Origin of the sequence: Fictibacillus sp. UD (assembly GCF_043558025.1) — a bacterium.
GTDB lineage: Bacteria > Bacillota > Bacilli > Bacillales > Fictibacillaceae > Fictibacillus.
Genome location: NZ_JARUHH010000018.1, coordinates 1 through 55,646, shown reverse-complemented (window position 1 = coordinate 55,646; position 55,646 = coordinate 1). Strand labels below are relative to the sequence as shown.

Sequence of the window (55,646 nt, the reverse complement as noted above, 5' to 3'; positions counted from 1 at the left end):
CTCGCTCCTAAAAGATAAGCATCTATCGCCATATCGATACATGCATCTTCAATGTCATTTTGATAAAGAAGCGAGTATTGAAAAAATGGCTGAAATAACCGCTGGAATTCTTTTTTTATCGTAGCGAGCGACAAATCCCGAAGCACTTTCCGCTCGAATGTTTCTTTTTTAAAACGCTGTTTCTCCTTAAAATTGTTTAAAACGATTGCCATCATTGCCTCCCCTTTCTGCGCGTTTTGTCACGCAATGTTTTTCCATACTTTTATTTTCTCCAAGGGAGGAAAGACGACACTGCATAAAAGATGGGAAAAAGCCCATTACTCACTCAGCAAAGGGGGATTTATGATTTGTCATTAAATTAGTGATTTGTTTAATTTTTGTTTAGACTCAATAATTTTAATTCAGACTCAATTATCCCGAATCAGCCCCATTACATAAAAAAACCCCGCTCTCCGAAGAGAACAGGGTTTTGATATAAACGTAATAAAAATTAACGTTTTGAGAACTGAGGTGCACGACGAGCGCCTTTAAGTCCGTACTTCTTACGCTCTTTCATACGAGCGTCACGAGTAAGGAATCCAGCTGCTTTAAGAGATCCGCGGTACTCAGGATCTGCTTCTAGAAGCGCACGAGAGATACCGTGACGGATAGCTCCTGCTTGTCCAGTGTATCCACCGCCATGAACAGTTACTAATACGTCATACTTATCAGTTGTTTCAGTTGTGTTAAGTGGTTGCTTAACGATAAGCTTTAATGTTTCTAATCCGAAAAATTCGTCAATGTCACGTCCGTTGATAACGATACGGCCTTCACCAGGAACTAATCGTACACGCGCTACGGAGTGCTTACGACGTCCAGTGCCATAATATTGTACTTGTGCCACGTAAATACCCTCCTTTTTTATCCGCGTAACTCGTAGTTTTCAGGTTTTTGTGCTTGATTGTTGTGCTCAGCTCCAGCATAAACGTGAAGCTTTTTGAACATTTGGCGACCAAGGCTGTTCTTTGGAAGCATACCTTTGATTGCTAGTTCAAGCATTTGGACCGGACGAGTTGTACGCATTTCTAATGCAGTTCTCGTACGAAGTCCACCTGGGTGACCAGTGTGGCGGTAATAAATTTTGTCTGTTAATTTCTTACCTGTTAATTCGATCTTTTCTGCGTTGATGATGATTACGTGATCACCAGTGTCAACGTGTGGTGTATAAATAGGCTTATGCTTACCGCGAAGGATAGAAGCAACTTCACTGGATAGACGTCCAAGAGTCTTGCCTTCAGCGTCGATCACAAACCATTTACGTTCTACTTCAGAAGCTTTCGCCATGAAAGTCGTACGCATGTGTTTTCCCTCCTGTATCTTCAATCAATTTCAATTATATTTAATGTGAACATTTCCCAAAATATCTCCGGGGCATGTGGACGATATCTTTAGAAATACCAAATAATATCTTATAATATATAAACAACGATGTCAAGCGTATCCTAAATATTATTCCGTTTTCTCTTCGTAATTCACTTGATATAAATAGAGACCATGAGCAGGAGCCGTTTTGCCGGCAAGCGACCGGTCTTTCCCCTCTAAAATCGCAGATATCTCTTCTGGTTTTCTCTTACCTTGTCCAACTTCTAAAAGCGTGCCAACGATGATGCGAACCATGTTATACAAAAAGCCGCTGCCTCTGATCTTAAAAACGAGCGTGTTACCTTCTTCAACAGCATCCAATTCAAAAATAGTACGAACTTTGTCCGCCACTTCTGATTTGGCAGAAGAAAACGATGTAAAATCATGTGTGCCTAAAAATAACTTCGCCGCACGTTTTATATCTTCCACGTTCAAAGGATAAGGATAATGAAACATATGGTTTCGGCTGAACACATCTGGTTGTTTCCTTATGAGCAGCTTATAGTGATATTCTTTGCTGAGAGCCGAAAATCGAGAATGAAACGTGCTCTCAACCCGCTCTGCTTTTTTGATTAAAATATCGTTTGGAAGCATAGCGTTTAAAGCCTTTCCCCATGCTTCAGCCGGTATTTGGAGATCTGTATCAAAATGAAACACTTGACCGACAGCGTGTACGCCCGCATCTGTTCGTCCTGAAGCAGAAATGTTAACGGTCTCTCCCTTATGAATCTTTTGCAGCACGGCTTGGATGGTTCCTTGCACCGTTCTGCCGCTAGGCTGTATTTGGTACCCGGCAAACTCCGTACCGTCATAAGCTACGGTTACTTTCATACGAGCCATGTTCAATCTCCTTTTAACTGCGTAATAATAACAACGATGCCGTCAGCAATAATAGAAGCAGAAGCGCAAATGTGTCTCGTTTATGCCACTCTAATGCTCTAAGGCGTGTTCTTCCTTCTCCGCCTCGGTATCCTCTCGCTTCCATCGCAAGAGCCAGCTCTTCCGCTCGTTTGAACGAGGAAACGAATAAAGGAACTAAAAGCGGTACAAAAGCTTTTGCTCTTTCTTTAATCGGACCGCTTGTGAAATCAGCGCCGCGAGCCATCTGGGCTTTCATGATTTTCTCTGTTTCCTGCAGAAGTGTCGGGATAAACCTTAAGGAGATCGACATCATTAGAGCAAACTCATGAACAGGCAGTTTCCACTTCTTAAGTGGCCCTAAGAGATGTTCCAAGCCATCCGTTATATCAATCGGTGTTGTTGTTAATGTTAATAAGGATGTCATTAAGACAAGAAGGAGAAGCCTCATCGCGATAAAGACCCCTTGGATGATTCCACCTTCATAAATTTCTAGAAAACCTGCTTTATACAGCAGATCCCCTTCTTTTGTTAAGAACACATGCAGAAGCATCGTAAACACAACAAGAATAAGAATTGGCTTTAACCCTTTATACAAAAATCGCAGTGGAACTTTAGACATCGTGATAGTGACCGCAGTGAACGCAATAAGCAATCCGTAAGTCACCCAGCTGTTTGCTAGAAAAACAATAAACAAATAAAAGAACGCAACAATAAGCTTCGAACGTGAATCCATGCGATGCAATGGTGAAGATGCAGGGTAATACTGCCCGATGATTACATTTTGCAGCATATTAATTCCCCCTCTTCTTAAGGGAGTGACTCACTTGTTTAGCGAGCTCCTCAATCGTAAAACTGGATAGGGAAAGGTTTTGCCCTGATACTTCATTCCATTTGTTGAGGAATTGGACGGTCTCTGGTACATCTAGCCCTGCTTTAATCAGTAGTTCTCGCTGATTAAAGATATCGCTAGGTTTTCCATGCAGATACAGTTCACCCTTATGCATCACAGCGATTTCATCAGCATACCTCGATGCATCCTCCATGCTGTGAGTAACAAGGATCGTTGTTAGGTTATTCTTTTCATGAAGGCCGTAAAACAACTCCATGATCTCAACTCTGCCTGAAGGGTCAAGTCCTGCTGTAGGCTCATCTAAAATCAGCACTTCCGGACTCATAGCAAGGACTCCTGCAATCGCAACTCGGCGCATCTGCCCTCCGCTTAAGTCGAAAGGTGACTTTGTGAGCACGGATTGTGGAAGACCAACCATTTCAATTACTTTTGAAGCTGTTTTCTTGGCTTCTTCTTCAGACACCCCAAAATTGCGCGGTCCGAACATGATGTCTTTTTCAACTGTTTCTTCAAATAGCTGATGCTCTGGGTATTGAAATACGATTCCCGCTTTTTTTCGAAGCGGTTTTAAATCTTGTTTTTTACCGCCAGCTTTGAGCTCGGTACTTCCCATTTTTATTGAACCTTCAGAAGGCTTTAACAGCCCATTAAAGTGTTGGATAAGCGTGGATTTTCCCGAACCGGTGTGCCCGATCAAAGCAAGAAACGTTCCGTCGCCAATATCAAGCGTAATGTCGTGAAGCGCACGTCTCTCAAATGGAGTGCCTTGCATGTAGCGGTGTTCTAGGCGGTTTATGCTAATTTCCATAATGCATTCACCAGCTCTTCCTGCGTTAAATAGCTTTTATCAAGCTCCACACCTTGTTGGCGGAGAGCTTCACTCAATTTTAGTGAAAACGGTAAATCCAGACCGGCCGATTTCAACAATTCACGCTGTTGAAAGATGTCCTCAGGTGTACCTTCAGCTGCCTTTTCTCCCATTTTCATGACGACAACTCTGTCTGCACTTAGCGCTTCCTCTAAATCATGTGTAATGGAAATGACAGTGATGCCTTCTTTTTTATTCAGTTCCCGAACAGTCTCGATAACTTCAATTCGTCCGATCGGATCAAGCATCGATGTTGCCTCATCCAGTACAATAACAGATGGCTTCTGTGCCAAGATGCCTGCAATAGCCACCCTTTGTTTCTGACCGCCGGATAACTGATGAGGTTCCTGGTTTAAGAAAGCTTCCATTCCCACACGTTCTACACTTTCGCTGATACGCTTTACCATCTCTTCACGGGGAACGCCGAAATTTTCAAGGCCAAACGCAATATCGTCCTGCACGCTTGTCCCAACAAACTGATTATCAGGGTTTTGAAAGACCATACCCACTTGTCTTCTCACTTCCCATATGTCATCTGGGCGCTCTGTCGTGTAGTCTGAGACAAAAACGGCACCTTCGTTCGGCAACAACAGTCCGTTTAACATTTTCGCCAACGTGGACTTCCCAGAGCCGTTGTGGCCTACAATGGAAAGCCATTCCCCTTTGTGTACATCTAATGTTACACCTTTAAGTGTAGGTGTCTCTTCTCCCGGATAATAAAAGGTCACATCTTTAACGGTAATGATGTTTTCCATGTGACATCCTCCTCTTAGCTGCTGCTCATTCTAAGCTGCTCTCTGCTCGTAGTAGTTGATAAAATTACTTTAAACAATGATAGGCGGAGAACTTTCAGGTAACATTAATAGCTTTTGCTTTAGAATTGTTTCCCCTTCATTGAAAAGTTGATTGGAGCGCAAGGTGCGAGACTCTCGGCTAGGACAAGCGGTCAGGTGAGACCCTTAACGGCGCAACGCGGCAAGGGGCTCACCGCCTGCCCCGCGGAAAGCGAGCACCTGGAGCGCAAATCACGCTCACATATACAACTAGGCTTTTTCAATAAAAATAAAAAAGGGCAAGATTGTCATTGAAGACTTGATCCCGCCCTTTCATACGTTTTATTAAACTAATTCAATGATAACCATTGGTGCACCATCACCACGGCGAGGGCCGATTTTTGCGATGCGAGTGTAACCACCGTTACGCTCTGCATAGCGAGGTGCAAGATCACTGAAAAGTTTTTGAAGAGATCTTTGTCCAGACTCAGCGTCTGCTACTTCGTTACGAAGGAACGATGCAGCCTGACGGCGAGCATGAAGGTCTCCACGCTTACCAAGCGTAATCATTTTTTCAGCAAATTTACGAACTTCTTTTGCACGTGCTTCTGTAGTTTCAATACGCTCGTTGATGATTAAATCAGTAGCTAAATCACGAAGCATTGCTTTACGAACCGCAGATACACGACCTAACTTTTGGTATCCCATGCTTGTATTCCCTCCTCTGCGCGTTTCTCTCTCGTCTTGAAAAAGCGCGTATTACGAATTAATCGTCAGCGCGTAATGAAAGACCTAGCTCTTCAAGTTTCTCTTGAACTTCTTCAAGAGATTTCTTTCCAAGGTTGCGTACTTTCATCATGTCTTCTTCAGACTTATTCGCAAGTTCTTGAACTGTATTAATGCCAGCACGCTTTAGGCAGTTATAAGAACGAACAGAAAGATCAAGTTCCTCGATCGTCATCTCAAGTACTTTTTCTTTTTGGTCTTCTTCTTTTTCTACCATAATCTCAGCGTTCTGAGCTTGATCTGTTAAGCCAACAAAAATGTTTAAATGTTCGCTAATGATCTTCGCACCAAGAGAAACTGCTTCCTCTGGACGAATGCTCCCATCTGTCCATACATCAAGCGTTAGCTTATCATAGTTTGTTACTTGTCCTACACGAGTGTTTTCCACTTGATAGTTTACACGAGAAACTGGTGTGTAAATAGAATCAACAGGAATAACTCCGATCGGCAGGTCTTCGCGTTTATTGCCTTCTGCCTGAACATAACCACGACCACGTTTAGCATGAAGCTTCATTTGGAAATGAGCGCCTTTTGCTAGTGTTGCGATATGAAGATCCGGGTTAAGGACTTCAACATCGCTGTCATGAGTGATGTCGCCAGCTGTTACAACACCGTCACCTTGAACATCGATTTCGAGTGTCTTCTCTTCATCAGAGTAAATCTTCATTGCAAGTTTCTTTAAGTTTAAGATGATGGTTGTAACATCTTCAACTACACCTTCAACTGTAGAGAACTCATGCAATACGCCATTGATCTGAATAGATGTAACTGCTGCACCAGGTAGTGAGGACAACAAGATACGACGCAAGGAGTTGCCTAGTGTAGTCCCGTATCCACGTTCAAGTGGTTCAACAACAAACTTTCCGTATGTGGCATCGTCGCTGATTTCAACCGTCTCAATTCTTGGCTTTTCGATTTCGATCATTCAACTGAACCCTCCTTCAAACGTCGAATCTCGGCTGGAGATTTCCAGCCGAAATTCCCCATAGGCATTCCGACTTATCAATTACCAAAACTTTTACTATAACCATTATAGACAAGTTATAGAAATATATACCGTGTATATCGTTACACGCGACGGCGTTTTGGCGGGCGGCAACCGTTGTGAGGTACAGGAGTAACGTCACGAATAGCTGTTACTTCTAAGCCTACCGCTTGAAGGGCACGGATTGCTGCTTCACGTCCAGCACCAGGTCCTTTAACGGATACTTCCAACGTTTTCATACCATGTTCCATTGCAGTTTTACCAGCTGTTTCAGCTGCCATTTGTGCTGCGAACGGAGTAGACTTACGAGAACCTTTAAATCCTAGGTGACCAGCAGTCGCCCAAGAGATTGCGTTCCCGTGCGTGTCAGTGATCGTAATGATCGTGTTGTTGAATGTAGAACGGATATGTGCTACGCCGACTTCAACATTCTTTTTGACACGACGTTTACGTGTATTAGTCTTACGTGCTTTTGCCATTTAGAGTTTACCTCCTTTACTTACTTTTTCTTATTCGCTACTGTACGACGAGGTCCTTTACGAGTACGGGAGTTGTTCTTCGTGTTTTGACCACGTACTGGTAATCCACGACGATGACGAACACCACGATATGCTCCGATCTCGATTAGACGCTTGATGTTTAGTGATACTTCACGACGAAGGTCACCTTCCACTTTATGTCCATCGATGACTTCGCGGATTTTATTTAATTCATCTTCAGTAAGATCACGAACGCGTGTATCTTCAGAAACTCCAGCTGCAGCAAGAATTTGCTGTGCTTTTGTTTTACCGATACCGAAGATGTATGTTAAAGAGATTACTACTCGCTTATCACGAGGAATATCTACACCTGCAACACGTGCCATAATTTTTGCACCTCCTGTATATTAACCTTGTTTTTGTTTATGTTTCGGATTTTCACAGATCACCATTACAGTGCCTCTGCGGCGAATCACTTTACATTTTTCACATATTGGCTTGACTGATGGTCTTACCTTCATTTTTTATAACCTCCTTATGTCACGGAGTACATTGATTATTTAAAACGATACGTTATACGACCACGTGATAAGTCATACGGAGACAATTCTACGGTTACTTTATCCCCTGGAAGAATTCGAATGTAGTGCATACGAATCTTTCCAGAAACGTGCGCTAGAACTTTGTGTCCGTTTTCTAGTTCAACACGAAACATGGCGTTCGGAAGAGGCTCAATAACTGTACCTTCTACCTCAATAACATCATCTTTAGCCATCGACTTGATCTCCCTTCTTCAGAGCAATGACTTTCTCGTCGGAAAACTTCGCTACTGCATAACGCAATTTGCCATTGGTTACACGACCTGTTTCAAGAATGCTTTTAACAACTTCCGGAGAAGTAAAATCCAGCAGTTCTAAGTGGTTTAGGTTCTTGCGCTTGGCTCGATCAAACTTACGCTTGTCGCCATCTGCGACGAGGACGAAACGCCCATCGAGAATACCGACAATAACACCTAACCGATCTGCGTCTCTTCCTTTTAGTATCCGAACCAGTTGTCCTATGTTCGGTACCGAATCAGATTCGCTTACCATTTCATCACCTTCACTTAGATCTTTGTTAAGATTTCAAAGCCTTCTTCCGTAATGACAACCGTGTGTTCAAAGTGAGCACACCATTTGCCATCCGTTGTGACAACCGTCCAGTTATCGGATAATGTTCGAACATAGCGAGTTCCCGCATTAATCATAGGTTCTATTGCTAAAACCATGCCCTTTTTCAGTACCGGTCCTTTACCAGGCGGTCCATAATGAGGAATTTGCGGGTCCTCATGTAAGTCCTGGCCTATTCCATGTCCGACGTATTCGCGAACAACAGAAAACCCTTCATCCTCAGCATACTTTTGTATCTCATGAGAAATGTCAGTTAACCGGGCACCGGCTTTTGCTTTCTCGAGTCCTTTATACAAAGACTCTTCGGTTACATCCAGAAGTTTTTGAGCTTCTTCCGAAATCTCGCCAACTCCATACGTCCAAGCGGAGTCACCGTGGTATCCATTGTACTTCGCCCCAATATCTATAGAGATAATGTCGCCATGGTTGAGTACGCGTTTACCTGGAATTCCGTGCACAAGTTCTTCATTTACAGAAGCACAGATGCTTCCACTAAAACCATTATAGTTTTTAAATGAAGGAATTGCACCTTGGCTGCGGATAAACTTATCAGCAATTTTGTCCAGTTCCTTAGTAGTTATGCCAGGCTTAATGTGTTTTTTTAACTCTTGATGAGTTAAGGCAACAATGCGACCTGCCTCCCGCATGATTTCAATCTCTCGCGGTGTTTTGCAGATTATCATTTCGCCAATCCCCCAATAAGTTGGTCAATGTCTTGAAAGACTTTGTCGATATCCTGATCACCATTAACGTTTTTCAGGTAACCTTTTTCACCATAAAAATCAAGCAGAGGTTTAGCCTGCTTCATGTTTACATCTAAACGGTTTCGAACGGTCTCTTCATTATCATCTTGACGTTGGATAAGCGTACCGCCGTCTTTATCACATACTCCTTCAACCTTTGGCGGGTTGAATATTACATGATACGTGCTTCCGCATGTTTGGCAAATCCGACGACCTGTTAATCGCTGCATAAGCTGATCGGAATCTACTGATATGTTTAACACATAATCAATCGTTCTTCCTAGCTCAGTTGTGATTTCTTCCAGCGCTTCCGCTTGGGCAACTGTCCGAGGGAATCCATCTAGTAAAAATCCTTTTTCGCAGTCCTTTTTAGAAAGTCGGTCACGTACGATACCGATTGTAACTTCGTCAGGAACGAGGTTACCCGCATCCATGTACGATTTTGCCTCAAGTCCAAGAGGAGTCTCCTCTTTAATTGCTGCTCGGAACATATCTCCAGTAGAGATATGAGGTATTCCGTATTTCTCAACAATTCTTTCTGCTTGAGTACCCTTACCTGCTCCGGGCAATCCCATTAAGACTAGATACATCTAATCCCTCCATAAATCACAATCGTCTTTTTTAAAGAGCTGGCTGGGAAGATCACTCTTCCCTCGCTCTTATTTAATGAAGCCTTTGTAGTGCCGCTTGATCAGCTGGCTCTCAATCTGCTTCATGGTGTCTAATGCCACACCTACAACAATCAGCAAGCTTGTTCCACCAATTTGAATGGCTGGCGGAAGGTTCAAACCTGGAATTGCTGTAAAGACAACTGGCAGGACTGCAATTGCAGCCAGGAAAAGAGATCCAACAAATGTTAATCGATACAGAATTCTTGTTATATAAGTTTGAGTGTTAGCTCCTGGACGAATGCCGGGAATGTATCCACCCTGCTTCTTTAAGTTTTCCGCCATTTGCTCCGGATTTACCTGGATAAACGTATAGAAATACGAGAACCCGATAATAAGGAGCGCATATATAATCATTCCGACTGGCTTCGTGTAGTCAAACGTGTTGATAATCCAAGTCGTAACATCATTCTGTCCGAAGAAGCCAGCAACAGTTCTTGGCGTGATGATCAAGGAAATCGCGAAGATAACCGGGATAACACCTGCTGCATTAACTTTGATCGGAAGATGAGTAGACTGGCCGCCAACAGGCTTTGTTCCAACGACTCGTTTTGCATACTGAATCGGGATTTTCCGAACACCTTGTTGAATAAAGATAACACCCATAATAATGAGTACAATCGCAAGAGCAAGCAGTACAACCGTTACGATATGCATGAATAACTGATCGCTACCGCCTTCAAATTGCGTTGTGAAAAGCTGGTTAACTGCTGTAGGAATAGCTGCGGCAATCCCCGCAAAAATCAGAACTGAAATTCCGTTTCCAATCCCCTTAAGGGTAATCTGCTCACCCAACCACATTAAGAATGCAGTACCTGCAGTTAAAACTAACGCGATAAATAGATACGTAGCCGGGCTAGGGTTTTGTATAAGTCCTGGGAAAAGATTGTTAAAACCGATAGACATACCGATAGCTTGGATAAAACCAAGAACAATAGTTCCATAGCGAGTGAACTGAGCTAATTTCTTACGCCCAACTTCACCTTGCTTACTCCACTCCGTAAATTTAGGAACAACGTCCATCTGCAAAAGCTGCACGATGATCGATGCTGTAATATACGGCATGATACCCATAGCGAAAATGGAGAAGTTTTGTAACGCTCCACCGCCAAACGTATTTAAAAAACCAAAAATGTTAGCACTGTCGCCTGTACTGAATTTCAGTACGTCGCGATTTACACCAGGTACTGGGATGAATGTTCCAAGACGGAACACCACCAGCATTGCAAGTGTAAACAATATCTTGTTTCTCAGATCACCCACACGCATAATGTTGGAGATTGTCTGGAACATTAGATCACCTCAGTAGTTCCGCCCGCTGCTTCAATTGCTTCTTTAGCAGAAACAGAGAATTTGTGCGCCTTAACTGTAAGCTTAACTTCTAACTTGCCATTACCTAGAACTTTGATGCCGTTTTTAAGACTGCTAACTACTCCAGTTTCAATAAGAAGTTCAGGAGTAACCTCTGTGCCCTCTTCAAAACGAACAAGTTTCTCAAGATTTACAACTGCATACTCTTTACGAGTAGGGTTTGTGAATCCGCGTTTCGGTAAACGACGTGCTAGTGGATTTTGTCCACCTTCGAATCCAGGTCTAACACCACCGCCTGAACGAGAGTTTTGACCTTTGTGACCACGACCACTTGTTTTACCATTGCCTGATCCGATACCGCGACCTACACGGTTGCGAACTTTACGGGATCCTTCTGATGGCTTCAACTCATGAAGTTTCATCTGAGCACCTCCTCATGATTTATTTATCTTTTTAAGCTTCTAATTCTTTCACTGTTAAAAGGTGAGACACCTTGTTAACCATACCGCGGATAGCCGCGTTATCTTCGTGCACAACTGTCTGGTGCATTTTGCGTAAACCAAGTGTCTTAACAACGATACGTTGGTTTTCCGGACGGCCGATTACACTGCGAGTGAGGGTGATTTCTAATTTCTTAGCCATCTAAAGTTCCCTCCTTAACCTAAAAGCTCTTGTACTGATTTACCGCGAAGTTTCGCAACATCTTCAGCACGCTTTAAATTTTTCAAACCTTCAATTGTTGCACGAACCATGTTGATTGGGTTGTTAGATCCAAGTGACTTAGAAAGGATGTCACCTACACCAGCAAGCTCCAATACCGCACGTACAGGTCCACCAGCAATTACCCCAGTACCTTCAGATGCAGGCTTAAGAAGTACGTTACCTGCTCCAAAACGTCCAATTACTTGGTGAGGAATTGTTGTTTTTACGATCGGTACAGTTACTAAGTTTTTCTTAGCATCTTCGATCGCCTTACGGATCGCTTCTGGTACCTCTTGGGCTTTACCAGTACCGAATCCAACGTGACCGTTTTTGTCACCTACTACAACTACTGCAGCAAAGCGGAAACGACGTCCACCTTTTACTACTTTAGCTACACGGTTAACGGTAACGACGCGTTCTTCAAGTTCAAGTTTGTTAGGGTCGATACGCATCAGGTTCCCTCCTTCGATTAAAATTCTAACCCAGCTTCACGAGCTGCGTCTGCTAATGCTTTAATACGTCCGTGATATAAATATCCGCCTCGGTCAAATACTACCGATTTGATTCCTTTTTCTACTGCGCGCTTAGCGATTTCTTGACCAATCGCTTTAGCAGCATCTACGTTTCCACCGTTTTCTACACTTACACCTTTATCAAGGGAAGATGCAGATACAATTGTTACACCTGCTTGATCATCGATCAATTGAGCATAGATGTGCTTTGTAGAACGGAATACGTTCAAACGAGGACGTTGTGCTGTTCCGCTTACAACGCGGCGAACACGAGCATGTCTTTTCTTACGAGCGACATTCTTATCTGCTTTCGTGATCATCCTTTGCACTCCTTTCCGCTACCTAACGGCTTTATTTACCAGTTTTACCTTCTTTACGGCGAACGAATTCACCTTCGTAACGAATACCTTTACCTTTGTAAGGCTCAGGTGAACGAACTGAACGGATGTTTGCAGCAACTTCACCTACACGTTGCTTGTCAATACCCTTAACAATAACCTTCGTGTTAGAAGGTACTTCGATGTCGATTCCTTGCTCAGGAACGATTTCAACAGGGTGAGAGTAACCTACGTTAAGTACAAGCTTGTTACCAGCTTTGGAAGCACGATATCCAACCCCGATAATTTCAAGAGCTCTTTCATAACCGTTTGTTACACCGATTACCATGTTGTTTAATACGCTGCGAGTTGTACCATGCAATGCACGGTGCTCTTTGTGGTCGCTCGGGCGTTCCACAGTAATTTCGTTATCTTGAACATTAATCTTAATGTCAGCATTGAATTTGCGAGAAAGTTCACCTTTAGGGCCTTTTACAGAAACCGTGTTGTCATTAGCAACATCGATCGTAACGCCACCTGGAACTTCTATCGGTTTGTTACCTACGCGAGACATGTTGACACCTCCATTCGCTATTTATTACCAAACGTACGCTAGAACTTCGCCACCCATTTGTGATTGGCGAGCTTCTTTATCAGTCATAATGCCTTTTGATGTAGATACGATCGCAATACCAAGTCCTCCAAGAACACGTGGAAGTTCAGTTGATTTTGCATAAACACGTAAACCAGGCTTAGAGATACGCTTAAGACCTGAGATTACACGCTCGTTGTTAGAACCGTACTTAAGGAAGATGCGAATCATTCCTTGTTTGCTATCCTCTACATATTCCACATCGCGAACAAAACCTTCACGCTTAAGGATTTCAGCTATTTCTTTTTTCATATTAGAAGCAGGAAGCTCCAATTTATCGTGACGAACAGTGTTTGCGTTGCGGATACGAGTAAGCATATCTGCAATTGGATCTGTCATAACCATTACTAGTTACCTCCTTCCCTTTTTTCAGGGTATTACCAGCTGGCTTTTTTAACGCCAGGAATTTGACCTTTGTAAGCAAGTTCTCTGAAACAAATACGGCACAGTTTGAACTTGCGGATTACTGAATGAGGACGCCCGCAACGTTCACAGCGCGTATATTCTTGCACTTGGAACTTTTGCTTGCGTTGTTGCTTAGCAATCATGGATTTCTTTGCCACGGGTAAACCTCCTTTGGCTAAAGGTTATTTTTGGAATGGCATTCCGACTTGTGTAAGAAGCTCACGTGCTTCTTCGTCAGTGTTCGCAGTCGTTACGATAACGATGTCCATTCCGCGAACTTTGTTTACTTTATCATAGTCGATCTCCGGGAAGATCAATTGTTCTTTAACACCTAGCGTGTAGTTACCGCGGCCGTCGAAAGACTTCTTGGAAACCCCGCGGAAGTCACGTACACGTGGAAGGGAAACGCTGATTAACTTATCAAGGAAGTCATACATGCGCTCTCCGCGAAGTGTAACTTTTGATCCGATCGGCATACCTTCACGAAGTTTGAATCCAGCGATAGATTTCTTAGCACGCGTAATCACAGGCTTTTGACCAGCGATAGCTGTAAGTTCCTCTACTGCTGTATCTAACACTTTAGAGTTGGATACTGCTTCCCCAACACCCATGTTGATAACGATTTTTTCGATCTTTGGTGCTTGCATTACTGAACTGTAATTAAACTTTTCCATTAGAGATGGTAAGATCTCTGATTTATATCGCTCTTGTAGACGGTTCATTATGTGTCCTCCTTTCACTCTGAGACTTATTTATCTAGGGTTTCACCAGATTTTTTGGCCACACGAACTTTTTTCCCATCAACTACATTGTAGCCTACACGAGTAGGAGCACCAGTTTTAGGGTCAAGAGGCATTACGTTAGAAGCATGAATTGGTGCTTCTTGGCTAAGGATTCCACCTTGTGGATTAGCTTGAGAAGGTTTAGCGTGTTTCTTAACAACGTTCACGCCTTCAACAAGCACTCTGTTAAGCTTCGGATAAGCTTCAAGGATTACACCTTGTTTGCCTTTATCCTTGCCGGAAATAACTTGTACTTTATCGCCTTTTTTCACATGCAATGGCATTGTGATGTTGCACCTCCTTACAAGACAATAAACGCCTTGCTAGTAAATATATTAAAGAACTTCTGGAGCAAGAGATACGATTTTCATAAATTGCTTGTCACGAAGTTCACGTGCTACTGGTCCGAAGATACGAGTTCCTCGAGGACCTTTATCATCCTTAACGATTACAGCCGCGTTTTCATCAAAGCGGATGTAAGATCCGTCGTTACGGCGCATACCACGCTTAGAACGTACCACTACCGCCTTAACAACGTCACCTTTCTTAACAACGCCACCTGGTGTTGCGGACTTAACCGAACAAACGATAATGTCACCAACGTTAGCGTACTTACGACCAGAACCACCAAGAACTTTAATGCAAAGTAACTCTTTCGCACCGGAGTTATCAGCTACTCTTAAACGGGATTCTTGTTGAATCATGCGAATGGACCTCCTTTCGGATATGAGTATAATCCGAACAATTTATTAAATAATTACTGCTTCTTCTACTACTTCGATTAAACGGAATCGCTTGTCTTTAGAAAGCGGACGCGTTTCCATAACCTTTACGATATCGCCAATTTTAGCAGTGTTGTTTTCATCATGCGCTTTTAACTTTTTAGAGTATTTAACGCGTTTGTTATATAAAGTGTGAGTCTTGTATGTTTCAACAAGCACTGTAATCGTTTTGTCCATCTTGTCAGAAACAACACGACCAGTGTACACCTTGCGCTGGTTACGTTCACTCATTGTGCGAACCTCCTCTCAAGATTTAACCGTTAGTAATCCCAAGCTCTCTTTCGCGTAAAACCGTTTTTGCACGGGCAATTGCTTTACGAACTTCACGAATGCGGGCCGGGTTTTCAAGTTGACCTGTCGCTAGTTGGAAACGAAGGTTAAAAAGCTCTTCTTTAAGTGCTTTTGCTTTTTGTTCAACTTCTGCAGTGGTCAGGTTACGAATATCATTAGCCTTCATTTGTGTCACCACCCACTTCTTCGCGTTTAACAAACTTACATTTTACAGGAAGTTTGTGTGCTGCAAGACGCAACGCTTCGCGTGCCACTTCTTCAGAGACACCTGCGATTTCAAACATAACTTTTCCTGGCTTAACTACTGCTACCCATCCTTCAGGAGCACCTTTACCAGATCCCATTCGGACTTCTAGAGGCTTTGCAGTGTAAGGCTTTGACGGGAAAATTTTGATCCATACTTTACCGCCACGCTTCATATAACGAGTCATCGCAATACGAGCTGCTTCGATCTGACGGTTAGTAATCCAGCTAGCTTCAAGAGCTTGCAAACCGAATTCTCCGAAATGAACTTCAGTACCGCCTTTTGCGTTCCCACGCATTTTACCGCGGTGTTCACGACGATATTTAACACGTTTTGGCAATAACATAATTATTTGCCTCCTTCCTCTTTTTTCGTTCCTCTTGTTGGAAGGACCTCACCACGATAAATCCAGATTTTAACTCCAAGCTTACCGTAAGTTGTGTCTGCTTCAGCAGTACCGTAATCGATGTCTGCACGAAGTGTGTGAAGAGGAACTGTACCTTCACTATAATGTTCAGCACGAGCGATATCAGCTCCGCCAAGACGGCCTGACACTTGTGTTTTGATACCTTTCGCACCCATACGCATTGCACGTTGGATCGCCTGCTTCATAGCACGACGGAAAGATACACGGTTTTCAAGTTGACGAGCGATGTTTTCAGCAACTAGCTTAGCATCAACGTCAGCTTGCTTGATTTCAAAGATGTTTACATGAACTCGCTTGCCAGTGATGTCGTTAAGGGCTTTACGAAGTGCTTCAACTTCAGATCCACCTTTACCGATTACCATTCCTGGTTTAGCAGTTTTGATTGTGATATTAACACGGTTAGCTGCACGTTCGATTTCAACACCGGATACAGCCGCGTCTTTTAAACGCTTTTCAATATATGAACGGATCTTAAGGTCTTCATGTAAAAGATTAGCGTAATCCTTTTCAGCGTACCATTTTGAATCCCAGTCACGGATGACGCCAATACGTAGACCTATTGGATTTACTTTTTGACCCACGTCTTAACCCTCCTTCTTTTCAGAAACAACGATTGTGATGTGGCTAGTACGTTTGTTGATGCGGCTTGCGCGACCCATCGCACGAGGACGGAAACGCTTAAGAGTAATACCTTCATCAACGAACGCTTGCTTAATCACTAAGTTGTTCGGTTCCATTTCATAGTTGTGTTCTGCGTTTGCGATAGCAGACTTAAGCACCTTTTCAATTACAGGAGAAGCTGCTTTAGGCGTCAAACGTAGAATCGCAAGTGCTTCACCTACTTGCTTACCTCGAATCAAGTCGATTACGATGCGAGCTTTACGAGGAGCAATACGCACTTGTTTAGCAATTGCTTTTGCTTCCATTTTGTGTACCTCCCCTCAATTAACGTCTTGTTTTCTTATCATCGGCTGCGTGACCTTTGTAAGTACGCGTTGGAGCGAATTCACCCAACTTGTGACCGACCATATCTTCTGTACAATATACCGGCACATGCTTACGACCATCATAAACAGCGATTGTGTGACCGATGAAGTCAGGGAAAATCGTAGAACGACGAGACCAAGTTTTAACTACTTTCTTGTCGTTAGATTCATTAAGTGCCTCGACCTTTTTCATCAAGTGGTCATCTACAAAAGGCCCTTTTTTCAAACTGCGACCCATTCGAGAACCTCCCTTTGTGTTTGCGCTACGGCTCGATTGAACCGTAGGACAATCACATTATTTTTTGCGACGACGTACAATGTACTTGTCAGTTTGGCTATTTTTCTTACGAGTTTTATATCCAAGAGTTGGTTTACCCCATGGAGACATTGGTGATTTACGTCCGATTGGAGCGCGTCCTTCACCACCACCGTGTGGGTGATCGTTAGGGTTCATTACAGAACCACGAACTGTTGGGCGGATACCCTTCCAGCGAGAACGACCAGCTTTACCAACGTTCACAAGTTCGTGCTCTAAGTTACCAACTTGACCGATTGTTGCACGGCAAGTAAGAAGGATCATACGAACTTCACCAGAACCAAGACGAACTAGCGCATACTTTTCTTCTTTACCAAGAAGTTGAGCTTCAGCACCAGCTGAACGAGCTAATTGTCCACCTTTACCAGGCTTAAGTTCGATGTTGTGAATTGTAGAACCTACAGGAATGTTAGCTAATGGAAGTGAGTTACCTACTTTAATATCAGCTTCAGTTCCTGACATGATTTCTTGTCCTACTTTGATTCCTTTAGGAGCAAGGATGTAACGCTTCTCACCATCTGCATAGTGGATAAGAGCGATGTTTGCTGTACGGTTTGGATCGTACTCGATTGTAGCAACGCGACCTGGTATTCCATCTTTGTTACGTTTGAAATCGATGATACGATACTTACGCTTGTGTCCACCACCTTGGTGACGAACTGTTAGTTTACCTTGGTTGTTACGCCCAGCTTTTTTGCTAAGAGGAGCAAGCAAGGATTTTTCTGGTTGGTCAGTTGTAATTTCAGCAAAATCAAGCTGAGACATGTTACGACGACCGTTAGTTGTCGGTTTAAACTTTTTGATACCCATTGTAATTTCCCTCCTTTACGAGTTCTTTTTAAACTCCTTCAAAAAAGTCGAGTTCTTTGCTTTCTGGAGTTAATGTAACTACTGCTTTTTTACGCTTAGAAGTGTAACCAGTATGACGGCCTACACGCTTAAACTTACCTTTGTAGTTAGCAGTGTTAACAGATTGAATTTTTACGCCAAAGATTTCTTCTAGTGCACCTTTGATTTGAGTCTTAGTAGCACGAGGGTTTACTTCGAACGTGTATTTTTTGTCAGCCATTATTTCAGTAGAACGCTCTGTAATAACGGGGCGCTTAATCACATCACGAGCTTCCATTATGCGAGCACCTCCCCTACTTTTTCCACAGCGTCTTTAGTCATAAGAAGCTTGTCGTGGTTTAACACGTCAAGAACACTAACGCCGTTAGCTGTAACAACTGTTACGCCAGGGATGTTACGTGCAGACAATGCAACAGCGTCATTGTAATCAGCAGTTACAACTAATGCTTTACGATCTGCGGATAGATTTGCAAGAACTTGCTTCATTTCCTTTGTTTTAGGAGCTTCGAATGCAAGTGCTTCTAAAACGATCAAGTCGTTATCTAGAACCTTTGAAGATAGCGCTGATTTAATAGCTAAGCGACGAACCTTCTTAGGTAATTTGTAAGAATAGCTTCTTGGTGTTGGTCCGAAAACCACTCCACCGCCAACCCATTGTGGAGAACGGATAGATCCTTGACGAGCACGTCCAGTACCTTTCTGTTTCCAAGGCTTGCGTCCACCACCAGCAACTTCAGAACGGTTCTTTACATCATGCGTTCCTTGGCGCTGTGATGCTTGCTGCATAATAACAGCGTCGAAAAGCACGCTTTTATTTGGTTCAATACCGAATACGGATTCGTTTAATTCGATATCGCCAGCTTGAGTACCATCTTGTTTAAATAATGCTACTTTTGGCATCAGATTGTCCTCCTTCCTTATTTAGCATCCTTTGCTTTAACAGCAGAGTTAATTGTAACGTAGCTCTTTTTCGCTCCAGGTACGTTACCTTTGATTAGTAGAAGATTACGTTCTGCATCAACCCTAACAACTTCAAGGTTTTGTACAGTTACTGTATCTCCGCCAGTACGTCCAGGTAATGCTTTCCCTTTGAAAACACGGTTAGGGTCAACAGCACCCATTGAACCAGGACGACGGTGGTAACGGGAACCGTGGCTCATTGGCCCGCGTGATTGCCCGTGACGTTTGATAACACCTTGGAATCCTTTTCCTTTAGATGTACCAGTAACGTCTACAGCGTCACCTTCTGCAAAAATGTCAGCTTTGACTTCCTGACCAACTTCGTATCCCGCAACATCAACATTACGGAATTCTTTAACGTAGCGCTTAGGGCTCGTGCTAGCTTTTGCAGCATGTCCTGCTTGCGGCTTGTTAGTACGAGAGTCTTTTTTATCATCAAATCCAAGTTGGATAGCTTCGTAGCCATCATTCTCAACGGATTTCTTTTGAAGAACAACGTTAGGAGTTACTTCTACTACAGTAACTGGAATTAAATCTCCGTTTTCTGCGAAAACTTGAGTCATACCAATTTTTCTACCTAAGATTCCTTTGGTCATTCGTCACACCTCCTATTAATAAGTAAAATATTTATTAGCAAACGTGAAATTATAGTTTAATTTCGATGTCTACACCAGACGGTAGATCCAAACGCATTAACGAATCAACTGTTTGTGGTGTTGGCTCGATAATATCGATCAAGCGCTTATGAGTACGCATTTCGAACTGCTCACGAGAGTCCTTGTACTTATGAACCGCACGAAGGATCGTGTAGATCGCTTTCTCAGTAGGTAGTGGGATAGGACCAGATACCTTTGCTCCTGAACGCTTAGCAGTTTCTACGATTTTTTCAGCTGATTGATCAAGAATTCTGTGATCATACGCCTTTAAACGGATACGAATCTTTTGCTTTGCCATTTTTTTCCCTCCTTTATTCGCCTATTTTGATAAACAGACATTGCTCCGCGGAAATTCAACCTGATGTCACCAGCCATGGCAAAGGGGCCTAGTGTGTCAGCAACCTTCCGGATCATCGCAGTGAATGACCAACATTACTTATTATAGAGAAAAGCAACGCCTAATGCAAGTTTTATTTGCATTTATTTATCGCTAATCGCACTTTTTCTATTATAGAGACTTTATCCCGTGATTTCAACTTCCTTTTTCTTCTTTTGCACATTTCTTTAATACACTTGAATGTGTTTCTTCTATATATAGAAGATATTCTATTGGCGGTGGCGATCTTAGATTGTTTCCGCTCGAAGTGGCGGCGAATGAATTTGATTTATAACACGCGGATTTGTGGTGTACACTCGCAGGATCATGCTCCATATTTCAAGAATTACGGTTTGATATACCGTTCCGTGCAGCTATTTCCTTTAAAACTGATCCTAAATCACTTTTACCTCAACTTTTTTAGAGCAAACTTTCAAGTATTATTAAGGGCCCTTTTCTAAAAGATTGTTGCTATGTGTTTTTTCTATTCTCATCATTTGCAAGTTGATTGAAGTGCAAGGTTGCCGACTCCTACGGGACGAGCGGTCAGGTGGAGACTCCTAATGGCGCAAAGCGGCAGGAGGCTCACCGCACGCCCCGTGGAAAGCGAGCAACCTGGAACGGAAATCAACTACTTCCAAAAGCAACAAAGTTTTACGAAAACATCCTTTATTAAAATGAATGCGAATATATACAAAAAAAACACCCTCCAAAAGGAGAGTGTTTTTTATAAAAGAGTAATGAGATTACTCAGTGATTGTTGCAACTACGCCTGCACCAACTGTACGTCCACCTTCACGAATAGAGAACTTAGTTCCTTCTTCGATAGCGATTGGAGCGATTAGTTCTACAGTCATCTCAACGTTATCTCCAGGCATAACCATTTCTACGCCTTCAGGAAGTTGGATGATACCAGTTACGTCAGTTGTACGGAAGTAGAACTGAGGACGGTAGTTAGAGAAGAATGGAGTGTGACGTCCACCCTCTTCTTTTGAAAGAACGTATACTTCTGATTTGAACTTAGTGTGAGCTTTAACAGTACCTGGCTTAGCAAGAACTTGTCCACGCTCAACATCGTCACGGGAAACCCCACGAAGAAGTGCACCAATGTTGTCACCAGCTTCAGCATAGTCAAGAAGCTTACGGAACATTTCAACACCTGTTACAGTTGTTGATTTTGGCTCTTCAGTAAGACCAAGGATCTCAACTACGTCACCAACTTTTACTACTCCACGCTCAACACGTCCAGTAGCAACTGTACCACGACCAGTGATTGAGAATACATCCTCAACTGGCATCATGAATGGCTTTTCAGTGTCACGAGGAGGTGTTGGGATATAAGAATCTACAGCATCCATTAGCTCATAGATTTTAGCTTCCCAATCAGCGTCTCCTTCAAGAGCTTTAAGAGCAGAACCTTTGATTACAGGAATGTCGTCTCCTGGGAAGTCATACTCAGAAAGAAGGTCACGAACTTCCATTTCAACTAGCTCAAGAAGTTCTTCGTCGTCTACCATGTCACACTTGTTCATGAATACAACAAGGTAAGGTACACCTACTTGACGAGAAAGAAGGATGTGCTCACGAGTTTGTGGCATTGGGCCGTCAGCAGCAGATACTACTAGGATCCCACCATCCATTTGTGCTGCACCAGTGATCATGTTCTTAACATAGTCAGCATGTCCTGGGCAGTCTACGTGTGCATAGTGACGAGAATCAGTTTCATACTCAACGTGTGCAGTTGAGATTGTGATTCCACGTTCGCGCTCTTCTGGAGCACCATCGATTTGGTCATAAGCCATTGCTACACCCTTACCGTTTTTCTTTGCAAGAACAGTAGTGATAGCAGCTGTTAAAGTTGTTTTACCATGGTCAACGTGACCAATAGTACCAATGTTAGCATGCGTTTTGGAACGATCAAATTTCTCTTTACCCATGAGAAAGATTCCTCCTTAAATATGGTTACATATAGTAGATTTTTTTATTTAAAACAGACAGGTTATACTGCCCATTTTAGATTACATGAAAATGTTGTTTCTTACAACCGAAGCGATTAAGCTCCAGTTGCTTTTTTGATGATTTCTTCAGAAATCGACTTAGGTACTTCTTCGTAGTGATCGAAGTGCATTGAGTAAGTACCGCGGCCTTGTGTACGAGAACGCAAGCTAGTTGCGTAACCGAACATTTCTGCAAGTGGAACCATCGCTTTAACGATTTGTGCATTACCACGAGCTTCCATACCTTCAACACGTCCACGACGAGAAGTTACGTCACCCATGATATCACCCATGTACTCTTCAGGAACCGTTACTTCAACTTTCATAATCGGCTCTAAGATTGCAGGGTCACACTTTGCTTTTGCGTTCTTAAGTGCCATTGAACCGGCAATCTTAAACGCCATTTCGTTGGAGTCAACATCATGGTAAGATCCATCAACGATACGAGCTTTTAGGTCAAGTAATGGGAAACCAGCAAGCATTCCGTTTTTCATTGATTCTTCAATACCAGCTTGAACTGCAGGGATGTATTCACGAGGAACTGCCCCACCAACGATTTTGTTTTCAAATACGAATCCAGATCCTTCTTCACCTGGCTCGAATTCAACCCAAACGTGACCGTATTGTCCACGACCACCAGACTGACGAACGAATTTACCTTCAACTTTAGCAGCTTGGCGAATCGTTTCACGGTAAGCAACCTGAGGAGCACCCACGTTAGCTTCTACCTTGAATTCACGGCGCATACGGTCAACTAGGATATCAAGGTGAAGCTCACCCATACCTGCGATGATCGTTTGTCCAGTTTCTTCGTTTGTTTCAGTACGGAATGTTGGATCTTCTTCAGCAAGCTTAGCAAGCGCCATACCCATCTTGTCTTGGTCTGCTTTAGACTTCGGCTCGATAGATAGTGAGATAACTGGCTCTGGGAATACCATGGATTCTAAGATAACAAGGTTCTTTTCATCACATAGTGTATCACCAGTTGTAGTATCTTTAAGACCTACAGCAGCTGCGATATCTCCAGCGTATACGATTGAGATCTCTTCACGGGAGTTTGCGTGCATTTGAAGGATACGTCCAACACGCTCGCGCTTTCCTTTTGTAGAGTTCTGTACGTATGATCCAGAGTTTAATGTACCTGAGTACACACGGAAGAATGTTAACTTACCAACATAAGGGTCAGTCATAACTTTAAATGCAAGTGCAGAGAATGGTGCTTCGTCACTTGATTCACGAGTTACTTCTTCTTCAGAGTCAGGAAGTACACCTTTAATAGCTGGTACATCAACCGGCGATGGAAGGTAATCAAGAACAGCGTCAAGCATAAGCTGAACACCTTTGTTCTTAAATGCCGAACCACACATTACTGGGTAGAACTCAACGTTACAAGTTCCTTGACGGATACCTGCTTTAAGCTCTTCCTTCGTAATTTCTTCGCCTTCTAAGTACTTCATCATCATTTCTTCGTCTAGCTCAGCTACCGCTTCAATTAACTTGTTACGGTATTCTTCAGCCAACGGCATGTGCTCTTCAGGAATTTCACGAACTTCGATATCAGTACCGAGGTCGTTTCCGTAGAATACAGCGTTCATTTCAACTAAGTCGATGATAGCTTCGAATTGGTCTTCAGCACCGATCGGTAATTGGATCGGGTGAGCATTTGCACCAAGACGATCATGGATAGTTTTTACGGAATATAAGAAATCCGCACCAATCTTGTCCATTTTGTTTACGAATACTACACGAGGTACTCCGTAAGTTGTAGCCTGACGCCATACTGTTTCTGTTTGTGGTTCTACACCTGATTGAGCATCAAGTAAAGCAACCGCTCCGTCTAATACACGTAATGAACGTTCTACTTCAACTGTAAAGTCTACGTGTCCTGGTGTGTCAATAATGTTGACACGGTGACCTTTCCATTGAGCAGTTGTAGCAGCGGAAGTAATCGTGATTCCACGCTCTTGTTCCTGCTCCATCCAGTCCATTTGTGAAGCTCCTTCATGAGTTTCACCGATTTTGTGGATACGGCCAGTATAGTAAAGTACACGTTCAGTAGTCGTTGTTTTACCAGCATCGATGTGAGCCATGATACCGATATTACGAGTATTTTTTAAGGAGAATTCTCTAGCCATGAATTTCTCTCCTTCCTTATGCAAAGGAATTTTTATAGTGTTGTAGAGACAGTCCGAAAACTGCCTCTAAAATTTTACCAGCGGTAGTGAGCAAACGCTTTGTTTGCTTCTGCCATTTTGTGCATATCTTCGCGCTTCTTAACAGAAGCACCAGTGTTGTTTGCAGCATCCATGATCTCATACGCAAGACGTTCTTCCATTGTCTTTTCTCCGCGTAGACGAGAGTAGTTCGTTAGGTAACGAAGTCCTAAAGTTGTACGACGCTCTGGGCGAACTTCAACTGGTACTTGGTAGTTAGCTCCACCAACACGGCGAGCACGAACTTCAAGAACTGGCATGATATTTTTAAGAGCTTGTTCAAACACTTCCATAGGATCTTGGTTTGTACGTTCTTTAATAAGATCGAACGCATTGTACAAGATTGTTTGAGCTACCCCTCTCTTACCGTCAATCATAATTTTATTGATTAGACGAGTTACAAGCTTAGACTTGTAAATTGGATCAGGTAACACATCACGACGAGCAACAGGTCCTTTACGTGGCATGTGGTCCCCTCCTTTCTGATAGTTGTTTAATTTATTTTAATATTATTTCTTAGCTTCCTTTGGACGCTTCGTTCCATACTTAGAACGACCTTGCATACGGTTAGTAACACCAGCCGTATCAAGAGCACCACGAACGATGTGGTAGCGTACCCCCGGTAAATCTTTTACACGTCCTCCACGGATAAGAACAACACTGTGCTCTTGAAGGTTGTGTCCGATACCAGGAATGTAAGCTGTAACTTCGATTCCGTTTGTTAGACGAACACGGGCATACTTACGAAGCGCCGAGTTCGGCTTCTTAGGAGTCATAGTACCAACACGCGTACAAACTCCACGCTTTTGCGGAGATGAAACGTTAGTTTGGGACTTTTTGAAGCTGTTGTAACCTTTGTTTAACGCAGGAGAGTCAGATTTCTTTGTTTTAGAAACACGACCTTTGCGAACTAATTGGTTAATTGTAGGCATTTTTTATTTCCTCCTCTCTCGTTTTGTAATACCACCGACCCAGGTGGTTCATTTTAGGACAAAAGAAAGTTTTTGCGAGCGGAGCGATCTTACTACTCATCGCAAAAACGTTTATTTTATCCTTTTATCGCAACAGTTGCGGCCCCGACATCTATACCGCATGCTTTTCCAAGCTTTTTCATGGAATCAACCTTTACGATCGGTACGTGCTTCTCTTCAGCAATCTGCAATACTTTGCTCGTTACTCGAAAATCAGCGTCTTCCGCAACGACCAGCTCTTTGACCTCGCCGTTCTGTAAAGCTTTGATTGTTTGCTTAGTACCTACGATAATTTCAGAAGCCTGTGTCACTTTTTCATAAGACATACAAATATCCTCCAAAGCAACATTTCTTTAGGAGCACATCCGTAATCATATCACCGATGCGCTCCAAATGTCAACATTTCATTTATTAATCTTGAGAAACAAGTTCAGTTGGCAGATCTGCCTCTTCCGTGTTCTCTTCTTCAACTACTGGAGAGTTGATTCCGATGTTTCTGTAACGGTTCATACCTGTTCCAGCCGGGATCAGCTTACCAATAATAACGTTTTCCTTAAGTCCGAGAAGCTCGTCACGCTTACCTTTGATAGCAGCGTCAGTAAGAACTCGAGTTGTTTCCTGGAACGATGCAGCAGACAAGAACGATTCTGTTTCAAGAGATGCTTTTGTAATACCAAGAAGCACCGGACGTCCTGTAGCAGGAGTTCCACCTTCAAGAAGTACATTACGGTTAACATCTGTAAATGCATGGATGTCCATAAGTGCTCCTGGAAGTACTTGAGAATCACCAGAGTCGATGATACGCACTTTACGAAGCATTTGGCGAACCATTACTTCAACGTGCTTATCTCCGATTTCTACCCCTTGCATACGGTAAACTTTCTGTACCTCACGCAATAGGTATTCTTGTACGCCTTCAGCACCGCGTACTTTAATTAATTCCTTAGGATCAATTGAACCTTCCGTCAATACTTGACCGGCAGTTACCTTATCTCCTTCAACCGCTTTAATACGGGCACCGAAAGGAATTGTGTAAGATCTAGATTCAATTTCACCTTGAACGACAACTTCACGCTTATCTTTATTGTCATTTACGCCAACAACCGTACCTTCAAGCTCTGAAATAACAGCCTGACCTTTCGGGTTACGCGCTTCAAACAATTCTTGGATACGCGGAAGACCTTGTGTGATATCGTCACCTGCTACCCCACCTGTATGGAAGGTACGCATTGTAAGCTGTGTACCTGGCTCACCGATGGATTGAGCAGCGATAATTCCAACAGCTTCCCCAACTTCAACGTCGGATCCTGTTGCAAGGTTGCGTCCGTAACATTTCTTACAAACACCGTGACGAGTGTCACAAGTAAATACAGAACGGATCGTTACTGCTTTCACGCCTACTTCTTCAATATGAGCGGCCATGTCTTCAGTGATCAGCTGATTAACGTCTGCAAGAATTTCTTTTGTTTCTGGGTGAAATACCTTTTTATATGCAGTACGACCAATTAAGCGCTCATGAAGCGGTTCGATCACTTCGTTGCCTTCTTTAATAGCAGCAACTTCTAAGCCACGGTCAGTTCCACAGTCATCTTCACGGACGATAACGTCTTGAGCAACATCAACCAAACGACGAGTAAGGTAACCAGAGTCAGCTGTTTTAAGGGCTGTATCGGCAAGACCTTTACGCGCTCCGTGAGTAGAGATAAAGTACTCGAGTACTGTTAGACCTTCACGGAAACTTGATTTGATCGGTAACTCGATGATTTTACCAGCCGGGTTGGCCATCAGACCACGCATACCAGCTAGCTGCGTAAAGTTAGACGCGTTACCACGGGCACCGGAGTCACTCATCATGAAGATTGGGTTTCGCTTATCAAGCGTACCCATCAATTTATTTTGGATTTCGTCTTTTGCCAAACTCCAAACATTAATTACACGCTCATAGCGCTCTTCTTCCGTGATTAGACCACGTCTGAATTGCTTTGTAACGTTAACTACTTTTTCTTCCGCAACAGCAAGGATTTCTTGCTTTTCTGGTAATACAACGATATCGGATACACCGATCGTAATACCAGCGCGTGTAGAATATTTGAATCCTAAGTCTTTCATGCGATCTAGCATTTTAGACGTTTCAGTAATCTTAAAGCGTTTGAACACTTCCGCGATAATCTTACCGAGGATTCCTTTCTTGAAAGGAACAATTTCTTCATGCTTCTGAATTTCTTCCTTCACATTAGATGCCGGATCTAAGAAGTACTTTTCAGGTGTCTCCACTTGAAGGTTCGTCGTAGTCGGTTCGTTAATGTACGGGAATGACGGAGGCAGGATTTCGTTGAATAACAACTTACCTACTGTAGTCATCAGAAGTTTAGATTGTTGTTCTTCCGTGAAAGTTTCTTTATTCAAGCTGGATACAGGCACGGCAATACGCGTATGCAAGTGTACATATCCATTTTCATAAGCGATGATCGCTTCATTGATGTCCTTAAATACAGACCCTTCACCAATAGCTCCTGCACGCTCAAGTGTTAAGTAATAGTTCCCTAATACCATATCCTGTGAAGGTGTTACTACCGGCTTACCATCTTTCGGGTTCAAGATGTTTTGGGCAGCAAGCATTAAGATACGAGCCTCTGCTTGAGCTTCAGCTGATAAAGGTACGTGGACCGCCATTTGGTCACCATCAAAGTCAGCGTTATATGCTGTACATACGAGTGGGTGAAGACGGATTGCACGGCCTTCAACAAGCGTTGGTTCGAATGCTTGGATACCAAGTCTGTGAAGTGTAGGTGCACGGTTAAGAAGTACTGGGTGCTCGCGAATAACTTCTTCTAAAACATCCCAAACTTCAGGCTGAACGCGCTCTACTTTGCGTTTTGCACTCTTAATGTTGTGTGCAAGACCTTTTGATACTAATTCTTTCATAACAAACGGTTTAAACAGTTCCAGTGCCATCTCTTTAGGCAGACCACATTGGTACATCTTAAGGTTCGGACCTACAACGATAACCGAACGTCCAGAGTAGTCAACACGTTTACCTAGCAAGTTTTGACGGAAACGTCCTTGTTTCCCTTTCAGCATGTGTGAAAGTGACTTTAACGGACGATTTCCTGGCCCTGTAACCGGACGGCCACGGCGGCCATTATCGATTAATGCATCGACTGCTTCTTGAAGCATACGTTTTTCATTTTGAACGATAATGTTAGGAGCACCTAGGTCTAATAGACGCTTCAAACGGTTGTTACGGTTGATAACACGACGGTATAGGTCGTTAAGGTCAGATGTGGCAAAACGGCCGCCATCAAGCTGTACCATCGGACGCAATTCCGGTGGGATAACCGGAAGTACTTCAAGAATCATCCAATCAGCATGGTTGCCAGAATGACGGAATGCTTCTAGTACTTCTAAACGCTTAATCGCACGTGTACGGCGTTGGCCTTGTGCAGTTTTAAGCTCTTCTTTCAACATCTCAACTTCTTTTTCAGCATCGATGTCTTCTAAAAGACGCTTGATCGCTTCTGCACCCATTTGTGCAGTGAAACCTTTTCCATACTTTTCACGGTATGTGCGGTATTCCTTTTCTGAAAGCAGTTGTTTCTTCTCAAGAGGAGTATCCCCTGTTTCAGTAACAACGTATGAAGCAAAGTAGATTACTTCTTCTAATGCTCTTGGAGACATATCCAAAACAAGACCCATACGGCTTGGGATTCCCTTGAAGTACCAAATGTGTGATACAGGAGCAGCAAGCTCGATGTGACCCATACGGTCACGTCGAACTTTAGCTCTTGTTACTTCAACACCACAACGGTCACAAACCACACCTTTATAACGGACGCGCTTATATTTTCCGCAATGACATTCCCAGTCTTTTGTAGGACCGAAAATTCTTTCACAGAACAAGCCGTCTTTTTCAGGCTTAAGTGTACGGTAGTTGATTGTTTCAGGTTTCTTTACTTCCCCTCTTGACCACGACCGGATTTTGTCCGGTGAAGCAAGACCAATTTTCATATATTCAAAATTATTTACGTCTATCAAGGAGCGTACCTCCCTTTTGATATCCTGTTTTAGTCATTCGAAGTGTAAGACTCAAGATTTAGATTTAATTTCTCGCTTGCCTGATCGTCTTCATCATCAAGCTCTCTCATTTCAATTTCCTTGTCATCTCCTGAACAGATCTTAACGTCCATTCCAAGAGATTGAAGTTCTTTGATCAATACTTTAAATGATTCTGGAACACCTGGTTCAGGAACGTTTTCACCTTTAACGATGGCTTCATACGTTTTCACACGGCCGACAACATCATCGGATTTAACCGTAAGAATTTCCTGTAGTGTGTATGCCGCGCCATATGCTTCAAGCGCCCATACTTCCATCTCACCGAAACGCTGACCTCCAAATTGTGCTTTACCACCAAGAGGTTGCTGTGTAACAAGTGAGTAAGGTCCAGTTGAACGAGCATGCAGCTTATCGTCAACCATGTGAGCCAGTTTGATCATATACATGACCCCAACTGATACACGGTTATCAAATGCAGCACCTGTACGTCCATCATAAAGTACCGTTTTACCATCGCGAGCCATTCCAGCTTCTTCGATCGTAGACCAAACATCTTCCTCACGCGCTCCATCGAATACCGGTGTAGCAACATGAATGCCTAGCTGACGTGCAGCCATTCCAAGGTGAAGCTCCAATACCTGACCGATGTTCATACGGGAAGGTACCCCTAGCGGGTTTAACATGATGTCAACTGGCGTTCCATCTGGAAGATAAGGCATATCTTCTTCAGGCATAATTTTAGAAATTACACCTTTGTTTCCGTGACGCCCGGCCATTTTATCTCCTTCGTGAATCTTACGTTTTTGCACGATATATGCACGAACGAGCTGATTCACACCCGGAGGAAGTTCATCGCCATCTTCACGGTTGAACACTTTAACGTCAAGGATGATTCCATCTCCACCATGAGGTACACGCAATGAAGTATCGCGGACTTCACGAGCTTTTTCACCAAAGATCGCATGTAATAAACGCTCTTCAGCTGTTAGTTCCGTTACACCCTTAGGCGTTACTTTACCAACTAAGATATCTCCATCTTTAACTTCCGCACCAACACGGATGATTCCGCGTTCGTCCAGGTTACGTAATGCATCTTCTCCGACGTTAGGAATATCACGAGTGATTTCTTCTGGTCCGAGTTTCGTATCACGTGCTTCTGACTCATATTCTTCAATATGGATCGAAGTGTATACATCATCTTTTACGAGACGTTCGCTCATAATGACAGCATCCTCGTAGTTGTAACCTTCCCAAGTCATGAAGGCAACAAGAACGTTACGACCTAAAGCAAGTTCACCTAGTTCCATTGAAGGTCCATCCGCTAAGATTTCCCCTTTCGTTACTCGGTCACCCGTGCTTACGATCGGACGCTGGTTATAACACGTTCCTTGGTTGGAACGAATAAACTTAAGCATGTTGTAAGTGTCAAGGTCGCCTGAAACTTCCTTGCCATCTACTTCTTTAATGCGGCGCACTTGAACTTGTTTTGCTGTAACACGTTCAACGATTCCTTCGTGCTTACAGATTACTGCAGCTCCGGAGTCTTTTGCAGATACGTGCTCCATTCCTGTACCAACGATCGGGGATTCAGGAACAAGTAAAGGTACAGCCTGACGTTGCATGTTCGCTCCCATTAGGGCACGGTTGGAGTCATCATTTTCCAAGAACGGAATACAAGCTGTCGCAGCAGATACAACCTGTTTAGGCGATACATCCATATAGTCGATGCGTTCGCGTTTTACAACAGTGTTGTCACCACGGAAACGTGCAATTACGTCTTCGTTCATGAACTCTCCGTTTTCACCTAAAATGGAGTTCGCTTGTGCAACTACGTATAAATCTTCTTCATCAGCAGTCAGGTAATCGATACGGCTCGTCACACGACCTGTTTCAGGATCGACCCGACGGTATGGCGTTTCGATAAATCCGTATTGGTTCACTTTCGCATAAGAAGAAAGTGAATTGATCAACCCGATGTTCGGACCCTCTGGTGTCTCAATCGGACACATACGGCCGTAGTGAGAGTAGTGAACGTCACGAACTTCAAAGCCTGCACGTTCACGTGTAAGACCACCTGGCCCTAGTGCAGATAGACGACGTTTATGCGTCAATTCTGCTAACGGGTTCGTTTGATCCATGAACTGTGAAAGCTGTGAGCTGCCGAAGAACTCTTTAATAGAAGCAATAACAGGACGGATATTGATAAGCGCCTGTGGTGTGATCGCATTTGTGTCTTGAATAGACATACGCTCACGAACAACACGCTCCATTCTGGAAAGTCCGATTCTGAATTGGTTTTGAAGAAGTTCACCAACAGAACGTAAACGACGGTTTCCAAGATGGTCAATATCATCTGTAGTTCCTACTTGATGCAATAGGTTGAAGAAGTAGTTAATAGAAGCAATAATGTCTGAAACCGTAATGTTTTTAATTTCTTTGTCAACAAGACCGTTTCCGATAACATTAATGATTCTTTCGCCTTCTTGATCGTCAGGTGCATAGATTTTAATAGATTGAAGAGCGATATCTTGATCTTCTGCCACTCCTCCTGCTGGTGTTACGGTTTTGAAACCTACACCACTTTCAAGAGCAGGGATAATCTTATCCAGCGTTCTGCGGTCAAGCAGCGTACCTTCTTCAGCAATCACTTCACCAGTTTCAGCATCAACAAGTGTTTCAGCTAACTTCTGGTTGAATAGACGATTCTTTATATGAAGCTTTTTATTGATTTTGTAGCGTCCAACGTTAGCCAAGTCATAGCGTTTCGGATCAAAGAACCTAGAATCTAATAAACTTTTGGCATTATCTACTGTTGGAGGCTCTCCCGGACGAAGACGCTCATAGATTTCGAGAAGGGCTTTTTCCGTTCCTTCTGTATTATCTTTATCCAGCGTATTGCGAAGATACTCGTCTTCTCCAAGCAAATCAATGATTTCTTGATCAGACCCAAACCCTAAAGCACGAAGCAATACGGTAATAGGGATTTTTCTTGTGCGGTCGATACGCACATAAACTACGTCCTTAGCATCTGTTTCGAACTCCAGCCAAGCACCGCGGTTTGGAATGACAGTAGCGGTAAAACCTTTTTTACCGTTTTTGTCGATTTTCTCACTATAGTAAACACTTGGTGAACGAACGAGCTGTGATACAATTACACGCTCTGCCCCGTTGATCACAAAGGTTCCCGTATCTGTCATTAACGGGAAATCTCCCATAAATACTTCCTGCTCTTTTACTTCGCCCGTCTCTTTATTGATCAGACGCACTTTCACACGAAGCGGAGCAGCGTAAGTAACATCGCGCTCTTTTGATTCATCTACAGGATACTTCGGCTCACCTAAGTTATAATCAATAAACTCTAAAACGAGGTTCCCTGTAAAATCTTCAATCGGCGAAATGTCTCGGAACATTTCACGTAACCCCTCATCAAGAAACCATTGATAGGAAGCGGTTTGAATTTCAATTAAGTTTGGTAATTCAAGCACTTCGCTAATCCTTGCATAACTTCTTCGTTGGCGGTGGCGTCCAAACTGAACTAGTTGACCTGTCAACTGCTTCACCCCTCAAATCCAGCGTTTTTTTCGTGTATCTTATTTCTATCTAACATTCTAGTAAGAAGGTTAGAAAACAAAAAGAAAAAGGGTTTCATATTTTTAAAACCGCAGTTTTCCTATTTTGATAAAAGCTATTATATAATTTTGTCCAACTTTTTTTGCATTCTATACGTCTAAACATGAGTAAAAAACGTTGATTTATCAACGTTTTTTCGCTTACCACGAAAAATAAGCAGCAAAATGCGAATCCATTGGCATTTTATAATACTAACATACGGAATTTATCAAGTCAAACTTTTATTGCGCGTAAAATATAGTAGCCTTTTTTCTTCGCAACCGTTTCAACTTGGCCGAATAATTGTTCCATTTTATCCAAAGCAGATGGTGCACCTTGTTTCTTTTGAATAACGACCCATAACTCGCCACCAACGCTAAGTTTATGGTACGCTTCTTCAAAAATTTGATGAACGACTGCCTTGCCTGCACGAATCGGCGGATTTGTGATAACAGCAGCGAACTCTTTATCTTCCACTTCAGCAAATAAGTAACTTTTATAGATCTTAACGTTATCGATCTTATTCTTATCTGCGTTCAGCTTAGCAAGTTCAATTGCTCTTTCATTGATATCCACCATTTGAACAACACGATCTTTTTCCGCTCTTGCAAGCGAAAGTCCGATCGGTCCGTATCCGCATCCTACATCTATATAATCACCAGGTGCTTCTGGAGGTACAAAGGACTCTATTAAAACACGGCTGCCAAAATCTACTTCTTTCTTTGAAAAGACACCAGCATCCGTCGTAAAGCGAAACTTTTCGCCGTTTAATAAAAAATCCCACGTCTCTCTTTTACTTTCTGTACCGGGTGTTTCAGAATAATAATGGTTCTTCATCGTTTTAAAACTCTCCTTACCTTCTGATAAAGACAGTATTCCCGTTCCGAAATTCTTTAACGGTCTATCTATAAATTGCTTTTACAATGTCGCCCCTTGAAAAGTAGTTGATTTCCGTTACAGGTGCTCGCTTTCCGCGGAGCAGGCGGTGAGTTATTTAAAAGATAGACATCCAAGAAATTATCCTTGCTCCTGCGTCTACAAGTAAATACTACCGAAGCCAACTTCCTCGTCGCATGCCTTGCGAGAAGCTTCCCAGGTGGTTGGCACGCACCTTGCATTCCAATCAACTTGCATATGATGAGAATAGCAACACCCTTCTAGAAGAAAGTCTTCTAAAAAGATATAACGAAACAAACAAAAAGGTCCGCCATCGGGCGAACCTTTTCTTTTGAATTACTTAACTTCAACAGAAGCTCCAACTTCTTCAAGCTTAGCTTTGATTTCTTCAGCTTCTTCTTTAGATACGCCTTCTTTAACTGGCTTTGGAGCACCGTCAACAAGTTCTTTCGCTTCTTTAAGTCCAAGACCTGTAAGTTCACGAACAACTTTGATAACTTTAATTTTTGAAGCTCCACCGCTTGCAAGAATTACGTCGAATTCAGTTTGCTCAGCAGCAGCGTCTCCACCAGCAGCTCCACCAGCTACAGCTACAGGAGCAGCAGCAGTTACACCAAACTCTTCTTCGATTGCTTTTACTAGGTCGTTAAGCTCTAAAACAGTCATTGTTTTTAAGCTTTCAATGATTTGCTCTTTAGACATTATAATTTCCTCCTTATGGAATGTAAGTTATTATTGGTTGAAGAATGGGCTTACGCACCTTGTTCTTCTTTTTGTTCTGCAACGGCTTTAGTAGCCAACGCAAAGTTGCGGATAGGTGCTTGAAGCACGCTGAGTACCATAGAAAGAAGTCCTTCTCTTGATGGAAGTTCAGCAAGAGCTTTCACTTCTTCTAGAGACGCGATACGTCCTTCGATTACACCCGCTTTGATTTCAAGCGCTTCGTGCTTCTTAGCGAAATCGTTAAGAATCTTAGCAGGAGCTACAACATCTTCATTAGAGAATGCGATCGCTGTAGGACCAGTTAAGTGTTCTGATAAGTTAAGGTCATTCTCTTCAGCCGCGCGGACTACCATTGAGTTTTTGTAAACTTTAAACTCGATGCCAGCATCACGTAAAGACTTACGAAGTTCAGTAACCTCAGAAACAGTAAGACCACGGTAGTCAACAAGGATTGTTGATTGGCTATTTTTGATTTTCTCAGAAATAGTGGATACTAACTGCTTTTTTGTTTCTAAAATGCTGCTCATTATTACACCTCCTGTAAAATGATTGCATCACCGCAGGTTTTGTCCAAAAACAAAGCCTCCATGTCGAGACATGGAGGCGTGAGTATCTAAAGTCATAAGTAAAGAACTAATGAGCTTATCGATGCTTCACCTCGGCAGGAAGATTTAAGCCAGTTGGCTCCTGCTGTCTACGGCATTCATCTGATGCGTTTGTGTTTAACAGTATATAATATAACGGGTCTGAACCCGTTTGTCAACTATCGTTTTACAGCAAATGAAGATGGATTAACTTTGATCCCAGGTCCCATAGTAGAAGAAACAGCTACGTTCTTCATGTAAGTTCCCTTTGCAGCTGCAGGCTTAACTTTCAACAATGTTTCGATGATTGTGTTAAGGTTTTCTGCAAGCTTTTCAGCTTCGAAAGAAACTTTACCGATTGGCACGTGTACGTTACCAGTCTTATCAACACGGTATTCTACTTTACCAGCTTTGATTTCGTTAATCGCTTTTTCAACTTCAAATGTAACTGTTCCAGTTTTAGGGTTAGGCATTAAACCTTTAGGTCCTAGAACACGTCCAAGTTTACCAACTTCAGCCATCATGTCTGGAGTTGCAACGATTACGTCAAACTCGAACCAGCCTTGTTGGATTTTGTTGATGTAGTCAGAATCGCCAACGTGATCTGCTCCAGCAGCTTCAGCTTCTTTTGCTTTTTCACCTTTAGCGAAAACTAATACACGTTGAGTCTTACCAGTTCCGTTTGGAAGCACTACTGCTCCACGAACTTGTTGGTCAGCTTTCTTTGTGTCTACACCTAGACGAACTGCAACTTCTACAGACTCGTCAAACTTTGCAGGAGCAGCCTTTTTTACTAGTTCGATTGCTTCTGCAGCGTCATATGCTTTTGTGCGGTCTACTAATTTAGCCGCTTCTTGGTACTTCTTACCTTTGTTTGCCATTGTATTGTCCTCCTTATGTGGTTTAGCGGATATTCCTCCCACTTATTGCGCTTAACTTAAACGCAATCGAACGCATTGCATGAATAAAGGTTGCGAACCGTTTAAAGGGCAGGATATCAATCCTTTTACTCGCAACCTAATAGACATGACACACGGAATTAGTCTTCGATAACAATTCCCATGCTGCGTGCTGTACCTTCAACCATACGCATTGCAGCTTCTACGCTAGCAGCGTTTAGGTCAGGCATTTTTGATTCTGCGATTTCGCGAACTTTATCACGCTTTACAGTCGCAACTTTTTTCTTGTTTGGCTCACCAGAACCTGACTCGATTCCCGCAGCTTTCTTTAAAAGAACAGCAGCCGGAGGAGTTTTAGTGATGAATGTAAATGAACGGTCTTCGAAAACCGTGATTTCTACCGGAATGATTAAACCAGCTTGATCAGCAGTACGAGCGTTGAATTCTTTACAGAATCCCATGATGTTTACCCCAGCTTGTCCTAGTGCAGGTCCAACTGGCGGTGCCGGGTTTGCTTTACCAGCAGGGATTTGCAATTTCACCATTTTAATAACCTTTTTAGCCACGCGACACACCTCCTTAAGTCCGTGATGTGGTATTAGGGCCTAAACCCTCCCACTCAAAAATACGCTTCCCCTCCTAAAAGAGAAGAAGCAGTTGATTAGTAATATCAAACATAAAAAATTCTATCACCTTTTCGAAGTGATTACAAGTCTTTTTCCATTATAACTTGCTAACTTGGTTAAACTCGAGTTCAACAGGTGTCTCACGGCCAAACATATTGACGTGAACTTTCAGCTTGCGTTTTGTTGCATCGATCTCTTCGATCGTACCTACGAAGTCAGCAAAAGGACCTTCTTTTACTTTTACAGATTCCTTAATTTCGAAATCAACTTCAACACGCGGCGCTTCAATACCCATACCTTTAAGAATATGATCTACTTCCTCAGGCAAAAGTGCCGTTGGCTTTGAGCCCGCTCCAGCAGAACCGACAAATCCAGTTACCCCAGGTGTATTACGTACAACGTACCATGAATCATCTGTCATGATCATTTCCGTTAATACATAACCAGGGAAAACTTTCTTCATGCTTGTTTTTGTCTTGCCGTTCTTTGTTTCGGTCTCTTCTTCTACAGGTACAAGTACACGGAAAATTTTATCTGTCATCCCCATAGATTCCAAACGCTTTTCCAAGTTTGCTTTTACTTTGTTTTCATAACCTGAATAGGTATGAACTACGTACCAATTTTTTTCCATACGATGGGACCCGTGTCCTTTCCCTCCTAAAATGGATATACTCTAGCATTCTATCCAAAAGAAGCTGTATCTAATCTACCCTAAAATAAGCTCAACTAATTGTGAAATACCTAAATCCACAACCCAGAAGAACAAAGCCATAACCACTACAGTTGACAATACAACCCCTGTATAGCGAAATAATTCTTTTCGCGCAGGCCAGCTAACGCGCTTCATTTCCTTGTTTACATCAGAAAGAAACTTTGCTGGTGATTTTTTTGTCTTTTCTGCAACATCCGCCATCTTCATAAACCCCCATGCTTTCATTCATTTAACATTTATAAAAAAAAGCTTACTTCGCTTACTTAGTTTCCTGGTGAATGGTATGAGCATTGCAGTAACTGCAAAACTTTTTAACCTCGACTCGTTCAGGATTGTTTTGTTGGTTCTTCATCGTTGTATAATTTCTTTTTGAGCATTGTTTACAGGCTAAAAAAACTTTTTTTCTCATGCTAAATAAACACCTTTCGTGCGACAAACCCACTCATCCACGTTACAATGTTACTTTTAAAACATTAACATAGGGGTATAAGCTTGTCAATAAAGGGAAAATGGTGGTTTATCTCATCTAAACTTAGTTTTAAATCCATACTAAGACGAAATTTTTCTTAGGGCTTGTCGTTATCTCTCATATTTCTTTGGCTTCTTTGATAAGTTGATTGGAGTGTAAGGTGTGAGACTCTCGGCTAGGACGAGCGGTCAGGTGGAGACACTTAGGAAGCAAAGCGGCAAGTGGCTCACCGTACGCCCCGCGGAAAGCGAAGCACCTGAAACGGAAATCAACATTTTTCAACGACAACACCAAAAGAAAAAGAGCAGGAACAATCCCCGCTCTTAAGATGATATTTCCCTTAGTTCTAAATAACGCTCTAATTTACGTTTCACTCGCTGAAGCGCGTTGTCGATCGACTTCACGTGTCTGTCGAGATCCACTGAGATTTCCTGGTATGATCTTCCGTCTAGGTACAGCATGAGAACTTTTCGTTCCAGGTCACTTAATATTTCTCCCATCTTCACTTCAATATCATCAAATTCTTCTTGGTTGATAATCAGTTCTTCAGGATCAGTGACTTTTGTACCGCAAATAACATCCATCAGTGTACGGTCAGATTCTTCATCATAGATGGGCTTGTCCAACGACACATAAGAATTTAACGGAATGTGCTTTTGTCTGGTTGCCGTTTTGATAGCGGTAATCATTTGCCTCGTAATACATAGTTCGGCAAAAGCTTTAAAGGATGACAGCTTGTCCTCTTTAAAATCACGAATCGCTTTATAAAGCCCGATCATGCCTTCTTGAATAATATCTTCACGGTCTGCACCGATCAAAAAGTATGATCTTGCTTTCGCACGAACAAAATTCTTATACTTGTTAATCAAATATTCAAGTGCTGCGCTGTCCCCCTCATGAACCAGTTCCACAAGGCTTTCATCTTCCATGAGCTCGTAATCGCTTACTGACAGTTCCTTGAGATCTATGTTCACGACAAATCCCCCCACCAGGTTTTTACCGGCAAAATATAGCAATATTATAGCTCATAATTCACAAAAGCGTCAACATTCCTTATTTTTGACCTCTTCTCCATCTTTCAAATATTTCGGCAATTTCGTCTGAAAGAAGGATAGATGATGAGTTTTGTTTTCTTTTCCGCTCGCCAACTGACACATGGATGTGCTTTTCAATCTCATCCATTTCGTTCTTTAATTCTCGGGCGGATTTTCGAAGTGCACCTTTACCAAAGATCTGCCACTGTTCTGTTGAATCCGAGGTTGCTACGTAAATACGCGTATCAATCGATTTTAATTCTCCGACCAGCCGTTCAATCCGTTCATCCGCTGTTTCATTCTCACGTGTGAAGATCACTTCCACACGATGATTTTGGGTCTTTTTCTCTGTGCCGGGAGAAAGGTGGGCATCAAATACAACAATTACTTGATACCCTGTTGTTCCCTGGTACTCTGCCATATATTCGATCAGCATGTCTCTTGCTTTCGCAAAGTCTGATGTTTTTAAGCTCCGAAGTTCGGGCCATGCGCCAATGATGTTGTAGCCATCAACAATCAAATAGTGGCGGGTTTTCATTTTCGCGCTTCTAGCGGATTGCGGTTGCGGTACACTTCATACATCAAAAGGCTGGCAGCAACTGAAGCATTAAGTGAAGTTACTTTACCCTTCATTGGAAGCTGAACAAGGAAATCGCATGTTTCTGAAACGAGTCTTCCCATCCCTTTTCCTTCGCTTCCGATCACAAGACCTAACGGCATGTCCCATTTTGCTTGTCTGTAGTCATCTTTCCCTTTCATATCAGCACCGGCAAACCACATGCCTCGATCTCTTAATTCTTTCATCGTCTGAACGAGATTGGTTACACGAACAACCGGAATGTATTCAATCGCTCCTGTTGAAGCTTTCGCTACTGTTGCCGTTAAACCTACAGAACGTCTTTTCGGAATGATGATGCCATGAGCTCCCACTGCATCGGCTGTACGCATGATCGAACCAAGGTTATGAGGATCTTCCAGCTCGTCCAATAAAATAAAGAACGGCTCTTCCCCGCGCTCTTCAGCAATTTTAAATAAATCATCGATATCCGCATAAGAGTACGCTGCAACACCTGCGATAACACCTTGGTGATTGCCTCCTCCGCTCAATGAATCCAGCTTCTGTTTTGGTACATATTGCACAAGAACGTTTTGCTTTTTAGCCATCGAAACGATCGTGCTTACCGGTCCTTTTTGAGAACCTTCACCTACAAAAATTTTATTAATATCACGGCCGGATCGCAGTACTTCCATAACCGGATTTCGCCCAATGATCAGTTCTTGTTCTTTTTGGTCTTTTGCTTCACTCATCTTTTAGACCTCCCCTTTATTAAAATTATCTGTTAACACATATTCCATCATGTTCTTAAGACGGTCATGCTGATTTAACAGATAGAGATAACCGATGATCGCCTCAAAGCTGGTCGCATGCCTATACGTTTGAACATCCGTGTTTTTCGGGACAGTTCCTTGGTTAGCATTGCGCCCCCTCTTAATAACAGCGACTTCTTCATCTGTAAAATAGTTTTCTTCGAGCAGCTGAACGACCATGCTTGCCTGAGCTTTTGCCGAAACAAATTTAGTTGCTGATACATGAAGCCTGTTCGGTTTCACCTGACCGTTTCGGATCAGATGTTCACGTACGAATTGCTCCATAACCGCATCACCCATGTAAGCAAGCGTGGTCCCGTTCAATTGTTTGATATCTGAATCTGTTATTTTCATTACTTATCTCTTTTCCACCGTACACCTTGTGCGGTATCTTCCAAAATAATGTGCTGTTCTTTCAACAGATCACGTATTTCATCAGCGCGAGCAAAGTTCTTTTCTTTACGCGCTTCGTTCCGTTCTTGAATCAGAGCATCAATCTGTTCATCTAATAATTCCTCTTCTTTATGAAGAGTCAGCCCCAACACACCAGCAAGCTCATCGAACAGAGCAATGAATTCTGTAATAATTGCTTTTGAAGTGTTCTTCTCTTGTAAATACACGTTCGCTTCTCGTGAAAAATCAAAAAGAATAGAGATGGCATTCGCTGTGTTGAAATCATCATCCATATCAGCGATAAATTTCTCTCTTGTTTCTTTAACAAACTGACTCCATTTTTCTGTATCGAGAGAAAGGTCTGCAGAAACCGTCAGGCGATGTTTTAAGTTACCGTATGACGTGCGGATTCGGTTCAGACCAGCTTTAGCCGCTTCCAATAACTCTTGACTGAAGTTGATTGGGTTACGATAATGGACCGCCAGCATAAAGAATCGGATAACCTGCGGATCTTGCTGCTTTACAAGATCATGAACCAGCACAAAATTCCCAAGTGATTTGGACATTTTTTCGTTGTCGATATTAATATACCCATTATGCATCCAATATTTAGCCATCGGTGCTTCATTTAACGCTTCAGATTGAGCTATCTCATTCTCGTGATGCGGAAACGCTAAATCTTGCCCGCCGCCATGAATATCAATTGAGTCACCTAAGTATTTTTTCGCCATCGCAGAGCACTCAATGTGCCAGCCAGGACGGCCTTTGCCCCATGGACTCTCCCAATAGATCTCGCCTTCTTTTGCTGCTTTCCATAATGCGAAATCAAGCGGATCTTCCTTTTTCTCGCCTACTTCAATTCTTGCTCCAGATTTTAAGTCATCAATCGATTGGTGAGACAGCTTACCATAACCATTAAACGAGCGCGTTTTAAAATAAACATCCCCCGCTGCTTCATAAGCAAAGCCTTTTTTAATCAGGTTCTCGATGAATTCAATGATCTCAGGCATCGTTTCAGTTACTCGTGGGTGTGCATCTGCTTTTTGAACGCCTAATGCGCATGTATCTTCATGATAGGCATTAATGAACTTTTCAGCGATCGTCGGAACATCACTGCCCATTTCATTTGCTGCTTTAATGAGTTTGTCATCAACATCAGTGAAGTTGGAGATGAATTGTACATCAAAGCCTCTATATTCTAGATATCTTCTAACCGTGTCAAACACGATAGCTGGCCGGGCATTACCGATATGAATGTAGTTGTATACGGTCGGTCCGCACACATACATTTTTACCTTGCCTTCTTCTAAAGGTACAAAGAGTTCCTTTTGGCGTGTCATCGTGTTATAAATTTTTATGCTCATTAAGAATCACTCCCTCTTTTCATTCTTTCCAGTTCTTCACATAACTTTTTCATTTCAAGCTGCAATTCTCTAAATTTATCCGCTACTGGGTCTGGAAGATCCCGATGGTCAAGTTCGCATCCGACTTTAATGCCGTCTTTAATTACGACTCTTCCAGGAATCCCTACTACCGTTGCGTCAGGCGGTACGTTTTGTAAAACGACTGAACCCGCTCCGACTTTTGAGTTTTTCCCAATCGTGATGTTCCCCAGCACTTTCGCCCCTGTGGCGACGAGCACGTGGTCCTCTAGTGTAGGATGCCTTTTTCCTTTTTCTTTTCCGGTACCGCCCAGTGTCACACCTTGATACAGTGTCACATCATTACCGATGATACATGTTTCACCGATAACGACGCCCATTCCATGATCAATAAAGAAACGTCTTCCAATCTGTGCACCTGGATGTATTTCAATACCTGTAAAAAAGCGGCTGATCTGAGAGATTAGTCGTGCTAAAAACAGCCAGTTTCGTTTGAATAGTTTATGTGCCAGTCTATGGGCCCATACCGCATGCAGTCCGGAGTATGTTAAGAATACTTCGAACGAGCTTCTTGCAGCTGGGTCTTTCTCAAAAACAACCCGAATGTCTTCCTTCATGGCTGAAAACATGCTTCTCAACCTCCTTGCATAAAGATTTGAAACTTTTGCAGTAAATACAATGTTGCTCTTGGAAGTGGTTAATTTCCGCTCCAGGTCGCTCGCTTTCCGCGGGGCGGGCGGTGAGCCTCCTAGCGCTTTGCGCTTTTAGGAGTCTCACCTGTCCCACTCGTCCCGCAGGAGTCTCGCACCCTACGCTCCAATCAACTTGTCAATGAAGGAAAGCTAAATCCACCAGACAATCCTCTAGATAACAACCAATATAAAAAATAAAAAACGCCCCTGTGCCAAATTTGACACAGAGACGTACTGATAGACGCGGTTCCACTCTGTTTAACAGGCCGTGATATCGTACCTGTTCCCTTAAGCTCCGTAACGGGGAGTTACCGCCCAAACCTACTCAACTTTCGGCAAGGGACTCCGAGGGGCACTTCAGCAAGCATTTCCATGAACCACTTTCAGCCGGTGATGGTTCTCTCTACTATGAAAAAGCGCTAGCCTACTTTCCTCATCTGCGTTTTACGTTTAAATATAAGTTTCTTTTACTATATTATAATCTTTGCAAAATGTGTACTTTTATTACTTATTAATTTGAGTAAGTACAGCATTAAGGCGTTTCACGATAACACTCTTTCCTAGAAGAGAAACAGCTGCCGGCAGATCTGGACCATGCGTTTGTCCTGTCGTTGCAACACGAATCGGCATGAACAAGTTCTTGCCTTTTTGTCCTGTTTCCTTTTGAACAGCCTTCATCATCGCTTTAATATCATCTGCTTCAAACGATTCACTGTTTTCAACCTGGCTTAAGAATGCTTGCATAACGGATGGAACACCTTCACCCTGCAATACCTCAAGTGCTTCTCCTTCGTACTCGATCTCTTCTTTAAAGAACAGTTCTGTCAAGTCCACGATTTCAGCGCCATAGCTCATTTTTTCCTGATGAAGAGCCACAAGTTTTGTTACCCACTCTTGTTCCTCTGCACTTGGATTTTCAGAAATTCTTCCCGCTTTAACAAGATGAGGCATGCAAAGTTCAACGATTCGGTCTACATCTTGCTGTTTCATGTATTGGTTGTTAAGCCACTCCAGCTTCTGGGTATCAAACACGGCAGGTGCTTTAGACAGACGGTTCGGATCAAAGATTTCGATAAACTGCTCACGGCTGAAGATCTCTTCTTCTCCACCTGGTGACCATCCTAATAGTGCGATAAAGTTGAACAGTGCTTCGGGAAGATACCCTAAATCTTTGTACTGCTCAATAAACTGAACAATAGACTCGTCACGCTTACTTAATTTCTTTCGGTTTTCATTGACGATCAATGTTGTATGACCGAATTTCGGCTTCTCAAAACCTAACGCATCATAGATCAAAAGCTGCTTAGGCGTGTTTGAGATATGGTCATCTCCCCGTAAAACGTGAGAGATTGCCATCTCATGATCATCAATTACAACCGCGTAATTATACGTTGGGATTCCGTCTTTTTTAACGATAACGAAATCACCGAATCCGCTTGATTCGAACGAAACTTCCCCTTTGACCATATCATCAAACGTAATCGTACGATCTTGCGGCACCAAGAAACGAATGCTAGCACGTCTTCCTTCTGCTTCAAGTTTTGCCTTTTCTTCAACAGATAAGTTACGGCAGCGCCCGTCATATACAGGTGTAACCCCTTTAGCCATCTGCTCTTCACGTGAGGCCTCAAGCTCTTCTTCCGTACAATAACATGTATATGCCAGACCTTTTGAAAGAAGCTCATCTGTGTACTTTTCGTAAAGGTCCAATCGCTCCATTTGTCGATAAGGCCCGTAGTCGCCGCCAATATCAACACTTTCATCCCAATCCATACCGAGCCATTTCAAATGATTCAGCTGGCTCTCTTCTCCGCCTTGAATGTTGCGCTTTTGATCCGTATCTTCAATGCGGATAATAAACTTTCCGCCGGTGTGGCGTGCATATAAATAATTAAATAGAGCTGCACGTGCATTCCCTATATGTAAGTGTCCTGTTGGACTTGGTGCATAACGCACTCGAACTTCATTTGCCATCTTGTTTCACCTCTATAAATTTTTTTACTTAAATTATAATGCTTTTGAAAGTGGTTGATTTCCGTTCCAGGTGCTCGCTTTCCGCGGGGCAGGCGGTGAGCCACATTCGTACGTTTCACGTATAAGTGTCTCACCTGCCGGCCTGTCCCGCAGGAGTCTCCCACCTTCCACTCCATTCAACTTTATCAGAGAAGACCGTGAACGTAATGCCTCAAAAGCAAAAATCTTTTAGAGAATAGCCTTCTCAATCAACACAACCGCTTGGGCTGCGATTCCCTCTTCGCGTCCAGGGAAACCTAGCTTTTCAGTTGTAGTAGCTTTTACGTTAATTCTGTCTACATCAACATCAAAAATCCCAGCGATCACGCTGCGCATCTCTTCAATGTGCGGCAGCATCTTTGGTTTTTGTGCGATGATCGTACAATCTATATTACCTAAAGCGTAGCCTTTTTTCTGAACGAGTTTCCAAGAATCCAAGAGCAGGTGTTTTGAATCTGCGTCTTTGTATGCAGGATCTGTATCTGGGAAGTGTTTGCCGATATCCCCTTCACCCGCTGCTCCAAGCAATGCATCTGTGATCGCATGCAAAAGAACGTCAGCATCAGAATGTCCTAAAAGTCCTTTTTCATAAGGAATCGTTACTCCGCCAATAATTAAAGGACGGCCTTCACAAAAGGCATGTACATCAAAACCTTGTCCGATGCGCATTATGCTTTTCCCCCTGTCTGTCTAACAAAATGGCTTGTCCAAACAACAAGTCATCAGACGTAGTTAATTTTATATTATGATAGTCTCCCATTACAATAGCGACTGTTTCTCCAATTCGTTCCACTAAGCTTGCGTCGTCCGTTCCAACAAACCCTTCTACATCCGCTTTCTCATGTGCTTTCATTACGATAGAAAAACGAAAAGCTTGCGGGGTTTGAACAGCCCACAAGCTGGAACGGTCGATCGTTTCTTCCACCTGATCCCGAACAACTTTCTTTACCGTATCCTTCACCGGAACAGCTAACACGGCAGAACCAGAATCTGAGGCTACGTTAACAAGTTGTTGAATAGAATCATGAGTGATAAAAGGACGTGCTGCATCATGAATGAGAACAAGGTCCGCTTCTTCCGGGACCTGCTTTAAGCCCTCATACACACTTTGCTGACGTTCTTTTCCGCCTGGAACGATTTGGCGCACTTTTGTATATTGGAACGTTTGTACAAATTGCTGCATCTGTTTTAATTCCTGTTCACTTCCGACAAGAACGACACCCTCACACGAAGGATCTTTCTCAAACACATCAAGTGTATGTGCAAGGACCGGTTTTCCTAATAGCTCTATCCATTGTTTAGAGATCCCGGCATTCATTCGTTTCCCTTGTCCGGCAGCAGGAATAACTGTCCAATAGTTCACGTGCTTCCCCACCGTTCGTTACAATGCTTTTTCTAATAATTTCTTTTTGGCAAAAATCATTCGGCCAGCAGATGTTTGGAGAACAGATGTTACAACAACATCAATCGTTTTTCCGACATAGTCTCGCCCATCTTCTACAACGATCATCGTACCGTCATCCAGATAGCCTACACCTTGATTCTGCTCTTTTCCATCTTTGATCACTTGAACAACAAGCTCTTCGCCAGGAAGAACAACTGGTTTTACCGCATTCGCCAAATCGTTGATGTTAAGTACAGCAACGTTTTGCAGTTCACATACTTTATTGAGATTAAAGTCATTTGTTACAACGACCCCGGTTAATAATTGAGCCAATTTGACAAGCTTGCTGTCAACTTCTGTTACCTCTTCAAAATCACCTTCATAGATTTCAACTTTCATAGAAAGCTCTTTTTGGATGCGATTTAAAATATCCAGTCCACGGCGTCCTCTGTTACGTTTTAATACATCAGAAGAATCAGCAATATACTGCAGCTCTTCTAGAACAAAACGAGGAATAATTAGCGGACCTTCTAAAAAACCAGTTTGGCAGATATCTGCCACTCTTCCGTCGATAATAACGCTTGTATCAAGAATCTTATACTTGCCATGCGGTTTCTCAATTTCAGTCTCTTTCTTTCGTTCTTTTCCTTGGCGGTTCAAAGAGAACAGCTGAATCAATTCATCTCTCTTTTTAAAACCGACCTGAAAACCCAGGTAACCAAGTAGGAACGTAATAGCAATCGGAAGAATCGAACTGACAACCACAATATCCATAGAGCTAAGCGGCGACTGAATTAAGAATGCCACAATCAATCCAATAATCAGTCCCATCGTTCCTGATAATAGATCGGTCGCAGGGGCTTTTACAACCGTTTCCTCTGCCCAGCGTATTAATCCTACTACGTAATCTGACAGCCAAAATGTAGATAAAAATAGTATAAGTGCACCAATCACTGCCCCGACATATGGGGATGTTACTTGATTCGGCAAATCACCAAAATTAAGTACACGAATGAGATCTGGTATATAAAGATAGCCTAGCATGCCCCCTATTACGATAAAAAATAGTTGAACAATTCTTTTTAGCATGCCTGATTCACCTCCCTTAATCATTATTTACAAAATGACCGTATTAAAAACGTGCAAAAACAGAATTTACATAAAAACTAGATATGACGATCAACAAAAAGCTGTTCTTGAATTCGTTTTAATCCTTCTTTTACTTTCCTTGCACGGATTTCACCAATACCTTCGACCTCGTCCAACTCATCGATAGAGGCACGTAAGATCTGCGGAAGGTTACTAAATGCATCTGTTAGATTTTCAATAATAACAGCTGGCAACCTTGGAATCTTGGCAAGAATGCGGTATCCACGCGGATGGATCGTCTCATCTTGCATATTCATACCGGCTGAGAAGCCTAAAAGTTTCATAATTACAGATTCATCAAACAATTCTTCAGAGGAAAGTTTGTTCAACTGGCGAAGAATCGCGTATGGATCACTTTCCCGGTCCTTCATATAGTCTTTAATTAAAAGGAGAGCTTCTTCCTCAATGTTGGAAACGAGTTCTTCCATCTGAATTCTAATGAGCCTGCCTTCAACACCAAGTTCATTAACATATTTAATAATCTCATTTTTTATGCGTAAAACCATCTCAATTCTGTGAATAACTTGTGTAACTTCTTGGAAAGTCACCAATTCTTCAAATTCTAGCGCACCGAGATTCGTAACACTTTGATCAAACACAACTTTATATTTCTCAAGTGTTTGGATCGCCTGATTGGCTTTCGTTAAGATTACACCGATCTCTTTTAGGGAATACCGGATCATCCCTTGATAAAGCGTGATAACATTTCGGCGCTGTGAGATGGAAATTACGAGGTTGCCTGTTTGCCGAGCTACACGCTCTGCCGTTCTGTGACGTATACCCGTTTCGGTTGATGGAATAACCGTATCAGGGATCAGCTGTGTGTTTGCATATAAAATTTTAGCCGCGTCTTCATTTAAAATGATCGCTCCATCCATCTTTGCAAGCTCGTATAATGATGCTGGTGAGTACTTGCAGTTGATGGAGAAACCACCATCAACAATTTCTTTTACTTTATCGTTATAGCCAACAACGATCAGTCCGCCTGTATTTGCTCGTAAAACATTGTCAATTCCCTCCCGAAGCGGGGTACCAGGAGCAACAAGCTGTAGCATTTGGCTTATGATTGCTTCTTTAATCGCATGGTCCATAATTTGCTTTACCCTCCTAACGCTGCTTGTAATGCCTCATAAACGGTAGATACACCAACGACCTTGATCCCTTTTGGAACCGTCCAGCCACCGATATTTTTATCAGGTATAATAGCACGCGTAAAACCTAACTTTGCAGCTTCATGTACGCGCTGCTCGATACGGGAAACTCGCCGAACCTCTCCCGTCAATCCTATTTCTCCAATCATAACATCTGTAGGCTTTGTGGGTGAATCCCGAAAGCTTGACGCAATGCTGATTGCAACCGCCAGATCGATCGCCGGTTCATCCAGCCTGACGCCGCCTGCTACGTTTAAATAAGCATCTTGGTTCTGAAGCAGCAGCCCCACCCGCTTTTCTAAAACGGCCATAAGCAGTGAAACACGGTTATGATCGATTCCGGTAGCCATTCTTCTAGGGTTACCAAAGCTTGTAGGTGATATTAAAGCCTGAAGCTCTACAAGCATAGGGCGAGTACCTTCTAAGGAAGCTACTACCGTTGAACCCGCTGCTCCTTTTGAACGTTCTTCTAAAAAGATTTCAGAAGGATTCAGTACTTCTTCAAGCCCTTCTTCTTTCATTTCAAAAACACCGATCTCATTTGTAGAACCAAAACGATTTTTCACAGCTCTTAATATACGGAAAGTATGATGTCTTTCACCTTCAAAATACAGTACTGCATCCACCATATGCTCTAGAAGACGCGGTCCCGCGATATTCCCTTCTTTTGTAACATGTCCAACGATAAATACAGCAATACCCTTTGTTTTCGCCATTCGCATCAAATGCGAGGTACACTCTCGTACTTGCGAAACACTCCCCGGTGCTGATGTTACCTCAGATCTATAAACGGTTTGAATGGAGTCAATAATCATAACGGATGGCATCACATCTGCCATTGCCTGCTCAATAAGCTCTAAATCTGTTTCTGCTAAAACAAACAGATCTTTCGCGTCGATATCGAGCCTGTCTGCTCGCAATTTTGTTTGTTTAACAGATTCCTCACCAGATATGTAAAGAACACGTTCTCCTTTTTGAGCGAGCTGAGCTGATGTTTGCAGAAGAAGAGTAGATTTCCCGATTCCAGGGTCTCCACCAACCAAAACCATTGAACCCGGAACGATACCTCCACCTAAAACACGGTTAAATTCCTGATAGTTTGTAGGTATGCGAGGCTCTTGCTCGCTTTTCACATCCGCTATTGACTGAGGTTTTTGCTTTACTTTCGTATCTCCGCCAGAACTCAAACCCCGTACGGCTTTTTCAGGACGAATGGTCTCTTCCACCATCGTATTCCATGCATGACATCCCGGACATTTCCCCATCCATTTTGGAGATTCATAACCGCAGTCTTGGCAAAGAAAGATTGATTTTACTTTAGCCATCTAAAAAACTCCTCTTTCAAACTTCACATACACTAAAAATTCCATCTATTTACTTAGCTTATTTTTAAAATCTTTGTTGTCCTTTGGATTGCTCTGGAGCAGTGTCTATACTTCTCAAAGCTTTTCTCTAAAAAGGTAGTTGCTCTGAAGAATATTTTCAAGAACTTCATTGAAAAGCTGATTGGAGCGTAAGGATGCGAGACTCCTGCGGGACAGGCGGGCAGGTGAGACACTTAAGAGTGAAACGTACGAATGTGGCTCACCGCCTGCCCCGCGGAAAGCGAGCAGCCTGGAGCGGAAATCAACTGCTTTCAAGAGCTACATTGTATCTGCATCACAGACAACAAAATTCTCTAACAAACAGAACTTTTAATAAAAAAGTTAAATGCTGAAAATATAAAGATTTATTCACTAATATCATAACATAAAACCTAACAACTACTTCCATTTAGGCTCTGCAAAAAAAGGCGAAACGCAAAGATTATTTCGACAAAAACCCGGAGGACATGACTGCCTTCCGGGTTTTTTGTAGGATATCCTCATATATTCAGATGGTTAGACCGTTTGAACGACAAAATCGTTCTCTTCCACATCAATCTTAACGGTTTGCCCTTTGTTAATATTTCCTTTAAGAAGCTCTTCAGATAAGCGGTCTTCAATCTTACGCTGAAGGGCACGACGCAACGGACGTGCTCCGTAGTCTGGATCGTAACCTTCATCTGTAATCTTTTCAAGAGCTGCTTGTGTCAGCTCAATATCAATCCCTTGATCACTTAAGCGCTTCTTGAGTGAATCTGCCATTAGCGTCACGATTCTTAGCAAGTGCTCTTTTTCAAGAGAATGGAACACGATAATCTCATCAATACGGTTTAAGAACTCAGGACGGAATGCACGCTTAAGTTCATCCATAACTTTAGACTTCATATCGTTGTATTTTTGACCTTCGTTGTGAACCGCAAAACCTAGTGAACGGTTACGCTTAAGCGTGCTCGCCCCAACATTTGAAGTCATGATGACAACCGTGTTTCGGAAATCTACAGTACGGCCTTTTGAATCTGTCAGACGACCGTCTTCTAGCACTTGCAGCAAGATGTTAAACACTTCTGGATGTGCCTTTTCAATCTCATCCAGCAAGATAACTGAGTATGGCTTTCTTCTAACTTTTTCAGTTAATTGGCCGCCTTCTTCATGTCCTACATATCCCGGAGGCGAACCAACGAGACGAGAAGTTGTATGTTTCTCCATGTACTCGGACATATCGATACGGATGATCGCATCTTCATCACCAAACAATGTCTCAGCAACGGCTCTAGCAAGCTCCGTTTTACCAACACCTGTTGGTCCTAAGAAGATGAATGAGCCGATCGGACGTTTCGGATCCTTCAACCCTGCACGTGCTCTTCGGATGGCTTTAGAAATGGCAGATACCGCTTCAGTCTGGCCGATTAATCGGTCATGCAGAATCTCCTCCATCTTAAGAAGACGTTCTGTTTCTTCTTCTGCCAGCTTGGATACAGGTACTCCTGTCCATGAAGATACAACTTGCGCGATATCTTCCGGTGTTACTTCTGTATTTTCTTTTCCTTGTTTCTCTTTCCAAACATCTTTCGTTTTTTCCAATTCTTCACGAAGACGCTGCTCAGAATCTCTGAGTGAAGCAGCTTTTTCAAACTCTTGGCTTTGAACAGCAGCATCCTTCTCTTTACGTACTTCTTCCAGCTTTTGCTCGAGCTCCTTTAAGTTCGGAGGAGCTGTGTACGAACGAAGGCGAACCTTTGATGCAGCTTCGTCAATTAAGTCAATCGCTTTATCCGGTAAGAAACGGTCGGAGATATAGCGATCAGAAAGTTGAACAGATGCCTCGATCGCTTCATCAGTAATCGTCACACGGTGATGCGCTTCATAACGATCGCGAAGTCCTTGAAGGATTTGAATGCTTTCATCCTTTGTCGGCTCATTAACCGTAATCGGCTGGAAACGGCGCTCTAGCGCTGCATCCTTCTCGATATATTTTCTATATTCATCGAGTGTTGTTGCACCAATACATTGCAGTTCACCACGAGCAAGAGCGGGCTTTAAGATGTTGGATGCATCGATCGCACCCTCTGCTCCACCTGCACCGATTAGCGTATGAAGTTCGTCGATGAATAGGATGATATTGCCCGCCTGGCGAATCTCATCCATTACCTTCTTCAGACGGTCTTCAAACTCACCTCTATATTTTGTACCCGCGACAACTGTTCCCATATCAAGCGTCATAACGCGCTTATCACGCAGTGTTTCTGGGACTTCATTGTTGATGATCTGCTGTGCTAAGCCTTCTGCGATAGCTGTTTTACCTACCCCAGGCTCACCGATCAGTACAGGGTTGTTCTTTGTACGACGGCTCAACACCTCAATAACACGCTGAATTTCTTTTGAACGGCCAATTACCGGGTCAAGTGAACCATCACGTGCAATCGCCGTTAAATCACGAGCCAGGCTGTCTAGCGTAGGCGTGTTTGCACTTGCTGAAGATCCTCTATGACTAGAAGAAGATTCATTGCTTCCTAGAAGTTGAAGAACTTGCTGACGTGCTTTGTTCAGGCTTACTCCTAAGTTGTTTAATACACGAGCTGCAACGCCTTCCCCTTCACGAATCAGGCCTAATAAAATATGTTCAGTACCTACATACGAATGCCCTAGTTTACGAGCTTCGTCCATGGATAGTTCAATTACCTTTTTTGCACGAGGTGTATAATGAATCGTTTGAACAGCTTCCTGTCCGCGGCCGATTAACGTTTCCACTTCTTTTTGAATTTTTTCAGGTCCTAAACCTAGAACTTGAAGAGCTTTGGCTGCAATTCCTTCACCTTCCCGAATCAAGCCAAGTAAGATATGTTCTGTTCCCACATTGTTATGCCCTAATCGAATTGCTTCTTCTTGTGCCAACGCTAAAACTTTTTGTGCTCTCTCAGTAAAACGGCCAAACATCATACTCGTCACGCTCCTTATCGGTTTTCCAATTTTATTCTTTCTCTGATTAATGTGGCTCTTCTTATGTCACGTTCTTCTGGAGTTAGAACTTCACCTGCATATTGTTGAAGAAAACCCGGTTGTGTAAGTATCATAAGTTCATTTAGGATTGTTTTTGATATGCCGGGTAAAATCTCTAAATCAATGCCAAGCCGTACATCTGATAAACATTTTGCAGCTTCTTTTGATTGGATGATCCGGCAATTCTCCAACGTTCCCAACGAACGGAATAACTTGTCTTCAAGCTGTAATTTCAATCCATCCTGCAGCTGTTTACGAGCTGCACGTTCTTGCTGGATGACCTGCGTAACTACTCCTGCGAGATCTTCCATTATATCCTCTTCAGATTTACCAAGTGTCATCTGATTCGAGATTTGAAAAATGTTTCCTTGTGCTTCTGTCCCTTCACCATATATGCCTCTTACAGCTAATCCCAGCTGGTTGATCGCCGGTATAATCCGGCTCATCTTTTTAGTGAGGACGAGTGCGGGAAGATGCATCATGACGGAAGCTCTTAGTCCCGTTCCTACATTTGTCGGACAGCTTGTTAAATAACCGCGTTTTTCATCAAACGCATAATCCACACTTTTTTCAATGGAATCATCTATTTCATTGGCTTTATGAAGCACTTCTTCTAACTGAAAACCTGGTGCTAAACATTGAATGCGTATATGATCTTCTTCGTTCAGCATGATGCTGACTGACTCATCGTCATTCATGAGTACTGCACCATATTTCGCTTGTTCTGCTAGATTGGGACTTATAAGATGTTTCTCAACAAGTACCCGTTTTTGAATAGGTTTTAACTTCTCCATCATCAGCATTTCAAAATTTTCTGCTTCAGCTGCGTCATTTTCTTCATTCATGCAAGAAGAAATGGAAGCTATCACTTCATGAGCTGATTCTTTGTCTGCTGCGATGGGAAAAACAAACTGATGAATATTTCTTGCGAGTCGGACACGGCTTGAGAGAACAATATCTGATTCAGGTCCTTCCCTTTTCATCCAGGGACTGATTGCGTCACTGATAAATCGTTCTAAAGACATCGGTTACGAATCCCTCCCCTGTTCCAAGCGGTGTTCGATTTCTCTGATGATATCTCTTGTTTCAGCAGCTTTTTCAAATTCCTCATTTAATATATACTGCTGCAAAGCTTGCTTTAATTGCTGAAGCTGTTTTTTTTCTTGAATGCTGCTCCCTGCCCGCAGAGGAATCTTTCCTGCATGTAAGGTATTACCGCCATGAACCCTCTTAAAGATCGGATTCAGTTTGGAATCAAACGCCTTATAGCAGTTTTCACATCCAAAACGGCCAATTTTAGCAAACTGATAATAACTCATCCCGCATTTTTCACAGCTTAACGAGGGCGGAATGAAGTTGGATGATGGGGTGTTTGGGACATGTCCATCACCGTGTAAAAGACCAGAAAGCAATTGGTGAATGGAAAATGAATTCGACCCCGGCATGAATTCTCCTTTTTCTTTGGCACAATGTTCACAAATGTGAAATTCCGTTTTCTCTCCATTTATGATTTTGGTAAAATGCAATGAAGCTTCACGTTCATGGCACTCTTCACAATTCATTCTGCTCCCTCCTTTTATATAGAATGAAAAAAAGGGCTATGTGGTTCGGTATTTTAACGTTTTTATCATAGCTTTTAAAAGTTCTGCACGTAATTCATCTCGATGCGGAAGATTAAGCTTTAAAATAGAACGATCCATAACGCTCAGCATTAGCCTCGCTTCCCGTTCGGAAACAATCGTCTCTTCCATAAGTCTCTTTATTACATTTTCTGCGTTGCCTTGCGATATCCTTTCACCAATTAAGGTGGTTAAGTGATCAATTAGATGAGCAGAGCTTTCGGTACGGACCTTCATGATCCGAATATAGCCGCCTCCACCTCTTTTACTTTCCACTACAAATCCTTTTTCAATCGTAAATCTCGTATTTATCACGTAGTTTATTTGAGAAGGCACGCATTGAAACCTTTCGGCAATATCCGTCCTTTTAATTTCGATGGCCGGATCATTCGAGCTTGAGAGAATTTGCTTTAAGTAATTTTCAATTACATCTGAAATATTTCTCATTTCCCCTCCCCCTTCTAACTTTGACTAACTTTGACTATAACATTATTATAGCCTGCTTTTTTCCGAAAATGCAAATCTCTATCCACCATTATTGCCTCATGCTCCTCTTCCTAACCTGTATGATTCTGTCGAAAAGATAGTGATTTTGGAGGGGGATGGATATGAGGGGATTGGGATTTGTTTAGAGATCTGGCGATGGTTAGTTGTGTCTGGTTAGTTGTGAAAGTATGTTGTTGTTGGATGTGCAATGTGTTCTGCGTGGTTGAGGAGACGTGAGTGAGCTTTAGATGAATGCGGTAAGTCGATGGGTGTCAAAAATTCGATAAAAAATTTTATCTGTGAAATTATGAAGCTTATCCGTGAATATATGGATGATTACCGTGAATAAAAATAGGATTACCGTGGAATTATGTTTAGTTGGGTTGATGTAGAGGGGTTTGTAAGGCGAGATCAGTGGTGTTTTATTGAAATTCATGCTTGGATGGTCGTTGTAAGAGCTGATCGAGTTGCTTTTGGTTGGATTTTGGGAGCTTTTGCTGAAGAATATAGCGTGATGGGAGATGGTTGAGGCCATCTTCTTCCTTTTTTCTCTTTCTAGATCCCTCAATCTTTTCGTAACACAAAAAAAGAAGATGGATTTTCATCCATCTTCCTCATTTGCCTAGCGACGTCCTACTCTAACAGGGGGAGACCCCCAACTACCATCGGCGCTGAAGAGCTTAACTTCCGTGTTCGGTATGGGAACG

73 protein-coding genes, 1 rRNA gene and 2 other annotated features (1 of these 76 running past the window's edge) are annotated in these 55,646 nt (G+C 42.7%); of the genes, 3 read left to right on the top strand and 71 right to left on the bottom strand.

Annotated elements, in window-relative coordinates:
• From P8610_RS18370 to rpsJ, 38 genes are all read right to left on the bottom strand, one after another.
• Positions 1-212, bottom strand: partial view of a DUF2521 family protein gene (locus tag P8610_RS18370; RefSeq protein ID WP_394605703.1) — the 5' end (the start) only. Its footprint begins 229 nt before the window's first position; 212 of the gene's 441 nt are visible here — the first part of the coding sequence; the start codon lies at positions 210-212; the stop codon falls past the left edge of the window.
• 278 nt (positions 213-490) lie between these two features.
• On the bottom strand, positions 491-883 hold the full coding sequence (gene rpsI / locus P8610_RS18365; RefSeq protein WP_066237857.1) for a 30S ribosomal protein S9: 393 nt from the start codon (positions 881-883) through the stop codon (positions 491-493).
• Between the two features lie 17 nt (positions 884-900).
• The gene (gene rplM, locus P8610_RS18360) at positions 901-1,338 is read right to left on the bottom strand and encodes a 50S ribosomal protein L13 (protein ID WP_066237860.1); all 438 of its coding nucleotides are present in this window, start codon (positions 1,336-1,338) and stop codon (positions 901-903) included.
• A 150-nt stretch (positions 1,339-1,488) separates the two neighbouring features.
• Complete coding sequence (truA, locus tag P8610_RS18355) at positions 1,489-2,241, bottom strand: tRNA pseudouridine(38-40) synthase TruA (protein WP_394605702.1); 753 nt, start codon at positions 2,239-2,241, stop codon at positions 1,489-1,491.
• 13 nt (positions 2,242-2,254) lie between these two features.
• Complete coding sequence (locus tag P8610_RS18350; RefSeq protein WP_394605701.1) at positions 2,255-3,052, bottom strand: energy-coupling factor transporter transmembrane component T family protein; 798 nt, start codon at positions 3,050-3,052, stop codon at positions 2,255-2,257.
• Between the two features lies 1 nt (position 3,053).
• Positions 3,054-3,920 (bottom strand): energy-coupling factor ABC transporter ATP-binding protein, encoded by an 867-nt coding sequence (locus P8610_RS18345; protein WP_394605700.1) that lies wholly within the window; start codon positions 3,918-3,920, stop codon positions 3,054-3,056.
• Complete coding sequence (locus tag P8610_RS18340; RefSeq protein ID WP_394605699.1) at positions 3,905-4,735, bottom strand: energy-coupling factor ABC transporter ATP-binding protein; 831 nt, start codon at positions 4,733-4,735, stop codon at positions 3,905-3,907. Before P8610_RS18340 ends, P8610_RS18345 begins: the two co-directional genes overlap by 16 nt.
• A 363-nt stretch (positions 4,736-5,098) precedes the next feature.
• Positions 5,099-5,461 carry a 50S ribosomal protein L17 gene (gene rplQ / locus P8610_RS18335; protein ID WP_066237878.1) on the bottom strand — a complete coding sequence of 121 codons (363 nt, stop codon included), beginning with the start codon at positions 5,459-5,461 and terminating at the stop codon, positions 5,099-5,101.
• A gap of 58 nt (positions 5,462-5,519) precedes the next feature.
• Positions 5,520-6,464 (bottom strand): DNA-directed RNA polymerase subunit alpha, encoded by a 945-nt coding sequence (locus P8610_RS18330; protein ID WP_394605698.1) that lies wholly within the window; start codon positions 6,462-6,464, stop codon positions 5,520-5,522.
• Positions 6,465-6,607: 143 nt separating this feature from the next.
• Positions 6,608-7,003 carry a 30S ribosomal protein S11 gene (gene rpsK / locus P8610_RS18325; RefSeq protein ID WP_066237883.1) on the bottom strand — a complete coding sequence of 132 codons (396 nt, stop codon included), beginning with the start codon at positions 7,001-7,003 and terminating at the stop codon, positions 6,608-6,610.
• A gap of 20 nt (positions 7,004-7,023) precedes the next feature.
• A complete protein-coding gene (gene rpsM / locus P8610_RS18320) occupies positions 7,024-7,389 on the bottom strand; it encodes a 30S ribosomal protein S13 (RefSeq protein ID WP_066237886.1) in 366 nt (121 codons plus the stop codon).
• 21 nt (positions 7,390-7,410) lie between these two features.
• A complete protein-coding gene (gene rpmJ, locus P8610_RS18315; RefSeq protein ID WP_007203526.1) occupies positions 7,411-7,524 on the bottom strand; it encodes a 50S ribosomal protein L36 in 114 nt (37 codons plus the stop codon).
• A 35-nt stretch (positions 7,525-7,559) separates the two neighbouring features.
• Positions 7,560-7,778 (bottom strand): translation initiation factor IF-1, encoded by a 219-nt coding sequence (gene infA / locus P8610_RS18310; protein WP_066237890.1) that lies wholly within the window; start codon positions 7,776-7,778, stop codon positions 7,560-7,562.
• Positions 7,771-8,094, bottom strand: a complete 324-nt coding sequence (locus P8610_RS18305; protein ID WP_066390694.1) for a KOW domain-containing RNA-binding protein — start codon at positions 8,092-8,094, stop codon at positions 7,771-7,773. Before P8610_RS18305 ends, infA begins: the two co-directional genes overlap by 8 nt.
• A gap of 14 nt (positions 8,095-8,108) precedes the next feature.
• On the bottom strand, positions 8,109-8,855 hold the full coding sequence (gene map / locus P8610_RS18300; protein WP_289497514.1) for a type I methionyl aminopeptidase: 747 nt from the start codon (positions 8,853-8,855) through the stop codon (positions 8,109-8,111).
• Positions 8,852-9,505 (bottom strand): adenylate kinase, encoded by a 654-nt coding sequence (locus P8610_RS18295; RefSeq protein ID WP_289497515.1) that lies wholly within the window; start codon positions 9,503-9,505, stop codon positions 8,852-8,854. Before P8610_RS18295 ends, map begins: the two co-directional genes overlap by 4 nt.
• Positions 9,506-9,574: 69 nt before the next feature.
• On the bottom strand, positions 9,575-10,876 hold the full coding sequence (gene secY / locus P8610_RS18290) for a preprotein translocase subunit SecY (RefSeq protein ID WP_289497516.1): 1,302 nt from the start codon (positions 10,874-10,876) through the stop codon (positions 9,575-9,577).
• Complete coding sequence (gene rplO / locus P8610_RS18285) at positions 10,876-11,316, bottom strand: 50S ribosomal protein L15 (RefSeq protein WP_066237907.1); 441 nt, start codon at positions 11,314-11,316, stop codon at positions 10,876-10,878. The genes secY and rplO overlap by 1 nt, the downstream gene beginning before the upstream one ends.
• A gap of 31 nt (positions 11,317-11,347) precedes the next feature.
• Positions 11,348-11,536 (bottom strand): 50S ribosomal protein L30, encoded by a 189-nt coding sequence (gene rpmD, locus P8610_RS18280; protein WP_066237910.1) that lies wholly within the window; start codon positions 11,534-11,536, stop codon positions 11,348-11,350.
• 14 nt (positions 11,537-11,550) lie between these two features.
• Positions 11,551-12,051 carry a 30S ribosomal protein S5 gene (gene rpsE / locus P8610_RS18275; protein WP_066237913.1) on the bottom strand — a complete coding sequence of 167 codons (501 nt, stop codon included), beginning with the start codon at positions 12,049-12,051 and terminating at the stop codon, positions 11,551-11,553.
• 14 nt (positions 12,052-12,065) lie between these two features.
• Positions 12,066-12,428, bottom strand: coding sequence for a 50S ribosomal protein L18 (gene rplR, locus P8610_RS18270; protein ID WP_066237916.1), 363 nt, complete (start codon positions 12,426-12,428; stop codon positions 12,066-12,068).
• 31 nt (positions 12,429-12,459) lie between these two features.
• Entirely contained in the window at positions 12,460-12,999 is a 540-nt protein-coding gene (gene rplF / locus P8610_RS18265; protein ID WP_066237919.1) for a 50S ribosomal protein L6, read from the bottom strand.
• A 24-nt stretch (positions 13,000-13,023) separates the two neighbouring features.
• Positions 13,024-13,422 (bottom strand): 30S ribosomal protein S8, encoded by a 399-nt coding sequence (gene rpsH, locus P8610_RS18260; RefSeq protein WP_066237923.1) that lies wholly within the window; start codon positions 13,420-13,422, stop codon positions 13,024-13,026.
• Positions 13,423-13,454: 32 nt separating this feature from the next.
• On the bottom strand, positions 13,455-13,640 hold the full coding sequence (rpsN, locus tag P8610_RS18255) for a 30S ribosomal protein S14 (protein WP_066237928.1): 186 nt from the start codon (positions 13,638-13,640) through the stop codon (positions 13,455-13,457).
• A gap of 24 nt (positions 13,641-13,664) precedes the next feature.
• Entirely contained in the window at positions 13,665-14,204 is a 540-nt protein-coding gene (gene rplE / locus P8610_RS18250; RefSeq protein WP_289497518.1) for a 50S ribosomal protein L5, read from the bottom strand.
• A gap of 26 nt (positions 14,205-14,230) precedes the next feature.
• Positions 14,231-14,542, bottom strand: a complete 312-nt coding sequence (rplX, locus tag P8610_RS18245) for a 50S ribosomal protein L24 (protein ID WP_066294477.1) — start codon at positions 14,540-14,542, stop codon at positions 14,231-14,233.
• Positions 14,543-14,599: 57 nt separating this feature from the next.
• The gene (rplN, locus tag P8610_RS18240; protein ID WP_066237936.1) at positions 14,600-14,968 is read right to left on the bottom strand and encodes a 50S ribosomal protein L14; all 369 of its coding nucleotides are present in this window, start codon (positions 14,966-14,968) and stop codon (positions 14,600-14,602) included.
• 45 nt (positions 14,969-15,013) lie between these two features.
• Positions 15,014-15,277, bottom strand: a complete 264-nt coding sequence (gene rpsQ / locus P8610_RS18235; protein ID WP_289497519.1) for a 30S ribosomal protein S17 — start codon at positions 15,275-15,277, stop codon at positions 15,014-15,016.
• Between the two features lie 22 nt (positions 15,278-15,299).
• Positions 15,300-15,503: a 50S ribosomal protein L29 gene (rpmC, locus tag P8610_RS18230; protein ID WP_066237940.1), complete on the bottom strand. Its 204-nt coding sequence runs from the start codon at positions 15,501-15,503 to the stop codon at positions 15,300-15,302.
• Positions 15,493-15,927, bottom strand: coding sequence for a 50S ribosomal protein L16 (gene rplP, locus P8610_RS18225; RefSeq protein ID WP_066237943.1), 435 nt, complete (start codon positions 15,925-15,927; stop codon positions 15,493-15,495). The genes rpmC and rplP overlap by 11 nt, the downstream gene beginning before the upstream one ends.
• 2 nt (positions 15,928-15,929) lie before the next feature.
• Positions 15,930-16,589 carry a 30S ribosomal protein S3 gene (gene rpsC / locus P8610_RS18220; RefSeq protein WP_066237945.1) on the bottom strand — a complete coding sequence of 220 codons (660 nt, stop codon included), beginning with the start codon at positions 16,587-16,589 and terminating at the stop codon, positions 15,930-15,932.
• A 3-nt stretch (positions 16,590-16,592) separates the two neighbouring features.
• Positions 16,593-16,934 (bottom strand): 50S ribosomal protein L22, encoded by a 342-nt coding sequence (gene rplV / locus P8610_RS18215; protein ID WP_066237948.1) that lies wholly within the window; start codon positions 16,932-16,934, stop codon positions 16,593-16,595.
• 19 nt (positions 16,935-16,953) lie between these two features.
• Positions 16,954-17,232, bottom strand: coding sequence for a 30S ribosomal protein S19 (gene rpsS / locus P8610_RS18210; RefSeq protein ID WP_066237951.1), 279 nt, complete (start codon positions 17,230-17,232; stop codon positions 16,954-16,956).
• A gap of 57 nt (positions 17,233-17,289) precedes the next feature.
• A complete protein-coding gene (rplB, locus tag P8610_RS18205) occupies positions 17,290-18,120 on the bottom strand; it encodes a 50S ribosomal protein L2 (RefSeq protein WP_066390675.1) in 831 nt (276 codons plus the stop codon).
• Between the two features lie 28 nt (positions 18,121-18,148).
• Entirely contained in the window at positions 18,149-18,436 is a 288-nt protein-coding gene (gene rplW / locus P8610_RS18200; RefSeq protein ID WP_066390671.1) for a 50S ribosomal protein L23, read from the bottom strand.
• Complete coding sequence (gene rplD, locus P8610_RS18195; RefSeq protein WP_289497522.1) at positions 18,436-19,059, bottom strand: 50S ribosomal protein L4; 624 nt, start codon at positions 19,057-19,059, stop codon at positions 18,436-18,438. The genes rplW and rplD overlap by 1 nt, the downstream gene beginning before the upstream one ends.
• Before the next feature lie 17 nt (positions 19,060-19,076).
• The gene (gene rplC / locus P8610_RS18190) at positions 19,077-19,715 is read right to left on the bottom strand and encodes a 50S ribosomal protein L3 (RefSeq protein WP_066237965.1); all 639 of its coding nucleotides are present in this window, start codon (positions 19,713-19,715) and stop codon (positions 19,077-19,079) included.
• Positions 19,716-19,764: 49 nt separating this feature from the next.
• A complete protein-coding gene (gene rpsJ / locus P8610_RS18185; RefSeq protein WP_053356198.1) occupies positions 19,765-20,073 on the bottom strand; it encodes a 30S ribosomal protein S10 in 309 nt (102 codons plus the stop codon).
• A 628-nt stretch (positions 20,074-20,701) separates the two neighbouring features.
• On the opposite strand from rpsJ, the gene P8610_RS18180 reads away from it, so the two are divergent.
• A complete protein-coding gene (locus tag P8610_RS18180) occupies positions 20,702-20,827 on the top strand; it encodes a hypothetical protein (RefSeq protein WP_394605697.1) in 126 nt (41 codons plus the stop codon).
• A gap of 70 nt (positions 20,828-20,897) precedes the next feature.
• On the opposite strand, the gene tuf is transcribed toward P8610_RS18180, so the two are convergent.
• From tuf to radA, 28 genes are all read right to left on the bottom strand, one after another.
• Positions 20,898-22,088 carry an elongation factor Tu gene (gene tuf / locus P8610_RS18175; protein WP_066285528.1) on the bottom strand — a complete coding sequence of 397 codons (1,191 nt, stop codon included), beginning with the start codon at positions 22,086-22,088 and terminating at the stop codon, positions 20,898-20,900.
• Positions 22,089-22,204: 116 nt separating this feature from the next.
• Entirely contained in the window at positions 22,205-24,283 is a 2,079-nt protein-coding gene (fusA, locus tag P8610_RS18170; protein WP_137792246.1) for an elongation factor G, read from the bottom strand.
• Positions 24,284-24,357: 74 nt separating this feature from the next.
• Positions 24,358-24,828 (bottom strand): 30S ribosomal protein S7, encoded by a 471-nt coding sequence (rpsG, locus tag P8610_RS18165; protein ID WP_066237973.1) that lies wholly within the window; start codon positions 24,826-24,828, stop codon positions 24,358-24,360.
• A gap of 42 nt (positions 24,829-24,870) precedes the next feature.
• Positions 24,871-25,293, bottom strand: coding sequence for a 30S ribosomal protein S12 (rpsL, locus tag P8610_RS18160; RefSeq protein WP_066237979.1), 423 nt, complete (start codon positions 25,291-25,293; stop codon positions 24,871-24,873).
• Positions 25,294-25,409: 116 nt separating this feature from the next.
• Positions 25,410-25,658 carry a 50S ribosomal protein L7ae-like protein gene (locus tag P8610_RS18155; RefSeq protein WP_066237983.1) on the bottom strand — a complete coding sequence of 83 codons (249 nt, stop codon included), beginning with the start codon at positions 25,656-25,658 and terminating at the stop codon, positions 25,410-25,412.
• A gap of 85 nt (positions 25,659-25,743) precedes the next feature.
• Positions 25,744-29,367, bottom strand: a complete 3,624-nt coding sequence (gene rpoC, locus P8610_RS18150; RefSeq protein WP_394605696.1) for a DNA-directed RNA polymerase subunit beta' — start codon at positions 29,365-29,367, stop codon at positions 25,744-25,746.
• A gap of 29 nt (positions 29,368-29,396) precedes the next feature.
• Positions 29,397-32,939 (bottom strand): DNA-directed RNA polymerase subunit beta, encoded by a 3,543-nt coding sequence (gene rpoB, locus P8610_RS18145; RefSeq protein WP_289497527.1) that lies wholly within the window; start codon positions 32,937-32,939, stop codon positions 29,397-29,399.
• Between the two features lie 292 nt (positions 32,940-33,231).
• Positions 33,232-33,834, bottom strand: a complete 603-nt coding sequence (locus P8610_RS18140; protein ID WP_394605695.1) for a class I SAM-dependent methyltransferase — start codon at positions 33,832-33,834, stop codon at positions 33,232-33,234.
• A 396-nt stretch (positions 33,835-34,230) separates the two neighbouring features.
• A complete protein-coding gene (rplL, locus tag P8610_RS18135; protein ID WP_289497530.1) occupies positions 34,231-34,596 on the bottom strand; it encodes a 50S ribosomal protein L7/L12 in 366 nt (121 codons plus the stop codon).
• Between the two features lie 50 nt (positions 34,597-34,646).
• Positions 34,647-35,144: a 50S ribosomal protein L10 gene (gene rplJ / locus P8610_RS18130; RefSeq protein WP_066285506.1), complete on the bottom strand. Its 498-nt coding sequence runs from the start codon at positions 35,142-35,144 to the stop codon at positions 34,647-34,649.
• Between the two features lie 39 nt (positions 35,145-35,183).
• Positions 35,184-35,335 (bottom strand) — a sequence feature (ribosomal protein L10 leader region).
• A 45-nt stretch (positions 35,336-35,380) separates the two neighbouring features.
• Positions 35,381-36,082, bottom strand: coding sequence for a 50S ribosomal protein L1 (gene rplA / locus P8610_RS18125; protein WP_066390636.1), 702 nt, complete (start codon positions 36,080-36,082; stop codon positions 35,381-35,383).
• A 158-nt stretch (positions 36,083-36,240) separates the two neighbouring features.
• On the bottom strand, positions 36,241-36,666 hold the full coding sequence (rplK, locus tag P8610_RS18120; RefSeq protein ID WP_066285502.1) for a 50S ribosomal protein L11: 426 nt from the start codon (positions 36,664-36,666) through the stop codon (positions 36,241-36,243).
• A 157-nt stretch (positions 36,667-36,823) separates the two neighbouring features.
• Complete coding sequence (gene nusG, locus P8610_RS18115) at positions 36,824-37,357, bottom strand: transcription termination/antitermination protein NusG (protein ID WP_066238007.1); 534 nt, start codon at positions 37,355-37,357, stop codon at positions 36,824-36,826.
• 75 nt (positions 37,358-37,432) lie between these two features.
• Complete coding sequence (gene secE, locus P8610_RS18110; protein WP_289497531.1) at positions 37,433-37,639, bottom strand: preprotein translocase subunit SecE; 207 nt, start codon at positions 37,637-37,639, stop codon at positions 37,433-37,435.
• Positions 37,640-37,697: 58 nt separating this feature from the next.
• Positions 37,698-37,847 (bottom strand): 50S ribosomal protein L33, encoded by a 150-nt coding sequence (gene rpmG / locus P8610_RS18105; protein WP_077365486.1) that lies wholly within the window; start codon positions 37,845-37,847, stop codon positions 37,698-37,700.
• 383 nt (positions 37,848-38,230) lie between these two features.
• On the bottom strand, positions 38,231-38,881 hold the full coding sequence (sigH, locus tag P8610_RS18100; protein WP_066238011.1) for an RNA polymerase sporulation sigma factor SigH: 651 nt from the start codon (positions 38,879-38,881) through the stop codon (positions 38,231-38,233).
• 79 nt (positions 38,882-38,960) lie between these two features.
• Positions 38,961-39,479 (bottom strand): NYN domain-containing protein, encoded by a 519-nt coding sequence (locus P8610_RS18095; RefSeq protein ID WP_289497532.1) that lies wholly within the window; start codon positions 39,477-39,479, stop codon positions 38,961-38,963.
• The gene (rlmB, locus tag P8610_RS18090; protein WP_394605694.1) at positions 39,476-40,249 is read right to left on the bottom strand and encodes a 23S rRNA (guanosine(2251)-2'-O)-methyltransferase RlmB; all 774 of its coding nucleotides are present in this window, start codon (positions 40,247-40,249) and stop codon (positions 39,476-39,478) included. The genes P8610_RS18095 and rlmB overlap by 4 nt, the downstream gene beginning before the upstream one ends.
• Positions 40,250-40,252: 3 nt before the next feature.
• Positions 40,253-40,663, bottom strand: a complete 411-nt coding sequence (locus P8610_RS18085) for a Mini-ribonuclease 3 (RefSeq protein WP_289497534.1) — start codon at positions 40,661-40,663, stop codon at positions 40,253-40,255.
• On the bottom strand, positions 40,663-42,066 hold the full coding sequence (cysS, locus tag P8610_RS18080; RefSeq protein ID WP_394605693.1) for a cysteine--tRNA ligase: 1,404 nt from the start codon (positions 42,064-42,066) through the stop codon (positions 40,663-40,665). Before cysS ends, P8610_RS18085 begins: the two co-directional genes overlap by 1 nt.
• A complete protein-coding gene (gene cysE, locus P8610_RS18075; protein ID WP_394605707.1) occupies positions 42,066-42,764 on the bottom strand; it encodes a serine O-acetyltransferase in 699 nt (232 codons plus the stop codon). The genes cysS and cysE overlap by 1 nt, the downstream gene beginning before the upstream one ends.
• A gap of 234 nt (positions 42,765-42,998) precedes the next feature.
• Positions 42,999-43,225 (bottom strand) — a binding site (T-box leader).
• A 55-nt stretch (positions 43,226-43,280) separates the two neighbouring features.
• Positions 43,281-44,750 carry a glutamate--tRNA ligase gene (gltX, locus tag P8610_RS18070; RefSeq protein WP_394605692.1) on the bottom strand — a complete coding sequence of 490 codons (1,470 nt, stop codon included), beginning with the start codon at positions 44,748-44,750 and terminating at the stop codon, positions 43,281-43,283.
• A complete protein-coding gene (locus tag P8610_RS18065) occupies positions 44,693-44,914 on the bottom strand; it encodes a hypothetical protein (protein ID WP_394605691.1) in 222 nt (73 codons plus the stop codon). The genes gltX and P8610_RS18065 overlap by 58 nt, the downstream gene beginning before the upstream one ends.
• A gap of 64 nt (positions 44,915-44,978) precedes the next feature.
• A complete protein-coding gene (gene ispF / locus P8610_RS18060; RefSeq protein ID WP_394605706.1) occupies positions 44,979-45,461 on the bottom strand; it encodes a 2-C-methyl-D-erythritol 2,4-cyclodiphosphate synthase in 483 nt (160 codons plus the stop codon).
• Complete coding sequence (gene ispD, locus P8610_RS18055; RefSeq protein ID WP_394605690.1) at positions 45,436-46,152, bottom strand: 2-C-methyl-D-erythritol 4-phosphate cytidylyltransferase; 717 nt, start codon at positions 46,150-46,152, stop codon at positions 45,436-45,438. Before ispD ends, ispF begins: the two co-directional genes overlap by 26 nt.
• 18 nt (positions 46,153-46,170) lie before the next feature.
• On the bottom strand, positions 46,171-47,262 hold the full coding sequence (locus P8610_RS18050) for a PIN/TRAM domain-containing protein (protein ID WP_066238039.1): 1,092 nt from the start codon (positions 47,260-47,262) through the stop codon (positions 46,171-46,173).
• A 77-nt stretch (positions 47,263-47,339) separates the two neighbouring features.
• The gene (gene disA, locus P8610_RS18045; RefSeq protein WP_066238042.1) at positions 47,340-48,413 is read right to left on the bottom strand and encodes a DNA integrity scanning diadenylate cyclase DisA; all 1,074 of its coding nucleotides are present in this window, start codon (positions 48,411-48,413) and stop codon (positions 47,340-47,342) included.
• Between the two features lie 8 nt (positions 48,414-48,421).
• Complete coding sequence (radA, locus tag P8610_RS18040) at positions 48,422-49,798, bottom strand: DNA repair protein RadA (RefSeq protein WP_289497538.1); 1,377 nt, start codon at positions 49,796-49,798, stop codon at positions 48,422-48,424.
• A gap of 194 nt (positions 49,799-49,992) precedes the next feature.
• Here radA and P8610_RS18035 point away from each other — a divergent pair, with 194 nt between their 5' ends.
• On the top strand, positions 49,993-50,190 hold the full coding sequence (locus P8610_RS18035) for a hypothetical protein (RefSeq protein ID WP_394605689.1): 198 nt from the start codon (positions 49,993-49,995) through the stop codon (positions 50,188-50,190).
• A 163-nt stretch (positions 50,191-50,353) separates the two neighbouring features.
• On the opposite strand, the gene clpC is transcribed toward P8610_RS18035, so the two are convergent.
• Genes clpC through P8610_RS18015 form a run of 4 tightly spaced genes read right to left on the bottom strand, consistent with a single transcriptional unit; the run spans position 50,354 to position 54,900 of the window.
• Positions 50,354-52,774 (bottom strand): ATP-dependent protease ATP-binding subunit ClpC, encoded by a 2,421-nt coding sequence (gene clpC, locus P8610_RS18030; protein ID WP_289497539.1) that lies wholly within the window; start codon positions 52,772-52,774, stop codon positions 50,354-50,356.
• Positions 52,775-52,788: 14 nt separating this feature from the next.
• Positions 52,789-53,859: a protein arginine kinase gene (locus tag P8610_RS18025; RefSeq protein ID WP_394605688.1), complete on the bottom strand. Its 1,071-nt coding sequence runs from the start codon at positions 53,857-53,859 to the stop codon at positions 52,789-52,791.
• A 3-nt stretch (positions 53,860-53,862) separates the two neighbouring features.
• Complete coding sequence (locus P8610_RS18020) at positions 53,863-54,396, bottom strand: UvrB/UvrC motif-containing protein (RefSeq protein ID WP_289497541.1); 534 nt, start codon at positions 54,394-54,396, stop codon at positions 53,863-53,865.
• 36 nt (positions 54,397-54,432) lie between these two features.
• Complete coding sequence (locus P8610_RS18015; RefSeq protein WP_066238057.1) at positions 54,433-54,900, bottom strand: CtsR family transcriptional regulator; 468 nt, start codon at positions 54,898-54,900, stop codon at positions 54,433-54,435.
• A gap of 409 nt (positions 54,901-55,309) precedes the next feature.
• On the opposite strand from P8610_RS18015, the gene P8610_RS18010 reads away from it, so the two are divergent.
• Complete coding sequence (locus tag P8610_RS18010; RefSeq protein ID WP_394605687.1) at positions 55,310-55,468, top strand: hypothetical protein; 159 nt, start codon at positions 55,310-55,312, stop codon at positions 55,466-55,468.
• A 91-nt stretch (positions 55,469-55,559) separates the two neighbouring features.
• On the opposite strand, the gene rrf is transcribed toward P8610_RS18010, so the two are convergent.
• Positions 55,560-55,646: ribosomal RNA gene (gene rrf / locus P8610_RS18005) — 5S ribosomal RNA — on the bottom strand; the annotation flags it as partial.

Bases quoted from the DNA above. Each gene is read 5' to 3' on its own strand.
- rplM (WP_066237860.1), bottom strand. From the start codon at position 1,338: ATGCGTACGACTTTCATGGCGAAAGCTTCTGAAGTAGAACGTAAATGG.
- truA (WP_394605702.1), bottom strand. From the start codon at position 2,241: ATGGCTCGTATGAAAGTAACCGTAGCTTATGACGGTACGGAGTTTGCC.
- P8610_RS18350 (WP_394605701.1), bottom strand. From the start codon at position 3,052: ATGCTGCAAAATGTAATCATCGGGCAGTATTACCCTGCATCTTCACCA.
- P8610_RS18345 (WP_394605700.1), bottom strand. From the start codon at position 3,920: ATGGAAATTAGCATAAACCGCCTAGAACACCGCTACATGCAAGGCACT.
- P8610_RS18340 (WP_394605699.1), bottom strand. From the start codon at position 4,735: ATGGAAAACATCATTACCGTTAAAGATGTGACCTTTTATTATCCGGGA.
- rplQ (WP_066237878.1), bottom strand. From the start codon at position 5,461: ATGGGATACCAAAAGTTAGGTCGTGTATCTGCGGTTCGTAAAGCAATG.
- P8610_RS18330 (WP_394605698.1), bottom strand. From the start codon at position 6,464: ATGATCGAAATCGAAAAGCCAAGAATTGAGACGGTTGAAATCAGCGAC.
- rpsK (WP_066237883.1), bottom strand. From the start codon at position 7,003: ATGGCAAAAGCACGTAAGACTAATACACGTAAACGTCGTGTCAAAAAG.
- rpsM (WP_066237886.1), bottom strand. From the start codon at position 7,389: ATGGCACGTGTTGCAGGTGTAGATATTCCTCGTGATAAGCGAGTAGTA.
- rpmJ (WP_007203526.1), bottom strand. From the start codon at position 7,524: ATGAAGGTAAGACCATCAGTCAAGCCAATATGTGAAAAATGTAAAGTG.
- infA (WP_066237890.1), bottom strand. From the start codon at position 7,778: ATGGCTAAAGATGATGTTATTGAGGTAGAAGGTACAGTTATTGAGCCT.
- P8610_RS18305 (WP_066390694.1), bottom strand. From the start codon at position 8,094: ATGGTAAGCGAATCTGATTCGGTACCGAACATAGGACAACTGGTTCGG.
- map (WP_289497514.1), bottom strand. From the start codon at position 8,855: ATGATAATCTGCAAAACACCGCGAGAGATTGAAATCATGCGGGAGGCA.
- P8610_RS18295 (WP_289497515.1), bottom strand. From the start codon at position 9,505: ATGTATCTAGTCTTAATGGGATTGCCCGGAGCAGGTAAGGGTACTCAA.
- secY (WP_289497516.1), bottom strand. From the start codon at position 10,876: ATGTTCCAGACAATCTCCAACATTATGCGTGTGGGTGATCTGAGAAAC.
- rplO (WP_066237907.1), bottom strand. From the start codon at position 11,316: ATGAAACTTCATGAGTTGAAGCCATCAGAAGGATCCCGTAAAGTTCGC.
- rpmD (WP_066237910.1), bottom strand. From the start codon at position 11,536: ATGGCTAAGAAATTAGAAATCACCCTCACTCGCAGTGTAATCGGCCGT.
- rplR (WP_066237916.1), bottom strand. From the start codon at position 12,428: ATGATCACGAAAGCAGATAAGAATGTCGCTCGTAAGAAAAGACATGCT.
- rplF (WP_066237919.1), bottom strand. From the start codon at position 12,999: ATGTCTCGCGTAGGTAACAAACCGATAGAAGTTCCAGGTGGCGTTACG.
- rpsH (WP_066237923.1), bottom strand. From the start codon at position 13,422: ATGGTTATGACAGATCCAATTGCAGATATGCTTACTCGTATCCGCAAC.
- rplE (WP_289497518.1), bottom strand. From the start codon at position 14,204: ATGAACCGTCTACAAGAGCGATATAAATCAGAGATCTTACCATCTCTA.
- rplN (WP_066237936.1), bottom strand. From the start codon at position 14,968: ATGATTCAACAAGAATCCCGTTTAAGAGTAGCTGATAACTCCGGTGCG.
- rpsQ (WP_289497519.1), bottom strand. From the start codon at position 15,277: ATGAGTGAACGTAACCAGCGCAAGGTGTACACTGGTCGTGTTGTTTCT.
- rpmC (WP_066237940.1), bottom strand. From the start codon at position 15,503: ATGAAGGCTAATGATATTCGTAACCTGACCACTGCAGAAGTTGAACAA.
- rplP (WP_066237943.1), bottom strand. From the start codon at position 15,927: ATGTTATTGCCAAAACGTGTTAAATATCGTCGTGAACACCGCGGTAAA.
- rplV (WP_066237948.1), bottom strand. From the start codon at position 16,934: ATGGAAGCAAAAGCAATTGCTAAACAAGTGCGTATTGCTCCTCGTAAA.
- rpsS (WP_066237951.1), bottom strand. From the start codon at position 17,232: ATGGGTCGCAGTTTGAAAAAAGGGCCTTTTGTAGATGACCACTTGATG.
- rplB (WP_066390675.1), bottom strand. From the start codon at position 18,120: ATGGGTATCAAAAAGTTTAAACCGACAACTAACGGTCGTCGTAACATG.
- rplW (WP_066390671.1), bottom strand. From the start codon at position 18,436: ATGGAAGCTCGTGATGTGATTAAGCGCCCCGTTATTACAGAGCGTTCT.
- rplD (WP_289497522.1), bottom strand. From the start codon at position 19,059: ATGCCAAAAGTAGCATTATTTAAACAAGATGGTACTCAAGCTGGCGAT.
- rplC (WP_066237965.1), bottom strand. From the start codon at position 19,715: ATGACCAAAGGAATCTTAGGTAGAAAAATTGGTATGACTCAAGTTTTC.
- rpsJ (WP_053356198.1), bottom strand. From the start codon at position 20,073: ATGGCAAAGCAAAAGATTCGTATCCGTTTAAAGGCGTATGATCACAGA.
- tuf (WP_066285528.1), bottom strand. From the start codon at position 22,088: ATGGGTAAAGAGAAATTTGATCGTTCCAAAACGCATGCTAACATTGGT.
- fusA (WP_137792246.1), bottom strand. From the start codon at position 24,283: ATGGCTAGAGAATTCTCCTTAAAAAATACTCGTAATATCGGTATCATG.
- rpsG (WP_066237973.1), bottom strand. From the start codon at position 24,828: ATGCCACGTAAAGGACCTGTTGCTCGTCGTGATGTGTTACCTGATCCA.
- rpsL (WP_066237979.1), bottom strand. From the start codon at position 25,293: ATGCCTACAATTAACCAATTAGTTCGCAAAGGTCGTGTTTCTAAAACA.
- P8610_RS18155 (WP_066237983.1), bottom strand. From the start codon at position 25,658: ATGTCTTATGAAAAAGTGACACAGGCTTCTGAAATTATCGTAGGTACT.
- P8610_RS18140 (WP_394605695.1), bottom strand. From the start codon at position 33,834: ATGAAGAACCATTATTATTCTGAAACACCCGGTACAGAAAGTAAAAGA.
- rplL (WP_289497530.1), bottom strand. From the start codon at position 34,596: ATGTCTAAAGAGCAAATCATTGAAAGCTTAAAAACAATGACTGTTTTA.
- rplJ (WP_066285506.1), bottom strand. From the start codon at position 35,144: ATGAGCAGCATTTTAGAAACAAAAAAGCAGTTAGTATCCACTATTTCT.
- rplA (WP_066390636.1), bottom strand. From the start codon at position 36,082: ATGGCAAACAAAGGTAAGAAGTACCAAGAAGCGGCTAAATTAGTAGAC.
- nusG (WP_066238007.1), bottom strand. From the start codon at position 37,357: ATGGAAAAAAATTGGTACGTAGTTCATACCTATTCAGGTTATGAAAAC.
- secE (WP_289497531.1), bottom strand. From the start codon at position 37,639: ATGGCGGATGTTGCAGAAAAGACAAAAAAATCACCAGCAAAGTTTCTT.
- rpmG (WP_077365486.1), bottom strand. From the start codon at position 37,847: ATGAGAAAAAAAGTTTTTTTAGCCTGTAAACAATGCTCAAAAAGAAAT.
- P8610_RS18095 (WP_289497532.1), bottom strand. From the start codon at position 39,479: ATGAAAACCCGCCACTATTTGATTGTTGATGGCTACAACATCATTGGC.
- rlmB (WP_394605694.1), bottom strand. From the start codon at position 40,249: ATGAGTGAAGCAAAAGACCAAAAAGAACAAGAACTGATCATTGGGCGA.
- P8610_RS18085 (WP_289497534.1), bottom strand. From the start codon at position 40,663: ATGAAAATAACAGATTCAGATATCAAACAATTGAACGGGACCACGCTT.
- cysS (WP_394605693.1), bottom strand. From the start codon at position 42,066: ATGAGCATAAAAATTTATAACACGATGACACGCCAAAAGGAACTCTTT.
- gltX (WP_394605692.1), bottom strand. From the start codon at position 44,750: ATGGCAAATGAAGTTCGAGTGCGTTATGCACCAAGTCCAACAGGACAC.
- P8610_RS18050 (WP_066238039.1), bottom strand. From the start codon at position 47,262: ATGCTAAAAAGAATTGTTCAACTATTTTTTATCGTAATAGGGGGCATG.
- disA (WP_066238042.1), bottom strand. From the start codon at position 48,413: ATGGACCATGCGATTAAAGAAGCAATCATAAGCCAAATGCTACAGCTT.
- radA (WP_289497538.1), bottom strand. From the start codon at position 49,798: ATGGCTAAAGTAAAATCAATCTTTCTTTGCCAAGACTGCGGTTATGAA.
- P8610_RS18035 (WP_394605689.1), top strand. From the start codon at position 49,993: ATGCGAGACTCCTGCGGGACAGGCGGGCAGGTGAGACACTTAAGAGTG.
- clpC (WP_289497539.1), bottom strand. From the start codon at position 52,774: ATGATGTTTGGCCGTTTTACTGAGAGAGCACAAAAAGTTTTAGCGTTG.
- P8610_RS18025 (WP_394605688.1), bottom strand. From the start codon at position 53,859: ATGTCTTTAGAACGATTTATCAGTGACGCAATCAGTCCCTGGATGAAA.
- P8610_RS18020 (WP_289497541.1), bottom strand. From the start codon at position 54,396: ATGAATTGTGAAGAGTGCCATGAACGTGAAGCTTCATTGCATTTTACC.
- P8610_RS18015 (WP_066238057.1), bottom strand. From the start codon at position 54,900: ATGAGAAATATTTCAGATGTAATTGAAAATTACTTAAAGCAAATTCTC.
- P8610_RS18010 (WP_394605687.1), top strand. From the start codon at position 55,310: ATGTTTAGTTGGGTTGATGTAGAGGGGTTTGTAAGGCGAGATCAGTGG.